At 72.7% G+C, this 55486-nt stretch carries 54 protein-coding genes and 2 tRNA genes (2 of these 56 running past the window's edge); 32 read left to right on the top strand and 24 right to left on the bottom strand.

Annotated features, from left to right (window positions below):
• The 3 genes from Z164_RS0110435 to cysS all read right to left on the bottom strand — a co-directional run.
• A protein-coding gene (locus Z164_RS0110435; RefSeq protein WP_024890640.1) for an MFS transporter crosses the window boundary here: on the bottom strand, positions 1-1249 show its 5' portion. 29 nt of this gene lie to the left of the window's left edge; only the first 1249 of its 1278 coding nucleotides appear in the window; its start codon is at positions 1247-1249; the stop codon falls past the left edge of the window.
• Positions 1246-1686, bottom strand: a complete 441-nt coding sequence (locus tag Z164_RS0110430; RefSeq protein WP_024890639.1) for a SufE family protein — start codon at positions 1684-1686, stop codon at positions 1246-1248. Before Z164_RS0110430 ends, Z164_RS0110435 begins: the two co-directional genes overlap by 4 nt.
• Before the next feature lie 155 nt (positions 1687-1841).
• Positions 1842-3218 (bottom strand): cysteine--tRNA ligase, encoded by a 1377-nt coding sequence (gene cysS, locus Z164_RS0110425; protein WP_024890638.1) that lies wholly within the window; start codon positions 3216-3218, stop codon positions 1842-1844.
• 123 nt (positions 3219-3341) lie between these two features.
• On the opposite strand from cysS, the gene Z164_RS0110420 reads away from it, so the two are divergent.
• The 8 genes from Z164_RS0110420 to proB all read left to right on the top strand — a co-directional run bounded on the left by Z164_RS0110420 (position 3342) and on the right by proB (position 12742).
• Entirely contained in the window at positions 3342-3872 is a 531-nt protein-coding gene (locus Z164_RS0110420; RefSeq protein WP_024890637.1) for a hypothetical protein, read from the top strand.
• A 311-nt stretch (positions 3873-4183) separates the two neighbouring features.
• The gene (locus tag Z164_RS0110410) at positions 4184-5221 is read left to right on the top strand and encodes an N-acetylornithine carbamoyltransferase (protein WP_024890636.1); all 1038 of its coding nucleotides are present in this window, start codon (positions 4184-4186) and stop codon (positions 5219-5221) included.
• Positions 5222-5276: 55 nt separating this feature from the next.
• A complete protein-coding gene (locus Z164_RS0110405) occupies positions 5277-6563 on the top strand; it encodes an argininosuccinate synthase (protein WP_024890635.1) in 1287 nt (428 codons plus the stop codon).
• Positions 6564-6614: 51 nt separating this feature from the next.
• Complete coding sequence (locus Z164_RS0110400) at positions 6615-7700, top strand: acetylornithine deacetylase (RefSeq protein WP_024890634.1); 1086 nt, start codon at positions 6615-6617, stop codon at positions 7698-7700.
• Between the two features lie 69 nt (positions 7701-7769).
• Positions 7770-9110, top strand: a complete 1341-nt coding sequence (locus Z164_RS0110395) for an acetylglutamate kinase (RefSeq protein WP_024890633.1) — start codon at positions 7770-7772, stop codon at positions 9108-9110.
• Positions 9107-10075 carry an N-acetyl-gamma-glutamyl-phosphate reductase gene (gene argC / locus Z164_RS0110390; protein ID WP_024890632.1) on the top strand — a complete coding sequence of 323 codons (969 nt, stop codon included), beginning with the start codon at positions 9107-9109 and terminating at the stop codon, positions 10073-10075. Before Z164_RS0110395 ends, argC begins: the two co-directional genes overlap by 4 nt.
• Positions 10076-10256: 181 nt before the next feature.
• Complete coding sequence (gene argH / locus Z164_RS0110385; RefSeq protein WP_024890631.1) at positions 10257-11549, top strand: argininosuccinate lyase; 1293 nt, start codon at positions 10257-10259, stop codon at positions 11547-11549.
• A gap of 44 nt (positions 11550-11593) precedes the next feature.
• Positions 11594-12742, top strand: coding sequence for a glutamate 5-kinase (proB, locus tag Z164_RS0110380; protein WP_024890630.1), 1149 nt, complete (start codon positions 11594-11596; stop codon positions 12740-12742).
• Between the two features lie 124 nt (positions 12743-12866).
• On the opposite strand, the gene Z164_RS0110375 is transcribed toward proB, so the two are convergent.
• From Z164_RS0110375 to Z164_RS0110365, 3 genes are all read right to left on the bottom strand, one after another.
• Positions 12867-13280 carry a surface-adhesin E family protein gene (locus Z164_RS0110375; RefSeq protein ID WP_024890629.1) on the bottom strand — a complete coding sequence of 138 codons (414 nt, stop codon included), beginning with the start codon at positions 13278-13280 and terminating at the stop codon, positions 12867-12869.
• Positions 13281-13356: 76 nt separating this feature from the next.
• Positions 13357-13617, bottom strand: a complete 261-nt coding sequence (locus Z164_RS20360; RefSeq protein WP_024890628.1) for a hypothetical protein — start codon at positions 13615-13617, stop codon at positions 13357-13359.
• 14 nt (positions 13618-13631) lie between these two features.
• Positions 13632-13931, bottom strand: a complete 300-nt coding sequence (locus Z164_RS0110365) for a YkgJ family cysteine cluster protein (RefSeq protein WP_024890627.1) — start codon at positions 13929-13931, stop codon at positions 13632-13634.
• Between the two features lie 299 nt (positions 13932-14230).
• Here Z164_RS0110365 and Z164_RS0110360 point away from each other — a divergent pair, with 299 nt between their 5' ends.
• The 3 genes from Z164_RS0110360 to Z164_RS0110350 all read left to right on the top strand — a co-directional run bounded on the left by Z164_RS0110360 (position 14231) and on the right by Z164_RS0110350 (position 16318).
• Positions 14231-14764: a hypothetical protein gene (locus Z164_RS0110360; protein WP_024890626.1), complete on the top strand. Its 534-nt coding sequence runs from the start codon at positions 14231-14233 to the stop codon at positions 14762-14764.
• A gap of 85 nt (positions 14765-14849) precedes the next feature.
• Complete coding sequence (locus Z164_RS0110355) at positions 14850-15707, top strand: PA4780 family RIO1-like protein kinase (protein ID WP_024890625.1); 858 nt, start codon at positions 14850-14852, stop codon at positions 15705-15707.
• Positions 15708-15775: 68 nt separating this feature from the next.
• Entirely contained in the window at positions 15776-16318 is a 543-nt protein-coding gene (locus tag Z164_RS0110350; RefSeq protein ID WP_024890624.1) for a YaeQ family protein, read from the top strand.
• A gap of 65 nt (positions 16319-16383) precedes the next feature.
• On the opposite strand, the gene Z164_RS20355 is transcribed toward Z164_RS0110350, so the two are convergent.
• Both Z164_RS20355 and Z164_RS0110340 read right to left on the bottom strand, forming a co-directional pair.
• Positions 16384-17754 (bottom strand): sensor histidine kinase, encoded by a 1371-nt coding sequence (locus Z164_RS20355; RefSeq protein ID WP_043689753.1) that lies wholly within the window; start codon positions 17752-17754, stop codon positions 16384-16386.
• A 334-nt stretch (positions 17755-18088) separates the two neighbouring features.
• Positions 18089-18165: transfer RNA gene (locus Z164_RS0110340), tRNA-Pro, on the bottom strand.
• Between the two features lie 138 nt (positions 18166-18303).
• Between Z164_RS0110340 and hisS the strand changes: the two genes are divergently transcribed.
• The 11 genes from hisS to hisIE all read left to right on the top strand — a co-directional run bounded on the left by hisS (position 18304) and on the right by hisIE (position 28072).
• Positions 18304-19674: a histidine--tRNA ligase gene (gene hisS / locus Z164_RS0110335; RefSeq protein ID WP_024890623.1), complete on the top strand. Its 1371-nt coding sequence runs from the start codon at positions 18304-18306 to the stop codon at positions 19672-19674.
• Positions 19675-19702: 28 nt separating this feature from the next.
• Entirely contained in the window at positions 19703-20074 is a 372-nt protein-coding gene (locus tag Z164_RS0110330) for a hypothetical protein (RefSeq protein WP_024890622.1), read from the top strand.
• Between the two features lie 432 nt (positions 20075-20506).
• Entirely contained in the window at positions 20507-20833 is a 327-nt protein-coding gene (locus Z164_RS0110325; RefSeq protein WP_024890621.1) for a YerC/YecD family TrpR-related protein, read from the top strand.
• An 11-nt stretch (positions 20834-20844) separates the two neighbouring features.
• Positions 20845-21759: an ATP phosphoribosyltransferase gene (gene hisG / locus Z164_RS0110320; protein WP_024890620.1), complete on the top strand. Its 915-nt coding sequence runs from the start codon at positions 20845-20847 to the stop codon at positions 21757-21759.
• Entirely contained in the window at positions 21756-23093 is a 1338-nt protein-coding gene (gene hisD / locus Z164_RS0110315; RefSeq protein ID WP_052338408.1) for a histidinol dehydrogenase, read from the top strand. The genes hisG and hisD overlap by 4 nt, the downstream gene beginning before the upstream one ends.
• Positions 23090-24205 (top strand): histidinol-phosphate transaminase, encoded by a 1116-nt coding sequence (gene hisC / locus Z164_RS0110310; protein WP_024890618.1) that lies wholly within the window; start codon positions 23090-23092, stop codon positions 24203-24205. The genes hisD and hisC overlap by 4 nt, the downstream gene beginning before the upstream one ends.
• Positions 24202-25320, top strand: a complete 1119-nt coding sequence (hisB, locus tag Z164_RS0110305; RefSeq protein ID WP_024890617.1) for a bifunctional histidinol-phosphatase/imidazoleglycerol-phosphate dehydratase HisB — start codon at positions 24202-24204, stop codon at positions 25318-25320. Before hisC ends, hisB begins: the two co-directional genes overlap by 4 nt.
• Complete coding sequence (gene hisH / locus Z164_RS0110300; RefSeq protein ID WP_152540917.1) at positions 25317-25916, top strand: imidazole glycerol phosphate synthase subunit HisH; 600 nt, start codon at positions 25317-25319, stop codon at positions 25914-25916. The genes hisB and hisH overlap by 4 nt, the downstream gene beginning before the upstream one ends.
• Entirely contained in the window at positions 25913-26668 is a 756-nt protein-coding gene (hisA, locus tag Z164_RS0110295; RefSeq protein WP_024890615.1) for a 1-(5-phosphoribosyl)-5-[(5-phosphoribosylamino)methylideneamino]imidazole-4-carboxamide isomerase, read from the top strand. The genes hisH and hisA overlap by 4 nt, the downstream gene beginning before the upstream one ends.
• Positions 26662-27435, top strand: a complete 774-nt coding sequence (gene hisF / locus Z164_RS0110290) for an imidazole glycerol phosphate synthase subunit HisF (protein ID WP_024890614.1) — start codon at positions 26662-26664, stop codon at positions 27433-27435. The genes hisA and hisF overlap by 7 nt, the downstream gene beginning before the upstream one ends.
• Before the next feature lie 25 nt (positions 27436-27460).
• On the top strand, positions 27461-28072 hold the full coding sequence (hisIE, locus tag Z164_RS0110285) for a bifunctional phosphoribosyl-AMP cyclohydrolase/phosphoribosyl-ATP diphosphatase HisIE (protein WP_024890613.1): 612 nt from the start codon (positions 27461-27463) through the stop codon (positions 28070-28072).
• Between the two features lie 725 nt (positions 28073-28797).
• Here the strand turns inward: hisIE and phoU are convergent.
• From phoU to Z164_RS0110245, 8 genes are all read right to left on the bottom strand, one after another.
• On the bottom strand, positions 28798-29502 hold the full coding sequence (phoU, locus tag Z164_RS0110280; RefSeq protein WP_024890612.1) for a phosphate signaling complex protein PhoU: 705 nt from the start codon (positions 29500-29502) through the stop codon (positions 28798-28800).
• Positions 29503-29654: 152 nt separating this feature from the next.
• Positions 29655-30512, bottom strand: coding sequence for a phosphate ABC transporter ATP-binding protein PstB (gene pstB / locus Z164_RS0110275; protein WP_201769594.1), 858 nt, complete (start codon positions 30510-30512; stop codon positions 29655-29657).
• Between the two features lie 8 nt (positions 30513-30520).
• The gene (gene pstA / locus Z164_RS0110270) at positions 30521-31408 is read right to left on the bottom strand and encodes a phosphate ABC transporter permease PstA (RefSeq protein ID WP_024890610.1); all 888 of its coding nucleotides are present in this window, start codon (positions 31406-31408) and stop codon (positions 30521-30523) included.
• A 1-nt stretch (position 31409) separates the two neighbouring features.
• The gene (gene pstC, locus Z164_RS0110265) at positions 31410-32381 is read right to left on the bottom strand and encodes a phosphate ABC transporter permease subunit PstC (RefSeq protein WP_024890609.1); all 972 of its coding nucleotides are present in this window, start codon (positions 32379-32381) and stop codon (positions 31410-31412) included.
• Between the two features lie 24 nt (positions 32382-32405).
• The gene (gene pstS, locus Z164_RS0110260; RefSeq protein WP_024890608.1) at positions 32406-33524 is read right to left on the bottom strand and encodes a phosphate ABC transporter substrate-binding protein PstS; all 1119 of its coding nucleotides are present in this window, start codon (positions 33522-33524) and stop codon (positions 32406-32408) included.
• 375 nt (positions 33525-33899) lie between these two features.
• Complete coding sequence (locus tag Z164_RS0110255; RefSeq protein WP_024890607.1) at positions 33900-34844, bottom strand: restriction endonuclease; 945 nt, start codon at positions 34842-34844, stop codon at positions 33900-33902.
• Between the two features lie 96 nt (positions 34845-34940).
• Entirely contained in the window at positions 34941-35561 is a 621-nt protein-coding gene (locus Z164_RS0110250) for a phasin family protein (RefSeq protein ID WP_024890606.1), read from the bottom strand.
• Positions 35562-35662: 101 nt separating this feature from the next.
• Positions 35663-35941, bottom strand: a complete 279-nt coding sequence (locus Z164_RS0110245) for a polyhydroxyalkanoic acid system family protein (protein WP_024890605.1) — start codon at positions 35939-35941, stop codon at positions 35663-35665.
• Positions 35942-36033: 92 nt separating this feature from the next.
• On the opposite strand from Z164_RS0110245, the gene Z164_RS0110240 reads away from it, so the two are divergent.
• Positions 36034-36837: an FHA domain-containing protein gene (locus tag Z164_RS0110240; protein ID WP_024890604.1), complete on the top strand. Its 804-nt coding sequence runs from the start codon at positions 36034-36036 to the stop codon at positions 36835-36837.
• A gap of 136 nt (positions 36838-36973) precedes the next feature.
• Here the strand turns inward: Z164_RS0110240 and Z164_RS21930 are convergent, their stop codons facing one another.
• The 3 genes from Z164_RS21930 to msrP form a co-directional block, all read right to left on the bottom strand.
• Positions 36974-38596 carry an N-acetylmuramoyl-L-alanine amidase family protein gene (locus Z164_RS21930; RefSeq protein WP_081770146.1) on the bottom strand — a complete coding sequence of 541 codons (1623 nt, stop codon included), beginning with the start codon at positions 38594-38596 and terminating at the stop codon, positions 36974-36976.
• A gap of 367 nt (positions 38597-38963) precedes the next feature.
• Positions 38964-39605: a protein-methionine-sulfoxide reductase heme-binding subunit MsrQ gene (locus tag Z164_RS0110235; protein WP_024890603.1), complete on the bottom strand. Its 642-nt coding sequence runs from the start codon at positions 39603-39605 to the stop codon at positions 38964-38966.
• A 12-nt stretch (positions 39606-39617) separates the two neighbouring features.
• Positions 39618-40601 carry a protein-methionine-sulfoxide reductase catalytic subunit MsrP gene (gene msrP, locus Z164_RS0110230; RefSeq protein WP_043689747.1) on the bottom strand — a complete coding sequence of 328 codons (984 nt, stop codon included), beginning with the start codon at positions 40599-40601 and terminating at the stop codon, positions 39618-39620.
• A 132-nt stretch (positions 40602-40733) separates the two neighbouring features.
• Here msrP and serC point away from each other — a divergent pair, with 132 nt between their 5' ends.
• The 3 genes from serC to aroA are packed head-to-tail and all read left to right on the top strand — an operon-like array spanning position 40734 to position 44306.
• Entirely contained in the window at positions 40734-41822 is a 1089-nt protein-coding gene (gene serC, locus Z164_RS0110225; RefSeq protein WP_024890601.1) for a 3-phosphoserine/phosphohydroxythreonine transaminase, read from the top strand.
• Between the two features lie 55 nt (positions 41823-41877).
• A complete protein-coding gene (gene pheA, locus Z164_RS0110220) occupies positions 41878-42999 on the top strand; it encodes a prephenate dehydratase (protein ID WP_024890600.1) in 1122 nt (373 codons plus the stop codon).
• Entirely contained in the window at positions 42996-44306 is a 1311-nt protein-coding gene (aroA, locus tag Z164_RS0110215; protein WP_024890599.1) for a 3-phosphoshikimate 1-carboxyvinyltransferase, read from the top strand. Before pheA ends, aroA begins: the two co-directional genes overlap by 4 nt.
• 67 nt (positions 44307-44373) lie before the next feature.
• Here aroA and Z164_RS20350 read toward each other — a convergent pair whose 3' ends face one another.
• Both Z164_RS20350 and Z164_RS20345 read right to left on the bottom strand, forming a co-directional pair.
• Positions 44374-44955 (bottom strand): energy transducer TonB, encoded by a 582-nt coding sequence (locus tag Z164_RS20350; protein ID WP_081770145.1) that lies wholly within the window; start codon positions 44953-44955, stop codon positions 44374-44376.
• Positions 44956-45057: 102 nt separating this feature from the next.
• Positions 45058-45708 (bottom strand): energy transducer TonB, encoded by a 651-nt coding sequence (locus Z164_RS20345; RefSeq protein ID WP_024890597.1) that lies wholly within the window; start codon positions 45706-45708, stop codon positions 45058-45060.
• Positions 45709-45793: 85 nt separating this feature from the next.
• On the opposite strand from Z164_RS20345, the gene serS reads away from it, so the two are divergent.
• From serS to Z164_RS0110185, 4 genes are all read left to right on the top strand, one after another.
• Positions 45794-47074: a serine--tRNA ligase gene (serS, locus tag Z164_RS0110200; RefSeq protein ID WP_024890596.1), complete on the top strand. Its 1281-nt coding sequence runs from the start codon at positions 45794-45796 to the stop codon at positions 47072-47074.
• A 177-nt stretch (positions 47075-47251) separates the two neighbouring features.
• Positions 47252-48250, top strand: a complete 999-nt coding sequence (locus tag Z164_RS0110195; RefSeq protein WP_024890595.1) for a LysR family transcriptional regulator — start codon at positions 47252-47254, stop codon at positions 48248-48250.
• Between the two features lie 171 nt (positions 48251-48421).
• Positions 48422-48509 (top strand) — tRNA-Ser (locus tag Z164_RS0110190).
• Positions 48510-48645: 136 nt separating this feature from the next.
• Positions 48646-49680: a hypothetical protein gene (locus Z164_RS0110185; protein ID WP_024890594.1), complete on the top strand. Its 1035-nt coding sequence runs from the start codon at positions 48646-48648 to the stop codon at positions 49678-49680.
• Positions 49681-49710: 30 nt separating this feature from the next.
• Here Z164_RS0110185 and Z164_RS0110180 read toward each other — a convergent pair whose 3' ends face one another.
• Complete coding sequence (locus tag Z164_RS0110180) at positions 49711-51108, bottom strand: sensor histidine kinase (protein ID WP_024890593.1); 1398 nt, start codon at positions 51106-51108, stop codon at positions 49711-49713.
• A 380-nt stretch (positions 51109-51488) separates the two neighbouring features.
• Between Z164_RS0110180 and Z164_RS0110175 the strand changes: the two genes are divergently transcribed.
• Positions 51489-53270, top strand: coding sequence for a monovalent cation:proton antiporter-2 (CPA2) family protein (locus Z164_RS0110175; RefSeq protein ID WP_024890592.1), 1782 nt, complete (start codon positions 51489-51491; stop codon positions 53268-53270).
• A gap of 3 nt (positions 53271-53273) precedes the next feature.
• On the opposite strand, the gene Z164_RS20340 is transcribed toward Z164_RS0110175, so the two are convergent.
• Both Z164_RS20340 and Z164_RS23345 read right to left on the bottom strand, forming a co-directional pair.
• Positions 53274-54188, bottom strand: coding sequence for a sensor histidine kinase (locus tag Z164_RS20340; protein ID WP_323749929.1), 915 nt, complete (start codon positions 54186-54188; stop codon positions 53274-53276).
• Positions 54189-54200: 12 nt separating this feature from the next.
• Complete coding sequence (locus Z164_RS23345; RefSeq protein ID WP_236621788.1) at positions 54201-54482, bottom strand: hypothetical protein; 282 nt, start codon at positions 54480-54482, stop codon at positions 54201-54203.
• Between the two features lie 109 nt (positions 54483-54591).
• Between Z164_RS23345 and Z164_RS0110165 the strand changes: the two genes are divergently transcribed.
• On the top strand, positions 54592-55486 hold the 5' portion of the coding sequence (locus tag Z164_RS0110165; protein WP_043689745.1) for a serine hydrolase domain-containing protein. 140 nt of this gene lie beyond the right edge of the window; only the first 895 of its 1035 coding nucleotides appear in the window; it begins with the start codon at positions 54592-54594; the stop codon falls past the right edge of the window.

The following is a 55486-nucleotide window of genomic DNA, read 5'->3' as shown; positions in this document are numbered from 1 at the left end:
CCTGCAGTTCCCGCAGGTCCAGCCGGCGCAGCCGCGGCGCGCGCCAGGCGGTGGCCAGCGCCACCGAGATGGTCACGCAGCCGCCCAGCACCACCGCCGGCACCAGCCCCAGCAGCCGCGCCATCGAGCCGGCGTAGAACGCGCCCAGTTCGTTGGAGGAGCCGACGAACAGCCCGTTGATCGAGGACACCCGCCCGCGCATCTCGTCCGGCGTGGCGAGCTGCAGGATCGTGGAGCGCATCACCACCGATACGCCGTCGCACATGCCCGACAGCAGCAGGAAGCACGCCGACAGCCAGAACAGCTTCGACAGCCCGAAGCCGATGATGCACAGGCCGAAGCCGGCCACCGCCAGCAGCAGGATGCGCCCGGCGTTGCGCTGCACGGGATGCCGCGCCAGCCACACGCCGACCGCCACCGCGCCCAGCGCCGGGGCGCCGCGCAGGATGCCGAGCCCCTCCGGGCCGTAGTGCAGGATGTCGTGGATGAACGCCGGCGCCAGCGAGATCGCGCCGCCGAACAGCACCGCGAACATGTCCAGCGCCAGCGCGCCCAGCAGGATCTGGTGGCCGAACACGAAGCGCGCGCCCTCGGCGATGCTGGCGAAGATCGGCGCGCGGGCGTCCGTCCGCGGCGGTTCCTCCACCCGCATCCAGGCCAGCGCGGCGACCACGCCCAGCGCGCACGCGGCCGCGGCCAGGTAGGCGGCGGGCTTGCCGGCCGCGGCCACCAGCGCGCCGCCCAGGGCCGGGCCCAGCACCAGTGCCGACTGGAACACGATGCTGCCCAGGCTGGCGCCGCGCACGAACTGCTCGCGCGGCAGCACCCGCGCGAACAGCGCGTTGTAGATCGGCCCCAGGAACGCGCGCACCATGCCGGTCAGCACGATCGCGGCGTAGATCGGCCAGACCCCGCCGTCGAACAGGCCGGAGGCGATCGCCGCCAGCAGCAGCGGCGTCAGCGACAGCCCCAGTCCCGCGGCCATGCCGAGCCGGCGCCGCGGCAGGTGATCGACCAGGTAGCCGGCGAACGGCGCGACGCAGAAGTAGGGCAGCACCTCGGCCAACCCGATCAGGCCCAGCATCCACGGGTCGCGGGTCAGTTCGTAGACGTGCCAGCCGACGGTGACCGCGACGATCTGGTAGGACAGGATCGAGCAGATCCGGTAGACCAGCAGCGCGCGGAAGCCCGGGCTGCGCAGCGGCGCGGCGCGGCTGTCGGGGGAGGCGGGGGCGCGCTCGCGGTTCAAGCCAGTGCGCGGCGCGCGGTGTCGCGGATCTCGGCGAGCAGGGCGGCCAGGCCGTTGCTGCGCGTGGGCGAGAGGTGCTTGGACAGGCCGATGGCGGCGATGTAGTCGGGCTCGGTGTCGACGATCTCGCGCGCGCTGCGGCCGGAATAGACGCGCAGCGCGAGGTAGATCAGGCCGGAGACGATGGCCGAATCGCTGGCCGCGGCGAAATCGAGCCGGGAGGCGTCGCCGGAGGCGACGATCCAGACCATCGACTGGCAGCCGTGCAGGCGGTTGGCCTCGGTCCGGGCTTCTTCGGGCAGCGGCGGCAGCTTGCGGCCGAGGTCGATCAGGTACTGGTAGCGTTCCGACCAGTCGCCGAAGAAGGCGAACTCGTCGCGGATCGCGGCCTGCGCCTGCGCGGCGGTGGGTTCGAGGGGGAAGGGGGAATCGGTCACGTCGTCTCTATCATGGGTCGTCGATGCCGCCCGCATCGCGGCGAGCGGCTGCGGCCGCCCGGCGGGGCGGTCGTCGGAAGCGGCGGACGCCGGCAGCGCGTCCGCCATCGAGGCGGCCCTGACGGGCCGGCCGCCAAGGGCGCGCTGCCGGTCGCCTAGGCGCGCTTCCTGGCCCAGCGTACGCCCTGCGGCGTGTCCTCCAGCACGACGCCTTCGGCGGCGAGCCGGTCGCGGATGGCGTCGGCGCGGGCGAAGTCGCGGACGCGCTTGGCTTCGCTGCGCTCGTCCACCAGCGCCTGGATGCGCGCCTCGTCGCCGCCGTCGTCCGCGCCGCCGCGGCCGAACCAGGCCTCGGGGGCCTGCTGCAGCAGCCCCAGCGCGAGGCCGGCGCCGAGCAGCCGGGCCTTGTGCGCGCCGCGCTCCGCGCCCTCGGCCTTGCGCGCCTCGCCGGCGATCCGGGCCAGCTCGGCCAGCGCCTGCGGGGTGTTGAGATCGTCGTCGAGCGCGACCTCGATCGCCTCCGGGATTTCCGGCGCCGCCTCCACGTCGCCGAGGTCGCGCAGGGTGCCGTAGAGGCGGTCCAGGGTCCGCGCCGACTGCTCGATCAGGCCGTCCGACCAGTCCAGCGGCTGCCGGTAGTGCGCCGACAGCAGCGCGTAGCGCAGCGCCTCGGCCGGGTGGCGCTGCAGCAGGTCGTGCACCTTCTCGATGTTGCCCAGCGACTTGGACATCTTCGCGCCGGACAGCGTGAGCATGCCGTTGTGCAGCCAGAAGCGGGCGAAGGTGGCGCCGCCGTGGGCGCATTCGCTCTGCGCGATCTCGTTCTCGTGGTGCGGGAACTGCAGGTCGACGCCGCCGGCGTGGATGTCGATGGTCTCGCCCAGGTGCGCGGCGGCCATCGCCGAGCACTCGATGTGCCAGCCCGGCCGGCCGCGGCCCCAGGGCGAGTCCCAGCCGGGCAGGTCGCCGTCGGAGGGCTTCCACAGCACGAAATCGCCCGGATCGCGCTTGTAGGGCGCCACCTCCACGCGTGCGCCGGCGCGCATCTCGTCGGGGTCGCGGCGCGAGAGCTTGCCGTAGGCGGGGAAGCTCTCGACGCTGAAGAGCACGTGGCCCTCGGCGGCATAGGCGTGGCCGCGTTCCACCAGGCGCTCGATCATCGCCACGATCTGCGGGATGTGGGCGGTGGCTTCCGGCTCGATGTCGGGCGGGGCCACGCCGAGCGCGGCCATGTCCTGGCGATAGGCGGCGGCGAAGCGCTCGGCGATCGCCAAGATCGGCACGCCCTGTTCGCGCGCGGCGGCGTTGATCTTGTCGTCGACGTCGGTGATGTTGCGCGCGTAGCGCAACGCGCCGTGGCGGCGGCGCAGCAGCGCGGCGAGCACGCCGAACACCACCGGGCCGCGGGCGTTGCCGATGTGCACGTAGTTGTAGACCGTGGGCCCGCAGACGTACATCGTCGGGCACGCGGGGTCGCGCGGGGCGAAGGGCTCGACGCGGCGGGTCAGGCTGTTGTAGAGGCGCAGGCTCATCGGCGGGACATGGCGGCGAACCCGGGGATTCTACCGGCCCCGGTCCGGCCACGACAGCGAGGATTCAGGCCGTGCGCGCGCCGAACGCCTACACTCATCCGGCTAACCGCCGAATGGTCCGAGATGCCGTCACCCTGCCGGAAGGCCCCACTGCCGTTCGTCCTGATCGCCGCGCTGGCGGCGGGCGCGACGGCGATCCCGGCCCGGGCGCAGCGCATCCATGCCGACCAGCGCGCCCAGCGCGCGGCGCTGCAGGCCGCGCCGCCGCAGGAGAACGTGCGCATCGAGTACGCCCGCGTGCTTAGCGCCGAGCCGGTCTACCAGGTGCTGCGCGCCACCAGCATGGTCGAGCGCTGCGACGCCGCCAGCCCGGTGACCGGCCAGCCGCAGGAAGGGCGCCGCGGCCTGTCGCGCGTGGTCGGGGCGGTGCGCGAGGCGCTCGCCTCGGGCGAGCAGGCGGAGGAGGCGCCCCCGGCGGCCGCGGGCGAGTGCCGGATGGTGCCGGTGGAGCGCGAGTTCCGGCGCCCGATCGGCTACGAGGTCGACTACGTGCACAAGGGCGTCAAGTACCGTTCGCGGCTGCCCTACGACCCGGGCAACCGGGTGCGCGTGCGGGTCTCGGTGACCCCGGTGGTGAGTACCAGCGGCGAGTGAGCCGGCCCGTCCCGGGGCTTGCGGCGCGCCCCGCGCCGTGCGAGGATTCCGCGCCCATGAACGCGACCCGCGCCGACGCCGACATCCTCACCTCCGCCCGCATGGCGTCCGGGATGACCTCGCGCGCGCGCCGACCGGACCCCCGCATCCTCGCTGGGTAGCCGGAACTCGTCGCATTCCAGAGTTTCAGACGAAGAACCCAGCCGCCGCGCTGGGTTCTTTCGTTTCTGCGTCACGTCCACCCGCTATACGCCATGCACCGTCCCGCACCCGCCCGTGCGGCCAGGCCCGACCCACACGCAGGACCCACGATGCCGATCACCCACTTCCTCAACACCCAGGACTGGAGCCGCGCCGGGCTCGACGCGCTGCTGGCCGAGGCCGCGCGCTACAAGCGCGAGAAGCTCGGCGATGCGCTCAAGGGCCGCTCGATCGCGCTGGTGTTCTTCAACCCGTCCATGCGCACCCGCACCAGCTTCGAGCTGGGCGCGTTCCAGCTCGGCGGCCACGCCATCGTGCTGCAGCCGGGCAAGGACGCGTGGCCGATCGAATTCGACCTGGGCACGGCGATGGACGGCGACACCGAGGAGCACATCGCCGAGGTCGCGCGGGTGCTGGGCCGCTACGTCGACCTGATCGGCGTGCGCGCGTTCCCGAAGTTCGTGGACTGGCAGTACGACCGCCAGGACATCGTGCTGAAGTCGTTCGCGAAGTATTCGCCGGTGCCGGTGATCAACATGGAGACCATCACCCATCCCTGCCAGGAGCTGGCGCACGCGCTGGCCCTGCAGGAGCGCTTCGGCACCACCGACCTGCGCGGCAAGAAGTACGTGCTGACCTGGACCTACCACCCCAGGCCGCTCAATACGGCGGTGGCCAATTCCGCGCTGACCATCGCCACCCGGCTGGGCATGGACGTGACCCTGCTGTGCCCCACGCCCGACTACATCCTCGACGAGCGCTACATGGGCTGGGCCGAGCAGAACGTGGCCGAAAGCGGCGGCTCGCTGACGGTCAGCCACGACATCGAAAGCGCCTACGCCGGCGCCGACGTGGTCTACGCCAAGAGCTGGGGCGCGCTGCCGTACTTCGGCGACTGGGCGCCCGAAAAGCCCATCCGCGACCAGTACAAGCACTTCATCGTCGACGAGGCCAAGATGGCGCTGACCCGCAACGGCGTCTTCTCGCACTGCCTGCCGCTGCGGCGCAACGTCAAGGCGACCGACGCGGTGATGGACTCCCCCAACTGCATCGCCATCGACGAGGCCGAGAACCGGCTGCACGTGCAGAAGGCGGTGATGGCGGCGCTGATCGGAGCCCAGGGCCCAGGGGCCAGGGGCCAGGGCTGACGCCGAGCACTCGTCCGCCACCCACACTCTTTCTTTTTCCGTCAGGAGTCTCCACGTGTCGACGTCATCATCCCCCGCCCCCCGGCCTCTGGCCTCTGGCCCCTCCAAGGACATCGTCCTCGCCTTCTCCGGCGGCCTCGACACCAGCTTCTGCGTGCCCTACCTGCAGGAGCGCGGCTGGACGGTGCACACGGTGTTCGCCGACACCGGCGGCGTGGATGCCGACGAGCGCGCCTTCATCGAGAAGCGCGCCGAGGAGCTGGGCGTGGCCAGCCACGTCACCGTCGATGGCGGACCGGCGATCTGGGAGAGCTTCGTCAAGCCGTTCGTGTGGGCGGGCGAAGGCTACCAGGGCCAGTACCCGCTGCTGGTCTCCGACCGCTACCTGATCGTCGATGCCGCGATCGCGCGCGCCGCGGAGCTGGGCACCCGCGCCATCGCCCACGGCTGCACCGGCATGGGCAACGACCAGGTGCGCTTCGACCTGGCGATCAAGGCGCAGGGCGACTACCAGATCGTCGCCCCGATCCGCGAGATCCAGAAGGAGCACACCCAGACCCGCGCCTACGAGCAGAAGTACCTGGAGGAGCGCGGCTTCGGCGTGCGCGCCAAGCAGAAGGCGTACACCATCAACGAGAACCTGCTGGGCGTGACCATGTCCGGCGGCGAGATCGACCGCTGGGAGGCGCCGGGCGACGGCGCCCGCGGCTGGTGCGCGCCGCGCAGCGCGTGGCCGTCGGAGCCGCTGACGGTCAAGCTGAAGTTCGTCGGCGGCGAGGCGGTGGAGCTCGACGGCAAGCCGCTGCCGGGCGCGCAGATCCTGGCCCGGCTCAACACCCTGTTCGCGCCCTACGGCGTCGGCCGCGGCCTGTACACCGGCGACACCGTCATCGGCCTCAAGGGCCGCATCGTCTACGAAGCCCCGGGCCTGGTCTCGCTGCTTGCCGCGCACCGCGCGCTGGAGGAGGCGGTGCTGACCAAGCAGCAGAACCGCTTCAAGCCGGAGGTCGCGCGCAAGTGGGTGGAGCTGGTGTACGAGGGCTTCTTCCACGATCCGCTGAAGACCGACCTGGAGGCGTTCCTGGCCTCGTCGCAGGCCAAGGTGACCGGCGAGGTGACGCTGGAGACCCGCGGCGGCCGCGTCGATGCCGTCGCGGTGTCCTCGCCGCACCTGCTGGAATCCGGCAACGCCACCTACGCCCAGTCCGCCGACTGGGGCGTCGAGGAGGCCGAGGGGTTCATCAAGCTGTTCGGCATGAGCTCCACGCTGTATGCGCAGGTGAACGGCGGGGCCAGGGGCCAGGGGTCGGAGGCCAGGGGCCAGGGAGACGCTGATGTCTGACCTGGCTCCTGCTTTCCCCCTGACCCCCGGCCCCTGACCTCTGCTCCCCGCATGCTTGACGCCACCCTCCAGCACCTCGAAGCCCTGGTGTCCTTCGACACCCGCAATCCGCCGCGCGCGATCGCGGCCGAGGGCGGGATCTTCGACTACATCCGCGCGCAGCTGCCGGGGTTCGAGGTCGAGGTGACCGACCACGGCGCCGGCGCGGTGAGCCTGTACGCGGTGCGCGGGCGGCCGAAGTACCTGTTCAACGTGCACCTGGACACGGTGCCGGACTCGCCGCACTGGAGCGCGGACCCGCACGTCATGCGGCGGCTGGACGACCGCGTGGTCGGGCTGGGCGTGTGCGACATCAAGGGCGCGGCGGCGGCGCTGATCGCGGCCGCCAACGCCAGCCAGGGCGACGCGGCGTTCCTGTTCTCCTCCGACGAGGAGGCCAACGATCCGCGCTGCATCGCCGCCTTCCTGGCGCGCGGCCTGTCCTTCGAGGCGGTGCTGGTCGCCGAGCCCACGCGCTGCGAGGCGGTGCTGGCCCATCGCGGCATCAGCTCGGTGCTGATGCGCTTCGCCGGCACCGCCGGGCACGCCTCGGGCCGGCAGGACGCATCCGCCAGCGCGCTGCACCAGGCGGTGCGCTGGGGCGCGCGCGCGCTGGACCGCGTCGAGTCGCTGGCGCACGCGCGCTTCGGCGGCCTGACCGGGCTGCGCTTCAACATCGGCCGCATCGAAGGCGGCATCAAGGCCAACATGATCGCGCCGGCGGCCGAACTGCGCTTCGGCTTCCGCCCGCTGCCGTCGATGGATCCGGACGCGCTGCTGGCGGACTTCGCCGGCCTCGCCGAGCCGGCCGCGGCGCAGTTCGAGGAGACCTTCCGCGGGCCGAGCCTGCCGTCCGGCGACGTCGCGCGCGCGGAGGAACGCCGGCTGGCCGCGCGCGACGTCGCCGACGAACTCGGGCTGCCGATCGGCAACGCGGTGGACTTCTGGACCGAGGCCTCGCTGTTCTCGGCCGCGGGCCACACCGCGCTGGTCTACGGCCCGGGCGACATCGCCCAGGCCCACACCGCCGACGAATGGGTGTCGCTGGCGCAACTGCGCACCTATGCCGAGTCGGTCCACAGGATCCTCGGCGGCTAGCGGCCGCCGACGCCATCGCCATCGCTCGACCGCGCGCGCGAGCGCGCTCCCACGGACACACACCGCACCATGCAGACCCACCAACAGACCCGCCAGACCATCGTCCGCCTGCTGTCGTCGATGGCCAGCGCGCGCGAGATCAGCCAGTACCTCAAGCGCTTCTCGCAGCTCGACGCCAAGCGCTTCGCCGTGGTGAAGGTCGGCGGCGCGGTGCTGCGCGACGATCTCGACGCGCTGACCTCGTCGCTGTCGTTCCTGCAGCAGGTCGGGCTGACCCCGATCGTGGTCCACGGCGCCGGCCCGCAGCTCGATGCCGAACTGGCCGCGGCGGGCATCGAGAAGCGCACCGTGGACGGGCTGCGGGTGACCACGCCGGAGGCGCTGGCGATCGTACGTCGCGTGTTCCAGGCCTCCAACCTGGCGCTGGTGGAGGCGCTGCAGCAGGGCGGGGCGCGCGCGACCTCGATCACCGGCGGGGTGTTCGAGGCCGACTACCTGGACGCGGACACCTACGGGCTGGTCGGGCAGGTCCGCGCGGTCAACCTCGCGCCGATCGAGGCCAGCCTGCAGGCGGGCTCGATCCCGGTGATCGCCAGCCTCGGCGAGACCCGGTCCGGGCAGATCCTCAACGTCAACGCCGACGTCTCCGCCAACGAGCTGGTGCGGGTGCTGCAGCCCTACAAGATCATCTTCCTCACCGGCACCGGCGGCCTGCTCGACGCCGATGGCAAGGTGATCGATTCGATCAACCTCTCGACCGAGTACGACCACCTGATGGCGCAGCCCTGGATCAACGGCGGCATGCGGCTGAAGATCCAGCAGATCAAGGAACTGCTCGACGGGCTGCCGCTGACCTCGTCGGTCTCGATCACCCGGCCCGACGACCTGGCCAAGGAGCTGTTCACCCACCGCGGTTCCGGCACCCTGGTGCGCCGCGGCGAGCGCGTGCTGCGCGCGGCCTCGTGGGACGCGCTGGACCTGCCGCGCCTGCGCACGCTGATCGAGTCCAGCTTCGGCCGCGCGCTGGCCCCGGACTACTTCGAGCGCACGCCGCTGCTGCGCGCCTACGTCAGCGAGAACTACCGCGCCGCGGTGCTGCTGACCGATGCCGACGGCCGGGTCTACCTGGACAAGTTCGCGGTGCTCGAGGACGCGCAGGGCGAGGGCCTGGGGCGCGCGGTGTGGCAGGTGATGCGCGAGGAGACCCCGCAGCTGTTCTGGCGCTCGCGCCACGACAACCAGATCAACATCTTCTACTACGCCGAGTCCGACGGCTGCTACAAGCAGGAGCGGTGGAAGGTGTTCTGGTACGGCACCGGCGACTTCGACGAGATCCGCTTCTTCGCCGAGCACTGCGCGCGGCACCGGCCGACGCTGATCGATCCGCCCGCGCAGGAGGCCGCGGCATGAGCGCGCCGGGCGTGCGCACGGTCGGCATCGTCGGCGCGCGCGGCCACACCGGCGCGGAGCTGATCCGGCTGATCGCCGGGCACCCGGCGCTGCGGCTGGCCTTCGTGTCCTCGCGCGAGCTGGACGGCGAGCGCGTGGACGCGCACATCGACGGCTTTGCCGGCGACCTGCGCTACGGCAACTACGGCCCCGAGGCCGCCGCCGCCCAGGGCGCGGACGCGGTGGTGCTGGCGCTGCCCAACGGCAAGGCCGCGCCCTATGTGGCGGCGATCGACCGCGCCGCGCCAGCCACCGTGGTGGTGGACCTGTCGGCCGACTACCGCTTCGACCCGGACTGGTACTACGGCCTGCCCGAGCTGACCCGCGCGCGCTACGCCGGCCAGCGGCGGATCAGCAATCCCGGCTGCTACGCCACCGCGATGCAACTGGCGATCGCGCCGCTGCTGGACGCGCTGGCGGGCCCGGTCCAGGCGTTCGGCGTGTCGGGCTATTCCGGCGCCGGCACCACGCCCTCGCAGCGCAACGACCCCGCGCTGCTGCGCGACAACCTCATGCCCTACGCGCTGGTGGGCCACGTGCACGAGCGCGAGGTGAGCCTGCACCTGGGCGCCCCGGTCGAGTTCATGCCGCACGTGGCGCCGCATTTCCGCGGCATCACCCTGACCGCGAACCTGCACCTGCGCGAGGCCTTCGACGCCGAGGCGATCGCCGGCCGCTACCGCGCGCGCTACGCGGCCGAGCCGCTGGTGGCGGTGACCGACGAGGCGCCCTGGGTGAGCCGGATCGCCGGCCGCCACGGCGCCGAGGTCGGCGGCTTCGCCGTCGCGCCCGACGGCCGCCGCGCGGTGGTGGTGGCCACGCTCGACAACCTGCTCAAGGGCGCGGCCACCCAGGCGATGCAGAATCTCAATACGGCGCTGGGTTTCGACGAGCTGACGGGCATTGCGTGGGAGGACGGGGCATGAGCATGGCGTTGGGACGGGACCCGGGACCCGGGACTCGGGACCCGGGAAGAGCGGGGTGGCGGCCTTTCCGATCGTTCGTCGTTCCACCGGGACCTTGGGGCGTGCGGCGCAAGCTGTCGCGTTTGCTTTTCCGAGTTCCGAGTCCCGAGTCCCGAGTCCCGGCTTCCAAGGCGCTTTCCCCATGACCGCTCTCCTCTGGCAAAAGCCCGGCGTCGCCGTCGACGCGCAGATCCAGGCCTTCCTGGCCGGCGACGACGTGATCCTCGACCGCGAGTTCTTCCTGCACGACATCGCCGCCAGCCGCGCGCATGCGCAGGGCCTCGAGCGCATCGGCATCCTGTCCGCCGCCGAGCTGCAGACGCTGGAGGCCGAGCTCGACGCGCTGGCGGAGGATTTCCGCAACGGCGCCTTCGTGCTCGACGCGCGCTACGAGGACGGCCACTCGGCGATCGAGGCGCGGCTGGTCGAGCGCCTGGGCGATGCCGGCAAGAAGATCCACACCGGCCGCAGCCGCAACGACCAGGTGCTGGTCGCGACCCGGCTGTGGCTGAAGGAGAAGCTGGCCCGGCTGGCGGCGCTGTCGCGCGAATGCGCCGGCCTGGCGCTCGAGCGCGCCGCCGCCGAGCGCGAGCTGCCGCTGCCCGGCTACACCCACCTGCAGCGCGCGGTGGTGTCCTCGGCCGGCATGTGGTGGGCCGGCTGGGCCGAGGCCTTCATCGACGACGCGCGCCGCGCGCTGGACACCCTGGCGCTGATCGACGCCAACCCGCTCGGCTCCGCCGCCGGCTACGGGGTCAACCTGCCGCTGGACCGCGCGCACACCACCCAGGCGCTCGGTTTCGCGCGGCTGCAGGTGGGGCCGGTCTACGCCCAGCTCTCGCGCGGCAAGTTCGAACTGGCCGCGCTGGAGGCGCTGGGCTCGGCCACCCTCGACCTGCGCCGGCTGGCCTGGGACCTGTCGCTGTTCACCAGCGCCGAGTACGGCTTCGTCGCGCTGCCGGCGCAGTACACCACCGGCAGCTCCATCATGCCCAACAAGCGCAACCCGGACGTGGTGGAGCTGATGCGCGCCACCCACGCCAGCGTGGCCGCCGCGCGCACCGAGATCGAGCAGCTGCTGTCGCTGCCCTCGGGCTACCACCGCGACCTGCAGGCCAGCAAGGGCGCGATCGTCCACGGCTTCGGCCGCGGCCTGGCCGCGCTGGAACTGCTGCCGGCGCTGCTGGGCAACCTGGAATGGCGCCCGGAGCGCATGCGCGCGGCGGTCGATGCCGGCATGTACGCCACCGACGTGGCGGTGGAGCAGGCCGCCGCCGGGGTACCGTTCCGCGACGCCTACCGTGCCGCCGCCGAATCGGTGGACCGCGCCGGCGACGGCCGTACCCCGGAGGGCAGCCTGCGCGCGCGGGTCTCGCCCGGCGCCGCCGCCGACCTGCGGCTGGACCTGCTGCAGGCGCGGCTGGCCGCGCTGTAGGCTGGAACGGCGACCGACCGCTGCGCGACGCGCGTCCGAACGAGATGACCGAAGCCCCGCACCACGCGTTCTCCGAGCAGCAGCTGCCGCCCTGGCGGCGCGCGGTGCTGAAGGTCGGCAGCAGCCTGCTGGCCGCCGACGGCGGCGGGCTCTCGCCGCGGCACGCGCAGCACCTGGCGCGCTTCGTGTCGGCCGCGATCGCCGGCGGCCGCGAGCTGGTGCTGGTGTCCTCGGGCGCGGTGGCCGCCGGGCGCGCCATCGTGCACCGCGATGCCGCGGCCGGTGCGCCGATTTCCGAGCGCCAGGCGCTGGCCGCGCTCGGGCAGGCGCAGCTGATGGGCTTCTGGCAGTCCTTCTTCGAGCGCCCGGTGGCGCAGGTGCTGCTGACCCACGACGACCTGCGCAACCGCCGCCGCTACCTCAACGCCAAGGCCACCCTCGGCGCGCTGCTGCGCCAGCGCGCGCTGCCGATCGTCAACGAGAACGACACCGTCTCCGTCGACGAGCTGAAGCTCGGCGACAACGACACCCTGGCCGCGATCGTCGCCGCGCTGGTGGACGCCGAGGTGCTGTTCATCGCCACCGACATCGACGGCCTGTACGACGCCGACCCGCGCACCCGCCGCGATGCGCGCCCGGTGGAGGTGGTCTCGCGGCTGGGCGCGGACATGCTCTCGATGGCCGGCGGCGCCGGCAGCGCGGTCGGCACCGGCGGCATGGTCACCAAGCTGGAGGCCGCGCAGCGCGCCGCCGCCGCGGGCATCGCCACCGTGCTGTTCAACGGCACCCGCGAGGACGTGATCGAGGGCCTCGCCCGCGACCGCCTGCGCGGCACCCGCGTGCACGCCGCGCGCAGCCGCGTCGCCGCGCGCAAGCACTGGCTGGGCAACGCCCCGGCCGAGCGCGGCGGCATCCTGATCGACGACGGCGCCGCCGATGCGCTGGTCGAGAAGGGCGCCTCGCTGCTGCCCGGCGGCATCCTCGCCGTGCGCGGCGATTTCCGCCGCGGCGACATGGTCGAGGTGCTGCGCCGCGACGGCGACCGCGAAGCGCGCGTGGCCCGCGGCGTGGTCCAGTACTCCGCCGACGACATGCGCCGCATCCTGCGCCGCCACTCGCGCGAGATCGACGCCATCCTCGGCTACAACTACGGCGAGAACGTCATCCACCGCGACGACATGGCGCTGATCTAGGCGGAATCGACGTTTTTTTCCTTCTCCCGCAAGCGGGAGAAGGGAAAACAGGATGATCCCGCTTGCGGGAGGAAAACAGCCCGGCCCGAGACGCGGTCGGCTCCGCCGCTCCGCGCGCGGGCGCTCAGCCGGCGTCGCAGACCTGCTCGGCCACGGCTTCCATGGTGCTGCCTTCGCGGATGGGGTCCGACGGCGGCGCCAGGTAGCGCTGCCGCGACACCGTGCGGCCGCGTTCGTCGTGGTAGCTCGATTCCAGCACCGCCGCGGTCCCGGCCGTGCAGTCGATCGCGCTCAGCATCACCGCCTGGTGCGCGGTGCGGCCGAGGATCCGCCGGCCGCCCGGGCCGAACAGGTAGCGCACGCGGACCTGCACCCGCTCGCCCACGGCGGTGATGGCATGGCGGTCGATCTCGACCACGGTGTCCTCCGGCGTGCTGGTGACGTAAAGCCAGCGGCCGTCCTGGGCGCCGGCGCTGCCGCACGGCCAGGCCGGCAGCAAGGCCAGGGCGAGGAGGAGCGGGCGGTACGGTCGCGGCATCGGCGGATCCTGCGGTGGATCGCGCCAATCTAGCCGATCGCCGCGCGGCCGGTCGCGCGGCGGGCATGCACGCGGGCTAGCGGCGACCGCCGCGCGCGGCCGGCTTCGGCGCGGCGGCGGCGTCCGTCTTCGCCGCGGCATCGGCGTCGGGGTCGATGCGGGTCAGCGAGCGGGTCACGCCCAGCACCTCGATGCGGCCGCCGGCCTTGCGGAACGCGGCCAGGTCGGCCTCGATGCGGGCGCGGGTGACGGTCGCCCCGCGGTCGTTGGCCTTGCGGCCACCGAACAGGTGGCTGGCGCTGGCGGGGGCGGGGCTGGGTTTGCCGGTACGCGACATGGGGAGTTCTCCGTTCACTCTGGGGGTGTGGAAAAGCCGCGCGCGGCCTGTGCCGAATACTCGGCGCGAGACGCGCGGCAATGGGGGCCGGCCATGGCGAAGCGCCGGCAGACGCCCGGGCGGGTGTCATAGATCGAGCAGCACATGCGCGCGCCGTCGATGGCCACGCACCAGCCCTGTTCGTCGCGCGCCATCACCCGCAGGCCGCCCTGGCGCGCGGTGAAGCGTTCGGGAATGCGGTCCTCGGGCTGCAGGACGACCGTGAGGCGGCAGCACACCGCATCGCAGGCGGAGCAGTGGGGGGCGGCGCTCATGCCGCGCCGCCGTTGCGGCGCGAACGCGACCGCCCGCCGTCCCGGCCGGACCGGGAACGGGCTTGGCGATGGGCGGGAGCGGGCATGGCGCTTCCTTGAGGCGTCGCCCCGGACGGCGGGCGATGACGCGTGGGTGGAAGCGAAGCGGGCGACGGTCAGGTCGCGCGTGACGCGCGGATCGAGCGGGACTCGAGTCGCCATGCTAGCACGCGCGCCGTCCGGGCGCGCCGCCGCCGGGGTCACGCACCGTTGATCGCACCGCGCCTAGCCTCGGCCCATCGTCCCCGGAGCGCCACGCGATGAGCACGCTTTCCTCCGTCACCGGCGAAACGTCCGACAGCAAGGTGGCCGCGGTGTTCGACAGCGAAGCGGCCGCGCGCGCGGCCGCCGCCGAGATCCGCTCCGCGCTGGGGTTGCAGGATTCGCAGGTGCAGGTGGTCACGCCCCACGACCGCTATCCGGGCCGCAAGCTGGAGCCCGAGGGGCGGGGCATCTTCCGTACGATCCTGATCGCCCACTACAAGCTCGGCATCGTCGGGCTGATCGTGGGCGCGCTGGTCTTCGCCGCGCTGTGGGCGATGGGCATCGAGGCGGTGGCGAATTCGCCGTGGCTCGCCGGCGGCCTGATCGTCGGCTACGGCGGCGTGTTCGGGCTGATGGCCGGCGGCCTGGTCTCGCTGCGCCCGGATCACGATCCCTACCTGCTGAAGGTCCGCGGCGCGCTCAAGGCGGGCCGGTCGGCGGTGGTGGTGCACGCCTTCAGCACCGAGGAGCGCGATCGCGCCCGGGAGGCGCTGGCCGCGCGCGGCGGCGAGACCATCGCCACGCTCTGAAGGGGCGGGTGCCCGTGTCGATCCTGCCGCGATCGGCGGTTTCGGCCCACAATGGGCGCCGCCCACGCCGGAGTGCCGACACGACATGAAGACGCCCGCCGGCTTGCAGCCGCTGATCGACGACGGCCTGATCGACGCCGTCGTGAGGCCGCTCAAGAGCGGCAAGGAGGCCTCGGTGTACGTGGTGCGCGCCGGCGCCGAGGTGCGCTGCGCCAAGGTCTACAAGGACATGGCCCAGCGCAGCTTCCAGGCGCGCGCGCAGTACCAGGAAGGGCGCCGCGTGCGCGGCAGCCGCCAGCAGCGCGCGATCGGCAAGGCCAGCCGCTTCGGCCGCCGGGAACAGGAAGCGGCGTGGAAGCACGCCGAGGCCGATGCGCTCTACCGGCTGGCGGACGCCGGCGTGCGCGTGCCGCGCCCGTACGGTTTCTTCCACGGCGTGCTGCTGATGGAACTGGTGGTCGACGAGGACGGCCGCAGCGCGCCGCGCCTGGCCGAGGCCACGCTCGACGCGGAGCGCGCGCGGGCCTTCCACCGGGCGCTGGTGGCCGACGTCGCGCGCATGCTCTGCCTGGGCCTGGTCCACGGCGATTTGTCCGAATACAACGTCCTGGTGGCGCCGGACAGCCCGGTGATCATCGACTTCCCGCAGGTGGTGAGCGCGGCCGGCAACAACGCCGCGCGCGCCATGCTGCTGCGCGACGTGCACAACATCCGCGACACCCTGGCCCGCTTCGCACCGGAGCTGGCCGCCACCCATCACGGCGAGGAGATGTGGGCGCTGTTCGAGCGCGGCGAATTGCGGCCCGACAGCGTGCTGAGCGGGCGCTTCGCCTTCGACACCCGCCGCGCCGACACCCGCGCGGTGCTGCGCTCGATCGAGGACGCCCGGCAGGAGGCGATCATCCGCCAGCAGGGGCGCGAGGAAGCCGAAGGGCGGGATTGAGCGCGGGCCGCGCGGGCCCCGTCCGCGCGAGCGCCTACAATCGCGCCTCCTTCCTTTCCGGCGCACCGATGGCCCCCAACGCCACCATCTACCGGCTCGAGCTGCAGGTCAGCGACATGGACCGGCACTACTACGCCGAGCACAACCTGACCCTGGCCCAGCACCCCTCCGAGACCCCGCTGCGGCTGATGGCCCGCCTGATCGCGTTCGTCCTGCACGCCGACGAGCGGCTGGCGTTCGGGCGCGGGCTCGGCAGCGAGGACGAGCCGGACCTGTGGCGGCACGACTACGGCGGCGACATCGAGCAGTGGATCGACCTCGGGCAGCCGGACGAGAGCCGGGTGCGCAAGGCCAGCGGGCGCGCCGCGCAGGTGGTGGTGGTCAACTACGGCGGCCACGCCGCCGACCTGTGGTGGGAGCGCAACCGCGCCGGGCTGTCGCGGCTGCGCAACCTCACCGTGCTGGCCCTGGACCCCGCCGAGGTGGAGGCGGCGACCGCGCTGCTGGCGCGCGGCATGCGCCTGACCGCCATGATCGAGGATGGCGAACTGCAACTGATGAGCGATCGCGCCAGCGTGGCGCTGACGCCGCGGCTGCGGATGCGCGCGTAGGCCGGGCGGCTTCGGCGCGGGCGACGGCCCGCCGGAGGGCGGCCGCGCCGCCGCGGCGCGTTCCGTCACCCGGTCTGCGAAGCCAGCGGCAGCAGGATGCGCACCGTCGTGCCGCCGGAAGGCGGGCATTCGATGGCGATGTCGCCGCCCGCGCCGGCGATGACGTCGCGCACCACCGACAGGCCGAGTCCGGTGCCTTCGCCCCTGGGCTTGGTGGTGAAGAAGGGCGTGAATACGCGGTTTCGGATCGGCTCGGGAATGCCTGGCCCGTCGTCGCTCAGGTCCAGGACGAGCGAGCCGCCGGCAGCGTCTCGGGTGACGGCGATCCGGAACGTCCCAGCGCCCGCCGCGGCGAGCGCGTCCCGGGCGTTGCCGGCGACGTTCAGGACCGCCAGTTCGAAGCTGCCCCGGTCCATGCGGACGGGCAGCGAGGCGTCCGGCCGCTCCAGCCGCAGTTCGATGCGCGGGCCGAGCAGTTGCCGGAGCATCGGCCGCAGGTTCTGCAGCGCGGCGCCGGCATCGAAGGTCTCCGGCTGCGACATCTCGAGCCGGCTGAAGTCGAGCAGCTTGTGGCTGACCGCCATGGCCCGGCGGGTGGTCTGTTCCACGCGCTCCAGCGCCGCGACGAGCGCGGGTTCTCCGCCCTGCGCGGCCAGCTGGTTGCGCTGCTGCGCGTATCCCAGGGTGATGGCCAGCAGGTTGTTGAAGTCGTGCGAGAGGCCGCTGGCGAGCCGCCCGGCCACGTCGAGCTTCTGCGAATGGATCAGCTGCTCGCGGGTGCGCTCGCGTTCGGCGGTTTCCTCCTGCAGCCGCAGGTGGGCCGCTTCCAGGTCCCTGCGCCGTTGCTCGGACTCCTCCAGGCTCCGGCGCAGCGCGGCCACGGTGCGATCGAGCACCAGCGAGATGAGCAGCCAGATCCCGCCGATGGAGACGGCCTTGCCGATCGCGACGGCCGGCGGCGAGGCGGCGCGGAGCATGTCCAGCGCCAGACAGCCCAGCAGCATCGCCGTCAGCGCCGCGAGCATGAGTCCCAGCGCCCGCCGGCCCAGCACCAGGGCGGCGAGCGACAGCAACACCAGCGGGATCGGATCGAGGCCCACCTGCGCCAGCCCGACGCTGGCATAGGCGATGCCGACGCATGCGGCCGCGACGGACAGGAACAGCGCGACGCCCTGCCGAAAGCGCCCGCGGCGGATCCACCACAGCGCGATCCAGGCCGAGGCCACGAGCAGGACATCGGTGGCCAGGTCGGCCGACAGCCTCAGGGTGTCCGGCCGCGGCACGTGCCCGCCGACGACCGCGTACAGGAAGATCGCCTTGTTGATCGGCACGAAGATGCCGAAGAACAGCAGCAGCGACTGCAGGAACGGCGCATTGCGCCGGTCCACCGGGTCGCCGATCGGCGCGCTCCCGAGCCAGCGCAGCACGGCCTTCATGGCGCGAACCGCGCCGAGGCGCCCGGGGCGCGCGCGGGCACCCCGGGCGAGGCGAGCCCGTGGACCGGCGCGTTGCGTGGCGGCTTGCCCACTTTCGGCCCTCCGCGATGGGGCGGGCGATTATAAGCGGCCGGCGCGCAGCCGCGAGCGGGCCGCCGGACCCCGGCGGGCCCGGGGCGCGGCAGGACGCATGGGCGCCGGCGCGCGCGGCGGGCGGATCGAGCGTCCTTACGCGGCCGCCACGCCTCGGGTGCGCCGCCGCCCGGCAGCGGCGCGCACAAAAAACCCCGGAACCGTTCTTCACGGGTTCCAGGGCCTTTGCCGTGCCATCGATTGGTCGGGGAGACAGGATTCGAACCTGCGACCTCTACGTCCCGAACGTAGCGCTCTACCAGACTGAGCTACACCCCGACTTGGGCGAGCCGCGTATTCTAGGCAGGCGACGGGCCAGCGGCAAGTGGGGGCGCGACGACGCATGCGGGGCGGTCGGGCCGGCGGGCCGAACCGTTAGACTCTACGCCGATTTCCCCACGTCACCGGAGCCGTCACTTGATCAAGCCGCGTACCCCGCCCGGGGTGATGGAGCTGCTGCCGCGCGACCAGATCGCCTTCCAGCGCATGCTCGACACCATCCGCCGCATCTTCGAGGGCTTCGGTTTCCTGCCGGTGGAGACGCCGGTGTTCGAACTGTCCGAGGTGCTGTTGACCAAGTCCGGCGGCGAGACCGAGCGGCAGGTGTACTTCGTGCAGTCCACCGGCGCGCTGGCCAAGGAGGGCGAGGGCCTGCCGGAGCTGGCGCTGCGCTTCGACCTCACCGTGCCGCTGGCGCGCTACGTGGCCGAGCACGAGCACGATCTCGCGTTCCCGTTCCGCCGCTACCAGATGCAGCGCGTCTACCGCGGCGAGCGCGCGCAGCGCGGGCGTTTCCGCGAGTTCTACCAGTGCGACATCGACATCATCGGCAAGGACGCGCTGTCGCCGCGCTACGACGCCGAGATCCCGGCGGTCGTCCACGCCGTGTTCCGCGCCCTGGGCCTGGGCGCGTTCACCATCCAGCTCAACCACCGCAAGCTGCTGCGCGGTTTCTTCGAGGGCCTGGGCATCGCCGACGCGCGGCAGATGGCGGTGCTGCGCGAGCTGGACAAGCTGGACAAGCGCGGCGCGGAGGCGGTGCGCGCGACGCTCCAGGGCGAGGACTTCGCGCTGTCGGCCGAGGTCGTGGACCGGGTGCTGGCGTTCTCGCAGGTGCGCTCGCAGGGCCACGACGATGCGCTGGCCAAGCTCGCCGCGCTGGGCGAGGGCGGGGCGCTGTTCGAGCAGGGGCGCAGCGAGCTGCGCGAGGCGCTGCAGCGCCTGCGCGCGCTGGGCGTGCCCGAGACCGATTACGCGATCAACCTCTCGATCGCGCGCGGCCTGGACTACTACACCGGCATGGTCTACGAGACCACGCTGGACGCGCACCCGCAGATCGGCTCGATCTGCTCGGGCGGCCGCTACGACGACCTGGCCGGCCACTACACCAAGTCGAAGCTGCCCGGCGTGGGCATTTCGATCGGCCTGACCCGGCTGTTCTGGCAACTGCGCGAGGCCGGTCTGATCGACACCGCCGAGAGCTCGGTGGACGTGCTGGTCGCGCTGATGGACGACGCCGGCCTGGACCGCGCGCTGTCGATCTCGCAGCGCCTGCGCATGGCCGGGCTCAACGTGGAGACCCAGCTGGAGCCGCGCAAGCTGGCGCGCCAGCTGCAGTACGCCGATCGCGCCGGCATCCGTTTCGTGGTGATCCGCGGCGAGGACGAGGCCGCGCGCGGCGCGGTCGCGGTCAAGGACCTCCGGCGCGGCGAGCAGTTCGAGGTGGCCGAGGACGAACTCGCCGAGACGCTGAAGGTCGAGCGCGAGCAGGCGAGGACGATGCGGTGAGCGCAGCGCCGGCCCGGGCGGGGCGCGGATGAACCTGCCGCTGCACTTCGGCGTGCTGGGCGCGCTGGAGGCGGGGCTGATCGCGTTCGTCGTCGGCCTGCTGGCGTTCGCCGCGTTCCATGCGCTGTCGGTGCGGCTGCGCTGGAACCCGGGCCACTCGATCGGCTGGGCCTGCCTGGCGGCGGTGGCGATCGCCGCTGGCCTCGACATCTGGAACCTGTTCTACCTGGGCGTGGTGAGGCTGGAATCGCCGGTCTACGCGCGCATCGCGCTGCAGCGCATCCACGATCCCAACGGCCTCGGCACGCGGGTGCTGATGGAGATCGCCGGCGCGGTGGCCGGCGTGGCGCTGGGCTGGGCGATCGCGCATCGCCGCGGCGGCGCCGGCCCGGACGCCTGACGCGTCGCTTTCGCCGGCGGCGCGGGCCCGGGTTTTCGCCAGTGCCGTCTTCTTCCGTCGCGCCTCGCGGCGCAGGGCGCTGCGGGGACGCGCGCGCTGCGCTATGGACGGTCTGAACAAGTCCGTCCATGGCCTTGTTCGGACGCCGCCGGTCCGGCACATGTCCGGACTGGCTCACGCAGATCGATCACTTGCGCGATTGACTGCGGGCAAGCCCTCCGGTTTGCAGAGCTTCTGAACCTCGTTCAGGAGTTTCCTGTCCGACGCTTTCCCCGACAGCAAAGAAGCCCCGGGTGGCTGCCACGGCGGCGCTCGCCGGAGCGGCAGCCGCGCGCATCCTTGGGAACCTCGGCCCGGCGCCATCCGCGATCGCCGGTTGACAGCGCGATCGCGCGCGGCATAATGCACTAACGCGTTAATACATTGGACCCCGTGAAGCAGCGTCCCGATCCCGTTCCCCGCCGCGATGCCGAGGCCGCCCTCGACGGGCTGGCGCGCGCGCTCGCCGCGCTCGAGCGGCCCGAGGACGTGGTCGCCTTCCTGCGCGACCTGTGCACCCCGGCCGAGCTGGAAGCGCTGTCGGATCGCTGGAAGGTGGTGCCGCTGCTGCTCGAAGGCGTGCCCTACCGCGAGATCCACGAGCGCACCCGGGTCAGCGTGACCACCGTCGGCCGCGTCGCCCGCACGCTCAGCCACGGCGAGGGCGGCTACGCCGCCGCCGCGCGCCTGCAGTTCCCGCACCTCGTCCCCTCCCACTGACCCGGACCGCCATGAGCCCACCCGCCGCCGCCGCGGTGCGCGACCGCCTGCGCATCGCCATCCAGAAAAGCGGACGCCTCGGCGAGCCGTCGCGCGCGCTGCTGACCGCCTGCGGCCTCGAGTTCCGCGAAAGCCGCGACCGCCTGTTCTGCTACGGCGAATCGCTGCCCATCGACCTGCTGCTGGTGCGCGACGACGACATCCCCGGTCTGCTGGCCGACGGCGTGTGCGACCTCGGCATCGTCGGCCGCAACGTGCTGGCCGAGCAGTCCGCCGAGCGCCGCGCGGCCGGCAAGCCCGAGGTGGCGCGCGAGTGGCGCGCGCTGGGTTTCGGCGCCTGCCGGCTCGACCTGGCGGTGCCGGAGAGCTGGGACTGGCAGGGCGCGGCGCAGCTCGCCGGCAAGCGCATCGCCACCAGCTACCCGGCGCTGGTGCGCGCGTGGCTGGCGGAGCAGGGCATCGCCGCCGAGGTGGTGCTGCTGTCGGGCTCGGTGGAGATCGCACCGCGCCTGGGACAGGCGGACCTGATCTGCGATCTCGTCTCCAGCGGCGCGACCCTGGCCGCCAACCAGCTCAAGCCGGTGCAGACCCTGCTGCAGAGCGAGGCGGTGCTGGCCGGGCCGGTGCGCGAGTTCGCCGACGCGCGCGGGCAGTGGGCATCGCTGCTGCTGCGGCGCATGGACGGCGTGCTGCGGCTCAAGGACAGCCGCCTGCTGCTGTTCCAGGCCGCCCGCGAGGCGGTGCCCGCGCTGATCGAGCTGCTGCCCGATGCCGAGCCGCCCACGGTGATGCGCCTGGACGGCGAGGACATGCTCGCGCTGCAGGCGCTGTGCCACGGCGCGGTGACCTGGCAGCGGCTGGAGGAGCTGCGCCACGCCGGCGCGCGCGGGCTGATGGTGGTGCCGGTCGAGAGGACGCTGGCATGAGCGCGCTGGACGCGAGCGCTCCGGCGGCGGCCTCCCCGCTGCGCCTGCGCTGGTCGGCGCTGGATGCCGCGCAGCGCGCGCGCGCGCTGGCGCGCCCGGTGCAGGAGCGCGCGGATACGGTGCGGCGCACGGTCGCCGCGCTGGTCGATCAGGTGCGCAGCGGCGGCGACGCCGCGCTGCGCGAGATCGGCGCGCGCCTGGACGGGGTGGCGCTGGACGATTTCGAGGTCGGCGAGGACGAGTTCGCCGCCGCCGAGGCCGCGCTGGCGCCGGCGCTGCGTCGCGCGATGGCGCAGGCCGCGGCGCGCATCGAAGCCTTCCACGCCCCCGGCGCGCTCAAGCCCTACGCGGTGGACACCGCGCGCGGGGTGACCTGCGAGCGCATCGTGCGCCCGATCGCGCGGGTGGGGCTGTACGTGCCGGCCGGCAGCGCGCCGTTGCCCTCCACCGCGCTGATGCTGGGCGTGCCGGCGCGGCTGGCGGGTTGCGCGCAGGTGGTGCTGTGCACGCCGCCGCGCCGCGACGGCCGCGCCGATCCGGCGGTGCTGGCGGCCGCGCGCATGACCGGGGTGCACCGCGTGTTCAAGCTCGGCGGCGCGCAGGCGATCGCGGCGATGGCCTTCGGCACCGAGCGCGTGCCCGCCTGCGACAAGGTGTTCGGCCCCGGCAACGCCTGGGTGACCGAGGCCAAGCAGCAGCTCGCGCAGTCCGGCGCGATCGCGATCGACCTGCCGGCCGGGCCGTCGGAGGTGCTGGTGATCGCCGATGCCGGCGCGTCGCCGGAGTACGTGGCCGCGGACCTGCTGTCGCAGGCCGAGCACGGCCCGGATTCGCAGGCGCTGCTGGTCTCCGATTCCGCGGCGCTGCTCGATGCGGTGGAGGCCGCGCTGGCGCGCCAGCTCGCCGCGCTGCCGCGCGCGGCGATCGCCGCGCAGGCGCTGGCGCGCTCACGCCTGATCGAGGTGGAGACGCTGGAGGACGCGTTCGCGCTGTCCAACGCCTACGCGCCGGAGCACCTGATCCTGGCCCTGCGCTCGCCGCGCGACTGGCTCGGCCGGGTGGAATCGGCCGGCTCGGTGTTCCTCGGCGACGACACCCCCGAAGCGCTGGGCGACTACTGCAGCGGCACCAACCACGTGCTGCCCACCGACGGCGCCGCACGCGCCTGGAGCGGGGTGGGGGTGTCGGCGTTCCAGAAGGCGATCAGCGTGCAGGCGGCCACGCCGGCCGGCATCCGCGCGATCGGCCCCGACGCGGTGACCCTGGCCGAGGCCGAGGGCCTGGAGGCGCACGCCAACGCCGTGCGCCTGCGCCTGCGCGGGGCGCGCGGGTGAGCGGCGCGCTCGCCCTGCTGCGCGAGGACCTGCGCGATTTCGCCGGCTACGCCTCCGCGCGCAGCGCGCGGCTGAGCGGTCGCGACTGGCTCAATGCCAACGAGGCGCCGTGGCCGAACCCGGCCGATGCCGGCGGCGACAACCGCCGCTACCCGGAGCCGCAGCCGCCGGCGCTGGTCGCCGCGCTGGCGCGGCTGTACGCGGTGGCGCCGGAACGCCTGCTGGTCGGGCGCGGCAGCGACGAGGCGATCGACCTGCTGGTGCGCGCGGCCTGCCGGCCGGGCCGCGACGCGGTGCTGGTCGCGCCGCCGGTGTTCGGCATGTACGCGGTCTCGGCCCGGTTGCAGGGCGCGCCGTTGCTGGAGGTGCCGCTGGTCGAGGGCGACGACGGCTTCGCGCCGGACTTCGCCGGCATCGAGCGCGCGGCGCGCGACGGCGGCGCGCGCATCGTGTTCCTGTGCTCGCCGGGCAACCCGACCGGCGCGGCCATCGCGTCCGCGGACGTCGCCCGGCTCGCCGCGGCGCTGCGCGATCGCGCGCTGGTGGTCGTGGACGAGGCCTACGCGGAGTTCTCCGCCATGCCGTCCGCGCTCGGCCTGCTCGATGCGCACGACAACCTGGTGGTGCTGCGCACGCTATCGAAGGCGCATGCGCTGGCGGCCGCGCGCATCGGCGTGGCGATCGGAAGCGCCGACCTGATCGCGGTGCTGAGGCGCTGCCAGGCGCCGTACCCGGTGCCGGCGCCCTGCGCCGAGCTGGCCTGCGCCGCGCTCTCGGACGCGGCGCTGGCGCAAACCCGCGAGCGCGTCGCGCAGGTGCGCGCCGAGCGCGAGCGCCTCACCGCCGGCCTGCAGGCGCTGCCCGGCGTGCGCCGGGCCTACCGTTCCGACGGCAACTTCGTGCTGGCGCGTTTCGACGATGCCGAGGCGGCGTTCTCCGCGCTGCTCGATGCCGGCATCGTGGTGCGCGACCAGCGCGCGGCGCCGCAGCTCGGCGACGCGCTGCGCATCAGCATCGGCACGCCCGAACAGAACGACCGCGTGCTGGCCGCGCTCGCCGGCGCCGGCATTCGGGCAGCGACGGCGCGTGGCGCCGCGGTGGAGACCCCATGAGCACGCCCATCCTCTTCGTCGACCGCGACGGCACCCTGATCGAGGAGCCGGACGACTTCCAGATCGATGCCTACGAGAAGCTGCGTTTCGTGCGCGACGTGATCCCGGCGATGCTGCGGCTGCGCGACGCCGGCTGGGAGTTCGTCATGGTCACCAACCAGGACGGGCTGGGCACCGAGGCCTATCCGGAGGCCGCCTTCGCCGGCCCGCACGCGCTGATGCTGCAGGTGTTCGAGAGCCAGGGCATCGTCTTCCGCGAGGTGCTGATCGATCGCAGCTTCGCCGCCGAGGGCCTGCCCACGCGCAAGCCCGGCATCGGCCTGGCGCTGCACTACCTGCGCGACCGCAGCATCGACCTGGCGCGCTCGGCGATGGTCGGCGACCGCGAGACCGACCTGCAGTTCGCCGCCAACCTGGGCGTGCGCGGCTTCCAGTTGCGCACCGAACAGTTCGGCGGCGAGTGGGACTGGCCCGGCATCGCCCACGCGCTGGCGGACGCGCCGCGGCAGGCGCGGGTGCAGCGCACCACGCGCGAGACCTCGATCCGGGTGGAGGTGGATCTCGACCGCGCCGCGGAGCCGCGCATCGCCACCGGTCTGGCCTTCTTCGACCACATGCTGGAGCAGATCGGCAAGCACGGCGGCTTCGCGCTGGCGATCCAGGCCGAAGGCGACCTGCACATCGACGAGCACCACACCGTCGAGGACACCGCGCTGGCGCTCGGGCAGGCGCTGCGCGAGGCGCTGGGCGACAAGCGCGGCATCGGCCGCTACGGCTTCGACGGCGCTGCCGACGACGAGGCCAGCGGGCGCGCCGACGTGACCCTGCCGATGGACGAGACCCTGGCCCGCGCCGCGCTCGATTTCGGCGGGCGCCCCTACCTGGTCTTCGACGGCGCTTTCCGCCGCGAGCGCGTGGGCGACCTGCCGACCGAACTGGTGCCGCACTTCTTCCGCTCGCTGTGCGACGCCGCCGGCCTGAACCTGCACCTGCGCGTGCGCGGCGAGAACGATCACCACCAGATCGAGGCGCTGTTCAAGGCGCTGGCGCGCGCGCTGCGGCAGGCGCTGCGCCGCCGGGGCGCGGAGCTGCCCAGCACCAAGGGGACCTTGTGATGCGGGTGGCAGTGGTCGATGCCGGCGGCGCCAACCTGGGCTCGGTGGCCTATGCGCTGCAGCGGCTGGGCATCGCGCCCGAGATCACCGCCAGCGCGCGGGCGCTGCGCGCGGCCGATCGCGTGGTGCTGCCCGGGGTGAGCACCGCGGCCACGGTGATGCGCCGGCTGCGCGCGCTGGATCTGGTCGAGACGCTGCGCGAGCTGCGCGTGCCGCTGCTGGGCGTGTGCGTCGGGATGCAACTGCTGTTCGAGCATTCCGAGGAGGACGACACGCCGTGCCTCGGCCTGCTGCCGGGCCGGGTGGCGCGGCTGGCCGAGGCGCCGGGCGTGCGCGTGCCGCACATGGGCTGGAACACGCTGGAACCGCTGAGCGCGGCGCCGCTGGCCGAGGGCATCGGCGCCGGCGAGCGCGCCTACTTCGTGCACAGCTACGCCGCGCCGGTGACCGCCGACTGCGTGCTGGCCTGCACGCACGGGCGCCGCTTCGCCGCGGCGGTGCAGCGCGGCCATGTCGCCGGCGTGCAGTTCCACCCCGAGCGCTCGGCCGCGGTGGGCGCGCGGGTGTTGCGCAATTTCCTGGAGATGCAGGCATGAGCGCTGCCGAGGGCTTCGTCCTGTACCCGGCGATCGACGTGCGCGAGGGCCGGGTGGTGCGCCTGCGCCAGGGCGACTACGCGCAGGAGACCCGCTACGCCGACGATCCGCTGGCGGTGGCGGCCGACTACGCCGCGCAGGGCGCGGCCTGGCTGCACCTGGTGGACCTGGACGCCGCGCGCGCCGGCGGCTACACCCTGCACGCGCTGTTGCGCCGGATCGCCGGGGAGACCGCGCTGAACGTCCAGACCGGCGGCGGCGTGCGCACGCGCGACGACGTCGCCGCGCTGCTCGACGCCGGCGCGGCGCGGGTGGTGGTGGGCTCGGTGGCGGTGCGCGAGCCGGCGCGGGTCGAGGCGTGGCTGGGCGAGTTCGGCCCGGAGCGGATCACCGTCGCGCTCGACACCCGCCGCGACACCGCCGGCGCCTGGCTGCTGCCGGTGCACGGCTGGACCGAGACCGGCGCCGAGGCGCTGGACCCGCTGGCCGAGCGCTACGCGCGCGCCGGGCTGGTCCACCTGCTGAGCACCGACATCGAGCGCGACGGCATGCTGCGCGGCCCCAACTTCGCCCTGTACGCGCACCTGCGCGCGCTCGCGCCGGAACTTGCGGTGCAGGCCTCGGGCGGCGTGCGCGAGGCCGCCGACGTGCGCGAGGCGCGCGCGCGGGGCTGCGCCGGCATCGTGCTGGGGCGCGCGCTGCTGGAGGGCCGCTTCACCCTGGCCGAGGCGCTGGAGGCGGCGCGATGCTGAGCCGCCGCATCATTCCCTGCCTGGACGTGCGCGACGGCCGCGTGGTCAAGGGCGTGCGCTTCCGCGACCACGTGGACATGGGCGACATCGCCGAGCTGGCGCTGCGCTACCGCGACGCCGGCGCCGACGAACTGGTGTTCTACGACATCGCCGCCAGCCCGGAGGGCCGCTCGGTCGATCGCGGCTGGATCGAGCGCGTCTCGCGCCTGCTCGACATCCCGTTCTGCGTGGCCGGCGGCATCCGCGACGTCGCCACCGCGCGCGCGGTGCTGCACGCCGGCGCCGACAAGATCTCGATCAACACCCCGGCGCTGGAACGGCCGGCGCTGATCGCCGAGCTGGCGGCGGAATTCGGCGTGCAGTGCGTGGTGGTCGGCATCGATTCCGTGCGCGAGGACGACGGCCAGTGGCGCGTGCGCAGCCATACCGGCGACCCGGCGCGCACGCGCGCGCCGGGCCGGCTGACCCTGGAGTGGCTGGCCGAGGCGCAGCGGCTGGGCGCCGGCGAGATCGTGCTCAACTGCATCGCCAGCGACGGCGTGCGCGGCGGCTACGATCTGGCGCAACTGCGCGCCGCGCGCGCGGTGTGCCGGGTGCCGCTGGTGGCCTCCGGCGGCGCCGGCACGCCGGAACACTTCGCCGAGGTCTTCCGCGAGGCCGACGTGGACGCCGCGCTGGCGGCCAGCGTGTTCCATGCCGGCACCATCGAGATCCCGGCGCTGAAGCGCTACCTGCGCGGCGAGGGCGTGGAGGTGCGCGATGCCTGAACATCATCCGGAGCGGCCCGGCACCATGAACGAGGCGACATTCGATCCCGAGGCGCTGGCCTGGGACAAGGCCGGCGGACTGTTGCCGGCGATCGTGCAGGACGCGCAGACCCTGCGCGTGCTGATGCTGGGCTACATGGACCGCGCGGCGCTGGCGGCCACCCGCGAGCGCGGGCTGGTGACCTTCTTCAGCCGCAGCAAGGGCCGGCTGTGGACCAAGGGCGAGAGCTCCGGCCACGTGCTGGAGCTGGTGTCGATGGAAGCCGACTGCGATGCCGACGCGCTGCTGGTGCTGGCGCGGCCGCGCGGGCCGACCTGCCATCTGCAGCGGCCGAGCTGCTTCGCCGGCGCCCCGCGCGACGCGGTCGCCGCGCTGGATGCGGTGATCGCATCGCGCGCGGCGTCGCCGCAGGCGGACAGCTACACCGCGCGCCTGTTCGGATCGGGCGTGCGCCGGATCGCGCAGAAGGTCGGCGAGGAAGGCGTGGAGACCGCCCTGGCCGGCGTCGCCCAGGACGACGAGGCGCTGCTGGGCGAGGCGGCCGACCTCGTGTACCACCTGGCGGTACTGCTGCGCGCGCGCGGACTGGGGTGGCCGCAGGTGTGCGAGGTGCTGGAACGGCGCGCCGGGGGGTGAAGCGCCCGTGCGCCGCATGCGGCGCGCGGATGGCCGTGCCGCCGTCGCCGGGCGTCGCCGATGCGGGCGAGGACCTCGGTGCGGCATGCGGGGATCGACGTCGTTTTCCCTTCCCCGCAAGTGGGGAGCACTTTGTTTTTTCCTTCCCCCGCAAGCGGGGGACGGTGCCGAAGGCGGATGGGGGGCACGCCGCAGGCGTGCAAAAAGCGGCCCTCATCCGGCGCGCTTGCGGGAGAAGGGACGACATGAGCCCGCTTGCGGGAGAAGGAACGACATGCGCCCGCTTGCGGGAGAAGGAACGACATGCGCCCGCTTGCGGGAGAAGGAACGACATGCGCCCGCTTGCGGAACGACATGCTTGCGGGAGAGGGGCTGCTTCGGCGCGGCAGGTCGAACGCCGAGACCACCGCAGGACCCCGCGACGGGCCGGCTGTCAAGCCGCTGGCGAAACCTGCGCCATCGGGGGCGCCGAGTTATCCACGCAAGCTGTGGACAACATTGTGGAAGCGCGCGGGACATGCGTGCGGCAGCCGCATGGCTTGGGGCTCTTCGACGATGTGGCGATTTCGTGACCACCCCCCGCGATGCGGCGGCCGGGCCGGCGGTCGGGCGCGCGTCGTGCGTGGGTCGGCGCGCGGGGCCGGGCGGGGCGGACGCGGCCCGCGCGGATGCTGCGGCGCCGCCGGCGGCCAGTCCTCGGCGTGGACGCGCGCGCGCCGGCGCGCTCAGCCGACGGTGTTGGTGTCGTCGCGCTTCTCGCGCGGCGGCAGGCTGTCCTCGCCGTGGACCAGGAACCAGATGTTCTCGGCGATGTTGGTGGCGTGGTCGCCGATGCGCTCGATGTTCTTGGCGATGAACAGCAGGTGGGTGCAGGGGGTGATCGCGCGCGCGTCCTCCATCATGTAGGTCAGCAGCTCGCGGAACAGCCCGGTGTAGAGCGCGTCCAGCTCGGCGTCGCGGTCGCGCACGCGCTGGGCGGCGTCCGCGTCGCTGTCGCGGTAGGCCACCAGCACGTCGCGCAGCTGGCGGACCGCCAGTTGGCCGATCACGGCTAGGCCGCGGGTGTGCGGCAGCGGCGGCGACTGGTTGAGCGCGGTGGAGCGCTTGGCGGCGTTGGCGGCGTAGTCGCCGATGCGCTCGATGTCGGAGGAGACCCGCAGCGCGGCCAGGATCTCGCGCAGGTCGCGCGCCAGCGGCCCGCGCAGCGCGAGTTTCATCACGTCCTGGCTGATTTCCTTTTCCAGCGCGTCGATCGCGTCGTCGTTGGCGACGATGCGCGCCGCGGCGTGGTCGTCGCGGCGCTCGATCACGTCGAGCGCGGCCTCCAGCTGCGCGGCGGCCATCTCGCCCATGCGCAGGATCTCGCCCAGCAGGCGCCGGCGCTCTTCGTCGTAGCTCTTGACGATGTGGTCGTGGGGCTGGGTGGTCATGAGGGGGGTCCTGGGGACGTGTCGGGTCGGAGTGTCGTGGTTGCCGTCCATGGCGGAGCCTCGCGGGCTCCGTGAAGTTCGGCTCGGCCGTCCATGGCCGGGCGTTCGGCGCCGCAGCCGATGCCGATCGGGCATCGGCCGGGCGCGTGGCCTCACCCGAACCGACCGGTGATGTAGTCCTCGGTCTGCTGCTTGGACGGGTTGGAGAAGATCGTCTGGGTGGTGTCGTGCTCGATCAGGTCGCCCAGGTACATGAAGGCGGTGTAGTCCGACACGCGGGCGGCCTGCTGCATGTTGTGGGTGACGATGACGATGGTGTAGTCGCGCTTGAGTTCCTCGACCAGCTGTTCGATGCGGCTGGTCGAGATCGGGTCCAGCGCCGAGGTCGGCTCGTCGAGCAGCAGCACGTCCGGGCGCAGGGCGACCGCGCGGGCGATGCACAGGCGCTGCTGCTGGCCGCCCGACAGCCCGAGCGCGTTCTGCCCCAGCTTGTCCTTGACCTCGTCCCACAGCGCGGCCTGGGTCAGCGCCAGTTCGACGCGTTCGTCGAGCTGGCGGCGCGAGAGCTTCTCGTGGTGGCGGATGGCGTAGGCGACGTTCTCGTGGATCGTCATCGGGAACGGCACCGGCTTCTGGAACACCATGCCGACCTTGCTGCGCAGGCGGTTGAGGGGGTACTTGGGCGCCAGTACGTTCTCGCCGTCCAGCAGCACCTCGCCGCTGGCGCGCATGCCCGGGTAGAGCGCGTAGATGCGGTTGAACACCCGCAGCAGGGTGGACTTGCCGCAGCCCGAGGGCCCGATCAGCGCGGTCACGCGCTTCTCCGGAATCTCCAGGTCGATGCCCTTGAGCGCGTGGAACTTGCCGTAGTAGAAGTCGAGGCCGCGCGCCGCGATCTTGACCGGCGCCGGCGGCAGCGCGTCGCGCGATTGCGTCGCCAGCTGGATCCGCTGGTGGGGCGCGCGGGAGGAGGGATCGTTCATGGGCACGTCCGGGGCGAGTCGGGTCATGGCGGCGGTCAGTCGTTGGCCACGCGGTTGCGCAGCAGCAGGGCGCGCGCGATCAGGCTGACCAGCAGCACGAACGCGGTGAGCACGAGGGCGCCGGCCCAGGCGAGCTGCTGCCAGGATTCGTAGGGGCTGCCGGCGTACTGGTACATCACCAGCGGCACGCTGGCCATCGGCCGCATGATGTCGCTGTTCCAGTACTGGTTGCCGAAGGCGGTGAACAGCAGCGGCGCGGTCTCGCCGCTGATGCGCGCCAGCGCCAGCAGGATGCCGGTGACGATGCCGGCGCGGGCGCTGCGGTAGAGCACCTGCACGATCACCTTCCATTGCGGCACGCCCAGCGACAGCGCCGCCTCGCGCATCTGGGTGGGGACCAGGCGCAGCATCTCGTCGGTGGTGCGCACCACCACCGGCAGCACGATGAAGGCCAGCGCGATGGCGCCGGCCAGCGCCGAGAAGCGGCCGCCGGTCTGCATCACGAACAGCGTGTACACGAACAGGCCCAGCACGATCGACGGCGCCGAGAGCAGGATGTCGTTGACGAAGCGGACCACGGTGCCGGCCTTGCGGGCGCGGCCGTATTCGGCCAGCCAGGTCCCGGCCGCCACCCCCAGCGGGGTGCCGATGGCGATCGCCAGCGCGCACATCACCGCGCTGCCGAAGAAGGCGTTGAGCAGGCCGCCCTCGGCCATCGGCGGCGGCGTCATCCGCGTGAACAGCTGCAGGTCGATGCCGCCGATGGCCTTGGTCACCAGCGTCCACAGGATCCAGCCGAGGAAGAACAGGCCGAAGCCCGCGGTCAGGCAGGACATCGCGATGGCGACGACGTTGCGGATGCGGCGGCGCGCGTACAGGCCGGCGTTGCCGGTGTCGCCGGCGTCGATGGCGTGGGCGCCCATGTCAGGTCCCCTCCCTGCGCGCGAGCTGCATCAGCATCAGCCGCGCGATCGCCAGCACCACGAAGGTGACGATGAACAGCACGAAGCCGAGCAGCAGCAGCGCCGAGCGATAGGTCTCGGTCGCCTCGCCGAAATCGTTGGCGATCAGCGCGGCGATGGTGGTGCCCGGCTCCAGCAGCGAGGGCGACAGCCGCACCGAATTGCCGATGACGAACGCGACCGCCATGGTCTCGCCGAGCGCGCGGCCCAGGCCGAGGAAGATGCCGCCGATCACCGCCGAGCGGGTGTAGGGCAGCACGATGTCCCAGCTCACCTCCCACTTGGTCGCGCCCAGCGCGTAGGCCGATTCCTTCAGCCGCGTGGGCACGGTCAGGAACACCTCGCGCATGACCGAGGAGATGAAGGGGATGACCATGATCGCCAGCACGAAGCCGGCGGTGAGCATGCCGATGCCCAGCGGCGGCCCGCGGAACAGCACGCCCAGGCCGGGGATGGTGCCGAGGTGGTCGTTGAGCCAGGGGGTGACGTACCGGGTCATCATCGGCACCAGCACGAACAGGCCCCACATGCCGTAGATGATCGACGGCACGCCGGCCAGCAGTTCGATCGCGGTGCCCACCGGCCCGCGCATCCAGCGCGGCGCCACCTCGGTCAGGAAGAACGCGATGCCGAAGCTCACCGGCACCGCGATCAGCATGGCGATGACCGCGGTGACCAGGGTGCCGTAGATCGGCACCAGCGCCCCGTAGCGGTTCTCGACCGGGTTCCAGTCGGCGGAGTAGAAGAAGCTCAGGCCCTGGGCGGCCAGCACCTCGCGGCCGCCCCACAGCATCGACAGGGCGGCGCTGGCGAGCGCGACCAGCACGAAGACCACGGTGCCGGTCAGCGCCCAGCGGAACAGGCGGTCGGCGCGCGCGTCGCGGACGTCGCGGCCGGTCGGGGCCGGCGCGGCGTGGGCGGAGGTCGCGTTCATCGGGGCGGCGTCCGGCGGCGGCGCTTACGGCTGCGGCTGGAAGCCGAACTCGCTCTGCCAGTAGGCCTCGATCTGCTGCACCAGCGGCGCCGGCAGCGGCACGTAGTGCAGTTCGCTGGCCTGGCCGCGGCCCTGTTCGAACGCCCACTTGAAGAACGCCAGCGTCGCCTGCGAGCGCGCCGCATCGCGCGGCTGCTTGTGCATCAGGATGAAGTTGGTCGCGGTGATCGGCCAAGCGTTCTCGCCCGGGGCGTTGGTGATGACCAGGTTGAAATCCTGCGCGCTGGCCCAGTCCGCGGTCTCGGCGGCGGCGGCGAAGGTGGCCTCGCTCGGCTCCACCCAGTTGCCGGCGGCGTTGCGCAGCGAGGCGTAGGGCATGCCGTTCTGCAGCGCGTAGGCCAGCTCCACATAGCCGATCGAGCCCGCGATCTGCTGCACGTAGGACGCCACGCCCTCGTTGCCCTTGCCGCCCACGCCGCTGGCCCACTGCACCGAGGTGCCTTCGCCGACCTTCGACTTCCACGCCTCGCTGACCTTGGACAGGTAGTTGGTGAAGTTGAAGGTGGTGCCCGAACCGTCGGAGCGGTGGACGATGCTGATCTTGCCGGCCGGCAGGTTCACGCCGGGGTTGAGGCCGGCGATGGCCGGGTCGTTCCAGGTCTGGATCTCGCCCAGGAAGATGCGCGCGAGGGTCTCGCCGTCCAGGCGCAGCTGGCCCGGGGCGATGCCTTCGAGGTTGACCACCGGCACCACGCCGCCGATCGCCGACGGGAACTGGCCGAGGCCGGCGGACTCGAGTTCGGCGCTGTCGAGCGGCTTGTCGGATGAGCCGAAGTCCACGGTACCGGCCTTGATCTGGGCGATGCCGCCGCCGGAGCCGATCGACTGGTAGTTGACCTTGTGGCCGGTGGCGGCGTTGTAGTCGGCCGACCACTTGGAGATCAGCGGGAAGATGAAGGAGGCGCCCGCGCCGGAGATCTCCGCAGCGACGCGGTCGCCGGCGCCCTGTGCGGCGGACTGGCCGCCCTCGGCGCCGGCGGCCGGGGCCTGCGCGTCGTCGGAGGCCGGCTGGCAGGCGGCGAGGCCGAGACCGAGGCCGATGGCCAGGGTCAGGGCGGCAAGGCGGGCGGGATGCAGGTTCATGCGCGCTCCAATCGGGGTGTGGCCGGCGATCCGGCAATGGACGCTATGGAATGATGTTTTTATGACAGGGTGATGACACGTGGCCGCAAGGCCTGGGGAACGCCCGCGGACGGGGGGCGGCAGGCGCAAAAAAAACGGGCCCGGAGGCCCGCAAGGGAGGGAGCTGAGGAGAGAGAACGCGATCCATGCCGGAGCGGCAGCCCTGCGCCGCCTCGCGGCGGACCGGGCGCTGCGCCGGGGGCGCGGCCTGTCGCCGACGATGCATTCAAGCCGCGCCGGATGATCGCCCGGTTGCATGAGGATGACGCTGGCATGACAGCGTCGGGGTTGCCGCCCATGGCTGTGCTGTGCGGATACGCCGCCGCGCCGATGCCTTCAGTGGCTCCGGCACTGCCGGAAGCGCACCTGCACGCCGCTGCCCGGCGGTGGGGTCAGCTGGATGCGCGAGGTCGCGACGTCCGGGTATCGGGCGATCAGCGGGCAGAGCTCGTCGAAGGCGTCGCCGCCGGCATCGGTCAGGCGCACCTCCAGCGTGGAATGGCTGGTCCAGGCGGCATCGCCCACGCGCGGCAGCGCGCGGAGCGCGCGCAGGACCGCCCGGCGCTGGTCCTCGGCCGCGAGCGGGGCGTCGCCGCCGGCGCTTGCGTCCTGCGCTTGCGGCGAGGCGGGGGCGGGGGGCGGCGCGACACCGCCGGCGCGGGGGGCGGGCGGGCCGGCCGGCGGCGCGGTGGTCTCGGTCAGTACAAGGAAGGTCGCCACGCCCGCCAGCAGCGCCAGCAGCCAGGCCAGCAGGCTGCGCGTACGGGCCCGACCGGCGGCGCCACGGCGGATCGCCTCGCGCAGTTCCGGCCGCACCAGGTCGCGCAATTCCGGCCACAGGGCGCGGCCGTCGAGCAGTTCGATGCGCTGCGCCCGGGCCGCCGCCCGGGCCTCATCGACGATCCGGCCCTGCGTCAGCAGGAACCCGCCGTCGGCGCGGGCCAGGCGCATCGCGTCGGCCAGCTCGTCCACGCTCGGCCTGCCGATCACGAAGGCGCTGCCGTGCTTGCACGACAACAGCCAGCGCCCGCCCTCGCGTTCCAGGGTGTAATCCTGATCGCCCAGCGCCAGGTCGTGGTCGACGACGCGCACGAAGCCGCGTCGCGCCATCGCGTCCAGCACCAGGTGGATGAACTCGCGCCAGGACATCGCCGCCAGCGCGCGGATCCCGGCGGCGGTTTCGTCGCGCGGCCTGCGCACCCGCTGCAGGTAGGCGGTGGCAGCGCCACCGAGGGCGAGCGCGACGGTCGCGGCGATCGCCCACTGCCAGATCGCGTTCACCCCCAGCCTCCCCGTCCGCGCCGGACCCCGGCGCCGGCGTGGCGGAGCATAGACCGAACCCGCCGCGGCGTGCAGCGCCGCGGCCGGGTGTCGCGATCAGCCCGGCGTGGACGGGCCGGATGTCCCCGGGCCCGGGGAAGACGGCCCGCGCGCCGCCGCGCCGCGTGCGGGCGCCGCCTTGCGGCCGGTCGCGGTGGACTTGCGGGTAACCGCGCCGGTACCGACGGGCGGATGGGTCGCCGGCGTCGCCACGCGGCGGCGCGGCGGACCGGGCCGCACCGGGGCCGCGCCGGCATCGCGCGCCCGCAGTTCGGCGGTCAGCGCGTCGATGCGCGCCTCCAGCGCGACCACGTCGCGCCGGGTCGGGACGCCGAGCCGGGTGAGCGTGCGTTGCAGGCGCTCGTCGAACGCGCGCTCCAGCCGTTCCCAGGCCGCGGAGGCCTGTTCGACGGTGGCGCCGACGCCCTCGCGCAGTTCGCTGGTCTGCGCGTCGATGCGCTCGCGCGCGCCGCGGTCGACCTCGCGCCCCTCGCGAACCAGGGTCTCGAACAGGCGCCCGCCTTCCTCCTGGGCGCGCCCGAGCGCGCCGAGGCCGGCCAGCCAGATCCGCTGCGCCGATTCGCCCAGCGTGCGGGTGAAGGACGCCTCGCTCTCCGGCGGCGGGGGAGGCGGCGTGCGCGTGCGGCGTGCGGCGGCGGGCTTCTTGTAGATCGCCATGGTGCGCTCCTGGGAGGAAAGCCACATGCTGTCGCAGCGCGCATTAGCGCCGCGTCGAGGCGCCGCACGGCGCGGGCATCGGCGGCCTCGGCCGCCGGCGCCTACGCGCCGAAGCGCTCGGCCAGCACGCGCCGGATTTCGCTCTCGATCGGTCCGCGCATGGCCGAGAGCAGGAAGCCCAGCTTCGCGGTCACCCGCACGTCGCGCTCGCCCAGCGCGATCGCGCCGTCCACGCCGGAGCGCTTGAAGTCCAGCACGTCGCCGTTCCAGGCGCAGCTGACGTCGAACTTCTCCACCAGCTTGGCCGCGATGTCTTCGATCGCCGCGCGCGCCTCCGGCAGCGGCAGCGAATGGGAGTGGCGGATGTCGATCTCGGACATGGGACACCTGGCGATGGAAGGAAGGCCCTATTCTGCGGCCGCCGCGCGGCCACCGGCGAGCCGCGCCCGAGGGCGTGCTAGATTCGCCGCGCATGGAGACCCTCAGACTGCGCTTTTCCGACGGCGAACAGCCCGATCTTCCGCTGGAGGCGGGCGTGCACGGGCTCGGCCGCGCGCCGCACGGCGGCATCGCCGTGGTGAGCGCCGAGGACGCGCTGGCGCGGCTGTGCGTGGACGGACGCGGCGTGTGGCTGAGCGTGGCCGAGGGCCGGCGCGGCGTGCACGTCAACGGGCGCGCGGTGCAGCGCCTGGCGATGCTGCGCCGAGGCGACACGCTGCACCTGGAAGGCGCCGAGCTGCGCCTGCTGGCCGACGCGCCGGTGGACGTGCCGAGCGCGGACGCGGACGCGCCCGCGGCCGAAGGCGACGCCCAGCGCGGCCTGCAGACGGTGCTGCGCGGCATCGGCGGCCGCCACCACGGCCGCAGCTTCACCCTCGATCGCCCACGGCTGGTCGGCAGCATCGCCGAGGCCGACATCCGCATCGACGATCCCGCCTTCGCCGAGCGTCATGCGCGGCTGGAACTGCGCGGCGAGCGCGTGCTGCTGCGCGACCTCGGCTCGGCCGAGGGCAGCGTGGTCAACGGCGAACCGGTGCGCGACGCGCTGCTGCAGCCCGGCGACCAGATCGTGTTCGACGCCCATCATCGCTTCGTGGTGGAGGCGCCGATGGCGCGCGGCGCCTCCGCGCGCGCGCCGGAACTGCCCGACATCGAGATCGCGCCGGCGGCGAACGGCGCGTCGCAACGCCGCCCCTGGCGACTGCCCTGGCTGCTGCTGGCCGCGCTCGCGATCGCCGGGCTGCTGAGCTTGCTGCTGCTGTATGGGGTGGGCTGACGACTGGGGGAGCCGCGCCCTCGCCGTAGCGGTCGCGCGCGACCGCTCCGGCATCCAACCGTCGCGCATTAGCGCGATCTCTCGACACAAGTCGTCATGCCAAGTCGTATGCGGCAGCGTTGACGAACGGCCGTTGCTACAAAGTAATTTCGGCGCTGTTGGTGGCGGCAGCTTGGGAAGCTGTTGAGCCTGAGCTGGGCAAGCACACAACCTCGGACTCGAATGGCTCCGTTTTGACGCCGTCCGAATCGATCAGGGTCGTCCGCCATCTGACGGTGCCCGCCGTCCCGACGTTGCAGGTGGATGTGAAATGTAGCGGAGAAGGACCGTTCTGGTGAATCAATTCGTTGCCGCGGCAGATCCATCCGCTCGGGCAGCTTGCTGCTTGGATCGTTTGCCTGACGGGGAATTGGGGGTATCCAGAAAAAGAAATCGGAATTCGGGCGGGCTGTTCGCGAGAAGCGGTCGCATTCGGAATGTCCGTAATGCTGAACTGTTCGCAGCTGGCTTCGCCTTGTTTATACGAGCGGTAGCCCTTCTCCACTCCTCGCATTGCCGCGGCCCGAAACGCTGGGCTCCGCAGCGCGATGGCGTCCTGGAGGTTGGTCGCGAAACCGAGTTCGATGAGGATGGAGGGCATGTTGGCGCGGGTGTTCTCTCCGTGTTGGCCAGGGAGGGGGTCCAAGTTTACTTGGTAATCTTTATAACTCGGAGTTGCTTGAATCTGCTCTCTCATGTGGCAGGCGACGCTTCGCGCGATGGTCGCGCTCTCTGCGTCGTCTGGCGCAATGAAGATGTCGGCGCCACGCGTTTGAGGGTTGCTGGGTGCTGCATTGGTATGAAGGGAGATCAATAGGTGGGCACCTAGGAAGTTCGCGTACTCGGGTCTCGATCTTATATCTTCGTCGTATTCCCGAAGATTAATGCGGCCAGGCTCGGTGCCGTTGGGGAACATGTTCCAAAGCTCTGGTTTGTCGGGATGGAGGTCCTTCAGCATGTAGCGGGCTCCCATCATCCACCAAGGGTGGCCGCTTTCTGGATGAATCGTGCTGTCGGTCGTGCGGCGCGTGTTGGCGATCGCAGCGATAGTTTCGTGGCTGCGTTCAAGCAATAGTGAGGTCAAGGTATCAGAATACGCTGGAGTTACGAGGTCCTCGTATATGTTGGCGGTGCCGGCGTAGGGGTCAGGGCGTTGCAAGACCCAAGATTGACTGCCGTGGTGGTAATAGTAGCCATGGCCGGGAGAAACGACGATAAGGTCGAGATCGTCCCGTGCGGCCCGTTGGCTTGTGCCTTTTAAGTGCCTTGGTGAAAAATCATCTGGGAAAATGTCTTGTATTCTTTTTCCATCAAATCGGATGCTCAGCATGCGATAAGTTACGATCCCGGATAATATGTCGTCTGCTTGGCGAGATACGCCTATAAGCTTGTTGTTCAACTCTTCGGTGATTCGGAAGTCTCCTCGGGGGATGTATCCGATTCCGAGATCTATCAGGATATCGCTTGTAGAAAGGTCGACGCTTACTCTGACGTTGATTTTCCGGGCCTGGCCCGGCAAGCGAGGCTGCCGATCCACGAAGTGCTGGAGTTCCTGCGTCAGCATGGCTTCGAGTTCGGGGATGTTCGCCTCGGTAATCGGCGGTGGCGGGTTGTTCTGGGCGTGCAATTGGCCCATGCCGATCAGCAGGATCGCACCGAGAAATACGTGGATCAGACGGCGCGCACCAAGGTGCGACGGGAGAGGTGTTGGGGATTTCATGACAAGAGGTCCTTTTGTCGGTGGATGCGCGGTAGTGCGTGGTGCTCGATCATGAGGCGCTGCGTCGGCGGGTTCTCGGGTTCGAGAATATTCGCGTCGGCGATCGCAGATGGACGCTCGTGCGCGAGCGAATGTGCGCCGAGCAGCGTGTCGAGGCTGAGTGCAAGCGGGCGAGGCGCCGGATCAGGCGCGAGCCGGCCGCGGCGGAAAGTGCGAGAGGCACCTCGACGAACTCCTTTTCATCCGGACGGCGAGCGTCCGCGGTCAGGTCTAACGTGGCTCGGCACGCGATGTCAACGCCGCGCGCGTGACCGCCGACGGATGGTATTGCGTTGCGTGATGTGCGTCGCTTGCTTCGGGCCCGCCGTCAGCCGCGACGCGCCGCCGGCCGCAGCCGTCGCCACAGCCGCCAGCCCAGCAGCACGGCGAGCAACGCGGCATAGAGCAGCGGCTCGCGGATGTCGGACTTCACCACCCACCAGAAGTGCAGCACCGCCAGCGCGGCGATGGGGTAGACCAGGCGATGCAGGCGCTGCCAGTGGCGCGCCAGCCGCCGCATCCAGCCGCGGGTGGAGGTGATCGCCAGCGGCACCAGCAGCAGCCAGGCGAGAAAGCCGACGGTAATGAACGGCCGGCGCGCGATCTCGGTGGCCACGCCGGCCCAGTCCAGGCGCAGGTCGAGCACTAGCCACGCGGCGAAGTGCAGGCAGGCGTAGGCGAAGGCGTACAGGCCCAGCATGCGACGCAAGCGCAGCAGCGCGGGCTGGCCGGTGAGCTGCCGCAGCGGGCTGATCGCCAGCGTCAGCAGCAGGAAGCGCAGCGCCCACAGGCCCAGGCTGTGCTCGATCGACGCCACCGGGTCGGCGCCGAGCGCGTCGATGTCGGCGCCCGACTGCACCTGCCACGCGCGCCAGGCCAGCCATGTCAGCGGCGCCAGCGCCAGCGCATGCGCCAGCGCTTTGGCGGCGACCCGCCGGGCGCGCGCGACGGGACCGGTCCGACGGGCGATGGCCCGGCCCCGCTAGTACCAGCGCCGCAGGTCCATGCCGGCGTAGAGCCCGGCGACCTGCTCGGCGTAGCCGTTGAACGGCCGGGTGGGGATGCGGTCGGCGAACAGCCTGCCTTCGCTGCCGCTGATCCGGCGCTCGCTGGCCTGGCTCCAGCGCGGGTGGTCGACGGCCGGATTGACGTTGGCGAAGAAGCCGTATTCCCGCGGCTGCAGGTCGTTCCACGCGGTGGGCGGCATCCGTTCGACGAAGCGGATCGCCACGATCGACTTGATGCTCTTGAAGCCGTACTTCCACGGCACCACCAGCCGCAGCGGGGCGCCGTTCTGCTGCGGCAACGGCTTGCCGTACAGGCCGGTGGCCAGCAGGGTCAGCGGGTGCATGGCCTCGTCGATGCGCAGGCCTTCGCGGTAGGGCCAGTCGATCGAGCGGTAGCGGAGGCCGGGCATCTGCTCGCGGTCGGCGAGGGTGGTGAAGGCGACGAACTTCGCCTTCGAGGTCGGCTCGAAGCGGCGCAGCACCTGCGCCAGCGGCACCCCGAGCCAAGGGATGACCATCGACCAGCCCTCGACGCAGCGCAGGCGGTAGACGCGTTCCTCGGGCAGGAAGCCGCGCAGCAGGTCGTCGAAGGAGACCCGGCCGGGTTTGGCGCATTCGCCGGACACCTCGACGTGCCAGGGCGAGGTGCGCAGGGTCTTCGCCGCGCGCGAGGGATCGGCCTTGCCGGTGCCGAACTCGTAGAAATTGTTGTAGCTGGTGACGTCGGCCTCGCGGGTGAGGGCCTCGTCGGTGGAGAAGCCGGCGGCCACCTCCTCGCGGCCCGGCGGTTCGCGCGCGGGCGGCGGCGGCTCGGCCTCGGCGCAGCCCGACAGGCCCAGCGCGGGCAGGGCGCCCAGGCCGGCCAGCAGGCGGCGGCGCTGCCGCCAGACGGCCTCGTCGGCGATCTCGGTGGCGGGAATCCGCAGGGCGGTGCGCAGGGAGCGGAGGGACGGGGACATGGCGGGGGTCTCGCCGGGGGCGGACCGAGCGTGCAGCTGATCGCGTCGGCGGGACGCGAAAGTTCCCGCGCGGCACGGCGCCTATTGCGCTGCGGCATACTAGGCGGCCCGACTGCCGAGCGGACACGCGCGATGTCGCGAGCTTACAACTTCAGCGCCGGCCCCGCCGCGCTGCCCGAGCCGGTGCTGCGCCAGGCGCAGGCCGAGATGCTGGAATACCCCGGCGCCGGCGCCTCGATCGTGGAGCTGAGCCATCGCGGCCCGGAATTCCTGGAGATCGCCCGCCGTACCGAGGCCGACCTGCGCGCGCTGATCGGCATCCCCGACGACTACGCGGTGCTGTTCCTGGGCGGCGGCGCGACCACCCAGCAGGCGCTGATCGCGCTCAACTTCGCCGCGCCCGGCCAGCCGGCCGACTACGTGGTGACCGGCCACTGGGGCCGCACCGCGCTGAAGCAGGCGCGGCCCTACGTGGACCTGCGCATCGCCGCCAGCAGCGAGGCCGACGGCTTCCGCGACATCCCCGCGCGCGAGACCTGGCGTCTGTCCGCCGACGCGGCCTACGTGCACATCACCGCCAACGAGACCATCCACGGCGTGGAGTTCCGCGGCGCGCCGCCGGACACCGGCGAGGTGCCGCTGTTCGCCGACTTCAGCTCGTCGATCGCCTCCGAGCCGCTGGACGTCTCGCGCTACGGGCTGATCTACGCCGGCGCGCAGAAGAACCTGGGGCCGGTCGGCATCGGCGTGGTGATCGTGCGCCGCGCGCTGCTCGAGCGCGCCGGCCAGCCGCGCGCCGACATCTTCGACTACCGCGCGCACCTGGCCGCCGAGTCCATGCTCAACACGCCGCCGAGCTGGAACTGGTACCTGCTGGGACTGACCGTGCGCTGGATGCTCGACGAGGGCGGGGTGGAGGCGTTCGCCCGCTGCAGCGAGGCCAAGGCGCGCGCGCTCTACGAGGCCATCGACGGTTCCGGCGGCTTCTACCGCAACGAGGTGGCGCCGGCGGTGCGCTCGCGCATGAACGTGCCGTTCTTCCTGCACGACGAGGCGCTGGACGCGGAGTTCCTGGCCGGCGCTCGCGAGGCGGGGCTGATCGGTCTCAAGGGTCATCGCGTGCTGGGCGGCATGCGCGCCTCGATCTACAACGCGATGCCGGTGGCCGGCGCGGAAGCGCTGGCCGCCTACATGCGCGACTTCCAGCGCCGCCGCGGATGAGCGCGGCGCGTTCCGCCGCGCCGCCGCGCCCGGCACCCGAACCGAGAGGACCTTGATGGCCGCCAAGCCGAAGAAGAAGAACGCCGCGAAGCCGGCCGCGGCCCCCGACCTGGCCGCGGTGCGCGAGCAGATCGACGGCATCGATCGCGAGATCCAGACCCTGATCGCCGAGCGCGCGCTGTGGGCGCGCCAGGTCGGCAAGGCCAAGGGCAAGCTGGCCGCGGCGGTGGACTATTACCGCCCCGAGCGCGAGGCGCAGGTGCTGCGCCGGGTGGTGGACCGCAACGACGGCCCGCTCTCCGACGAGGTGCTGGTGCGCCTGTTCCGCGAGATCATGTCGGCCTGCCTTGCGCAGCAGGAGCCGCTGAAGATCGGCTACCTGGGGCCCGAGGGCACCTTCTCGCAGCAGGCGGTGCACAAGCACTTCGGCCACTCCGCGCGCGGCATCCCGCTGGCCAGCGTGGAGGAAGTGTTCGACGAGGTGGCCAGCGGCACCGCCGATTTCGGCGTGGTGCCGGTGGAGAACTCCGGGCAGGGCACGATCCAGTCCACGCTCGACCTGTTCCTGACCTCGCCGCTGATGATCTGCGGCGAGGTCGAGTTGCGCGTGCACCAGTACCTGCTCTCGCGCACCGGGCGGCTGGACGACGTCGAGCGGGTGTACTCGCACGGGCTTTCGCTGGCGCAGTGCCGCAACTGGCTGCGTCAGCACCTGCCCAACGCCGAGAAGACCGCCGTGGCCAGCAACGCCGAGGGCGTGCGCCGCGCGCGCAACGCCGACGACGCGGCGGCGATCGCCGGCGAGAACGCCGCCCACGTCTACGGCATGAAGGTGGTGGCCGGTCCGATCGAGGATCGCGACGACAACACCACCCGCTTCCTGGTCATCGGCCGCGCCTCGTTCCCGCCCTCCGGCCACGACCGCACCTCACTGCTGGTGTTCATCCGCGACCAGCCCGGCGCGCTGTACAAGATCCTGGAGCCGCTGGCGCGCGCCGGCATCAGCATGAACCGCATCGAGTCGCGGCCCGCCCACGGCGGGCTGTGGCAGTACGCCTTCTTCATCGACGTGGCCGGCCATGCCGAGGAATCGCCGCTGAAGGACGCGCTGGGCGAGATCGACGACTTCGCCGGCGACGTGCGCGTGCTGGGCTCCTACCCGGTGGCGGTGCCGTGAGCGGCGCGGGCTGGCTCGCATCGCCGGGCCGCGCGCTGCGCGGCGAGGTGGTGGTGCCGGGCGACAAGTCGGTCTCGCACCGGGCGATCATGTTCGCCTCGCTCGCCGACGGCGTGTCGCGGATCGACGGTTTCCTGGAAGGCGAGGACGCGCGCGCCACCGAGGCGATCTTCCGCCGCCTGGGTGCACGCATCGAGACGCCCGCGGCGGGCAGCCGGGTGGTCCACGGCGTCGGCATCGACGGCCTGCGCGCCGCCGACGGCCCGCTGGACTGCGGCAACGCGGGCACCGCGATGCGGCTGCTGGCCGGCCTGCTGGCCGGGCAGTCCTTCGACAGCATCCTGGTCGGCGACGCCTCGCTCTCGAAGCGGCCGATGCGCCGGGTCACGCTGCCGCTGTCGCGCATGGGCGCGCGCATCGACACCGGCGAGGGCGGGCTGCCGCCGCTGCGCATCCACGGCGGCACGCCGCTGACAGGCGTCGAGATCGCGACGGAGATCGCCAGCGCGCAGGTCAAGTCGGCGCTGCTGCTGGCCGGCCTGTACGCGCGCGGGCGGACCACGGTGATCGAGCCGCAGCCCACCCGCGACTACACCGAACGCATGCTGGCCGCGTTCGGCTGGCCGATCGACTTCGCGCCCGGCCGCGCCTCGCTGGAGGGCGGGCACCGCCTGCGCGCCACCGACGTGCGCGTGCCGGCGGACTTCTCCTCGGCCGCGTTCTTCATCGTCGCCGCCACCCTGGTGCCGGGCTCCGAGCTGCGCATCAAGCGCGTGGGCATGAACCCGCGCCGCACCGGGCTGCTGCACGTGCTGCGCGCGATGGGCGCCGACATCCATGCCGAGGCCGCCGACGAACAGGGCGGCGAGCCGGTGGCTGACCTGGTGGTGCGGCACGCGCCGCTGCGCGGGATCGAGGTGCCGGTGGCGCACGTGGCCGACATGATCGACGAGTTCCCGGCGCTGTTCGTCGCCGCGGCCTGCGCGGAAGGCGCGACGGTGGTGCGCGGCGCCTCCGAGCTGCGGGTCAAGGAATCCGACCGCATCGGGACCGTGGCCGCCGGCCTGCGCGCGCTGGGCGTGCGCGTGGACGAGACCGCCGACGGCGCCACGATCCACGGCGGCGCGCTCGGCGGCGGGCGTATCGACAGCCACGGCGACCACCGGGTGGCGATGGCCTTCGCGGTGGCCGCGCAGCGTGCTTCCGGCGAGGTCGCGATCGACGACGTGGCCAACGTCGCGACGTCGTTCCCGGGCTTCGATGCGCTGGCGCGCGAGGCCGGCTTCGGGCTGCGCATCGCCGGCTGAGCGGGCGGTCCGGCTTCCGGACGCGACGAGGCCCCGCCGCCGGGCGGGGCCTCGCGCGACCGCGGCGTCAGCGCCCCGCGCTTTCTTCCAGCCTGAAGTCCACCGGGACCTCGACCGTCGAGGCGACGGGCTCGCCGTCGCGCAGCGCCGGCGAGAAGCGCGCCTGGCGGACCGCATCGAGCGCGGCGCGGTCGAGCTCGCGCGAGCGGCTCGACTGCACGACCTCGACTTCGCTCGCCTGGCCCTGCGCATCGACGCGCGCACGCAGCAGCACCGAGCCCTCCTCGCGCGCGCGCAGCGCGGCGGGCGGGTAGGTCGGTTCGATCGGCGCGACCGGGCTGGCCTGGCGGGTGACGCCGGCGGCCGGCGCGGGCCGCTCCGGGCGCGGGCGCTCGCGTTCGCTGGCCGGCGGGGGCGGGGTGCCGTCGCCGATGTCGGGCGTGGCGCCGATCGGCGCGGGCGGCGCCTCGGGCGCCTGGGTCGGGCCGCGCTGGCTGAAGAAGTACCAGCCGATCGCGACCAGGGCGATCAGCAGCAGGATCCACAGCAGCGGACTGGAACTCTTGCGCGGCAGCGATTCGCGCGGCGGCTCGCCGTGCGGGGGCGGCGGGGCGGGGCGGTTCGGATCGCGGTCCAAAGGAGCGTTCATGGCGTACCCCCGTTCAGTTTTGGAGAGGGGGAGCGTTCCACAACCGGCGTCGCCGTGGTGTCGCGAACGCGTGGAACGGCCCGCGAGCCGAAACGCGCGCGCTCAGCGCCAGCCATCGCCGACGAACTCCACCGGCACGCGGACCTCGGCCTCGACCGGCCGGCCGCCTTCCAGGGCCGGCTCGAAGCGCCAGCGCCGCACCGCGCCGGCCGCCGCGCGGTCCAGCGCCGGATAGCCGCTGCTGCGGTCCACACGGACCTCGCGCGGGCGGCCTTCGCGATCCACCCGCACGGCCACGATCACTTCGCCCGCCTCGCCCCGGCGCATCGCCGTGCGCGGGTAGTCCGGCGCCGGCGTGCGCACGGCGACCGGGGCGCGGGTCGCGCCGGCCGCTGGCGGGACCGTGCCGGGCAAGGCGCCCCCGTCCTCGGCCGCGCCGGGATCGGCGACGGCCGGCATCGCCTGCGCCGCCGGGGCGACGGCGGACTCGACGGGGTCGAGCGCGGGCGCTTGCCGGGGCGCGTCGGCGCGGCGTTCGCTCGCCGGCTGCGGCGAGGGCAGCGCCGAGACCGCGCGACCCGCGCGCGCCGGCAGGGCCGGCCCGTTCTCGGGCTGCGCGGGCCGGCGCGCGAGATACGCGGCGGCGAACAGCAGCACGCCGGCGAGGAACGCCGCGCCCAGCGCGAGCGCGAGCGCCGCCGGCAGCGGCAGGCGGGTGCGGCGGGCGCGCGAGCGCGGGGGCTTTGCATTCATTGCGCCGCATTCTGGCACAGGCGCGGATGCGGGCCCGGCGCGCGCGGGCGATAATCGACGGTCCCACGTTGCCACGGCCGCCTCCATGCTCGATCCCGCACTGCTGCGCACCCGCCCCGACGAGATCGCCCGCCGCCTGCGCGAGACCCGCGGCTTCGAGTTCGATGCCGGCGCCCTGGAGCGCCTGGAGTCGGAGCGCAAGCGCATCCAGGTCCGCACCCAGGAACTGCAGAACCTGCGCAATACCCGCAGCAAGGCGATCGGCCAGGCCAAGGCGAAGGGCGAGGACCCGGCGCCGCTGCTGGCCGAGGTCGCCGGCCTGGGCGAGGAACTGAAGGCCAGCGAGGCGCGGCTGGACGCGATCCGCGGCGAGATCGACGCCATCGTGCGCGCGCTGCCCAACCTGCCCGACGACAGCGTGCCGCTGGGCGCGGACGAGACCGCCAACGTCGAGCAGCACCGCTGGGGCGAGCCGCCGTGCTTCGATTTCGAGGTGCGCGACCACGTCGAACTCGGCGCCCGCCACGGCTGGCTGGATGCCGACGCCGGGGCCAAGCTCAGCGGCGCGCGCTTCACCGTGCTGCGCGGCCAGCTCGCGCGGCTGCATCGCGCGCTGGCGCAGTTCATGCTGGAACTGCACGTCGACCAGCACGGCTACGAGGAGACCAACGTCCCGCTGATCGTCAACGCCGACACCATGGAAGGCACCGCGCAGCTGGGCAAGTTCGTCGAGGACATGTTCGCCACCGAGGTCGGCGGCGCCACCCGCTACCTGATCCCCACCGCCGAGGTGCCGCTGACCAACCTCGTGCGCGACGAGATCCTCGATCCGGCCCGCCTGCCGCTGCGCATGACCGCGCATTCGATGTGCTTCCGCGCCGAGGCCGGCAGCCACGGCCGCGATACCCGCGGCATGATCCGCCAGCACCAGTTCGAGAAGGTCGAGATGGTCTCGATCGTGCGGCCCGACGACAGCGATGCCGAGCACGAGCGCATGACCCGCTGCGCCGAGACCGTGCTGGAGCGGTTGGGCCTGCCGTACCGGCGCGTGCTGCTGTGCACCGGCGACATGGGCTTCGCCGCCCGCAAGACCTACGACCTGGAAGTCTGGCTGCCCTCCCAGGGCACCTATCGCGAGATCTCCTCCTGCTCGAACGTGGGCGATTTCCAGGCCCGGCGCATGCAGGCGCGCTGGCGCAACCCGGAGACCGGCAAGCCGGAACTGGTGCACACGCTCAACGGCTCCGGCGTCGCGGTCGGCCGCGCGTTGATCGCGGTAATGGAGCACTACCAGCGCGCCGACGGCAGCATCGGCGTGCCCGAGGTGCTGCGGCCGTGGATGGGCGGCGCGGACGCGATCGCCTGACGGGCCCGCGGCGAGAGCGGTCGCCTCCGCCGCCTGGCACCGCCGCGCGCGCCGGCGGCGTGCCGGCGGGCAAACGCCCGCGGCCGGTCCATGACGGCAGGGCGGGACGCGAAGTTTGTTGCGCCGGCAGAATAGGCGTGCTTCGATAGAGGGTATCGTTCCATCTGGCGTCCGTCCATGCAGGATCTCAACGATCTCTACTATTTCGCCGTGGTCGTCGAGCACGGCGGGTTCGCCGCAGCCGAACGCGCGCTCGGCATTCCGAAGTCGCGGCTGAGCCGCCGCATCAGCCAGCTCGAGAACGACCTCGGGGTGCGCCTGCTGCAGCGCTCCACGCGCCGCTTCGCGGTGACCGACGTCGGCCAGAGCGTGTATCGCCACGCGCAATCGATGCTGGCCGAGGCCTCCGCCGCGCGCGAGGTGGTGGACCGGCTCAGCGCCGAGCCGCGCGGCCTGGTGCGGGCCAGCGTGCCGGTCTCGATCGCCCAGCAATCGATGCCCAAGTTGCTGCCGGAATTCCTGGCCCGCTACCCGCAGGTGCGCGTGCAGCTGCACGTGAACAACCGCCGCGTAGACGTCATCAACGAAGGCTTCGACGTCGCCATCCGCGTGCGCTCCAAGCTGGACGACGACGGCAGCCTGATCATGCGCAGCTTCGGCCAGATCCAGGAGTTGCTGGTGGCCAGCCCGCAATATCTGCAACGCGCCGGCCGCCCGCGCGACCCCGACGACCTGCGCGAACACGTCACCATGACGATGAGCGAGGACGAGGTGAAGCAGCGCTGGGACCTGCAGGCCGAGGACGGCCAGGTGCGGCGCATCGAACTCAAGCCGCGCGTGGCCGGCTTCGACTTCCCGATGCTGATGGCGCTGGCCAAGCAGGGCCTGGGCATCACCATGCTGCCCGAGACCATTTGCGCCGACGCCGTGCGCAACGGCGAGCTGGAAGTGGTGCTGCCCGACTGGCGCCTGCCGCAGGGCATCGCCCATGCCGTGTTCGCCTCGCGCCGCGGCCTGTTGCCGGCGGTGCGCGTCTTCATCGACTATCTCGCAGAGCGCCTGCCCTCGCTGCTGGAGGAATCCAGCCTCGACTGCAAGCACTGCACCGAGACCCGCCCCGGCCTCGCCGCCCCCGGCAAGCCGGCCGCCGCGCCGGCGCGTGCGACAATGCGCTAGCGCGTACCGGAACAGCGTATCTAAGGATGGAATGCGATGCGCGGCGACTGCGATCGGGATCGCCGAGCGGTTTGATGCACCGGCCTCGACGCCGTGGCTGCGGACCGTAGCGAACAGCGGCGCAGCAGCTGGTCGAAATGGCGAAGGCGGCGCGCTTGCAGAGCAGACAACGGAGAGATGGCCGAGCGGTTTAAGGCACCGGTCTTGAAAACCGGCGAAGGGCAACCTTCCGTGGGTTCGAATCCCACTCTCTCCGCCACCCCTCGCACCCCATCTCGTGCCGTATGTTAGGTCGCGAGACGGGAAGAGGGGGAACCGCCATGAAAATCCAGAGCTCCCCAAGGGCGCGCATGGTGCCGATCCCGCCGGCCCCTTTGCTCGCTGCGGCACTCGGCATGCTCGGCTCATGCGCCACGCAAGCCCCGCTGTCCAGGGAAGCCAAGTCCAGCCGCCCGATCGGCGCGACCCTCGAACCGTCCGGCTTCGCCACCATCCTGCGCGCGCCGCCTTCGAGCGTGCCGCGCGCCAGGCCCCCGCGCAGCGAATCCGAGCCCGAGCGCATCGCCCGCGAGCGCGGCATCCCGGTGGCGGAGGCCGAGCGGCTGATGAATCCGGACGAGGCGGTCCGCGAGGCCGCGATGGCGCTGGATCGGCGGCTGAAGGCGCAGGCGGCGGACGATTACGTCGGCGTGCGCATCGTGCGCGATCCCGAACCGCGCTTCGCCTTCCAGTTCCGCCGCGATGCGGCGGCGACGCTGGCGCGCTTCACTTCCGATGCGCGCTTCGTGGCCCGCGAGGGTGGGCGTCCCCGCGAAGCGCTGCAGCCGGTGTTCGATACGTGGTGGAAGCGCTTCGCGCCCCATCGCATTCTGGGCGGCGGCTCGGTCATGGCGTTCGAGGGCAACGTCCAGTTCGACATGAGTGTCGACGAGGCGACCTACCGGGCGATCGCGGAGCGCGAGGGCTGGGAGCTGCCGCCCGAGCTCCAGCTGCACTTCCCGCCGCCGCAGAACCCGCGTTCGGTCGATCCCGCGCTGGCGCCGCTGGTGCGCATCTTCGCGCGCGAGGATCGCTCGCCGGGCGTCGTGCTCACTGCAGCGCTCGGCGGACGCCTCGTGCTGCGCGACGGCTGCTTCCGGATGCAGGCGCAGGGCGACGGCGAACCCCTGGTGCTGTTCGGGCGCGATGTCGAGCTGCGGCTGGACGACGCGGGGTACATGGCCGTGTTCGATCCGCAGGGCTCCGATGCGTTCGGCGGCCGTGTCGCTCGGGTCGGCGAGCGCGTCGTCTGGAGCGGTCCGCGCGGCGCCGATGAAGCGGACGCGGGTGTGAGGGCGCTGCGCGCGGCTTGCGGGTCCGGCCCGATCGTCGCGATCGGGGAGCCGGAGGGCGCGCAGCGGTTCGAGGGGAGGCGGCCGCGCACGCGTTGAACCCGTGCCGGCAGCCCGGCGGCGCGGCGGCTATGCGGCGGCCAGCGGCAGCCGTACATGCAACGTGGTCCCGGCGCCGGGGGCGCTGTCCACGTCGATGCTGCCGCCGGCCTCGGCGATCAGGTCGCGGGCGACCGCCAGGCCCAGGCCGGTGCCCTGGCCCGCGGGACGGGTGGTGAAGAAGGGTTCGAAGATCCGCGCCTGGACCTCGGGCGGCATGCCGGTACCGGTGTCGGTCAGCGACAGTCGCGCGTCGTGCGCGTCGGCCGAGAGCCGCGCGCCGAAGCGGCCGCCGTCGGGCATGGCCTGGGCGGCGTTGGCGGCGATGTTGAGCAGGATCAGTTCGAGCTGGCCGCGATCGAAATGCACCGGCACGGGGGCCGCCGGCGCTTCGATCTCCAGGCGCACCTGCGGCCCGAACAACTGTCGCAGCATCGGTTCCATGCTGGCCAGCACCTCGCCGGCATCGAACACCGTCATACTGGCGTCCTCCATCCGGCTGAAGGCGAGCAGCTTGCGGCTGACCGCGTGGGCGCGCCGCGTGGCGGACTCCACGCCGTCGAAGGCCTCGGCCACGCGCGGGTCGTCGGCCAGCCGGCGGCCGCGCTGGGCGTGGCCGTGGACCAGGGTCAGCAGGTGGTTGAAATCGTGCGCCAGACCCGCGGCGAGGCGGCCGACGGCTTCCACCTTCTGCGCGTGGACCAGTTGCTCCTGCAGCGCCTCGCGCCGGTGCGCCTCGTCCTGCAGGCGGCGGTTGCTCGCGGCCAGCGCGTCGCCGCGTTCGTTGGCCAGCTGCAGGCTCTCGCGCAACGCCGAGACGCTGCGGTCGATCACCACCGCGACGAACAGGAAGATCAGCGCCTGGACGATGCCGCCCACGATCAGGTCGGCCGAGGCGAAGCGCGCGTGTCCGCGTGCGACATCCACCCAGGTGCCCACCGCGAAGGCCAGCACCATCCAGGCGTACAGCATCCACAGGGCGCGGCGGCCGAGCAGCAGCCCGGCCATGACCAGCCAGACGGCCAGCAGCGGCAACTCGTGCTGGCCACCGCTCATGCCGCCGCTGGCGTTGGACAGCATCAGCGCCAGGGCGACCGCGCCGAGCAGCAGCCCGACCGGCAAGCGGAAGCGGCCGCGCCGGATCAGCCACCAGCCGGTCGCGGCGAGCACGGCCAGCAGCAGGCCGCTGGCGAGGGCGGCGTACTCGCCTGGTTGCAGCGGCATCGGGACGGCCAGCAGGCGATAGGTCCACAGCAGCGGCGGGGACAGCGCCAGCAGCGCCAGGACCACTTGCATCATCGGCGCGTTGCGCCGGTCCACGGGATCGGCCACGGGGGCCGCGGCCAGCCATCGCCTGGGCGCGCGCCAGGCGCGCGCGAGCCATCGCGTGTCGCACCCGGCGGCCGCCGGCGCTTGGGTGTCGGGCATCGCGTCTCGTCCCTCCGGGCCTGCAGTGGGGCCCGTGCGCCGGGCGTGGGCGGCGGAAACGTCGAGGCGACGGGCTCGTCCCGCGGCGCCTGCAGCGAAGGCGTGCGGCCCGCAGGCCGCCCATATTCCCCGGCGCGCACGCGGACCTGCTCGTCCGATCGTCCGCTCGCCGTGGGAGCTTACACCGCAGCAGCGGCTGCGGCGCTCGCCTCGTCGCGCGAGCCCGCGCACGTTTGCCGCGAGGGACGCGAACGGTCCCGTATGATCGCGGCATCCCTGGACCTCGGCCGATGGCCTCGCCGCGAGCGCGGCGATCGGAGCGGGGCCGCCATTTCGCGCTCCGGTGTCCCCGGAACGCCCGACGTATCAGGAGAATCGCGATGGCCGAGGCGGGAATCGTCGAAGCGGTCGGCCCGGTCGTGGTCCTGCTCGGCTCGGCGGTGGTGGCGGTGCCGTTGTTCCGCCGGCTGGGGCTGGGTTCGGTGCTGGGCTACTTCACCGGCGGCCTGCTGGTGGGGCCGTCGGTGCTCGGCGTCTTCACCGAGCCCGCGACGATCCTGCACGTCTCCGAGCTCGGCGTGGTGATGTTCCTGTTCCTGATCGGGCTGGAGATGCGCCCGCAGAAGCTGTGGGCGCTGCGCCGGGAGATCTTCGGGCTGGGCCTGGCGCAGGTCGCGAGCTGCATCGCGCTGCTGACCGGCGCGGGCGTGCTGGCCGGGCTGCCGCCGGTGCACGCCTTCATCGCCGGCTCCGGTTTCGTGCTGTCCTCGACCGCGGTGGTGGTCTCGGTGCTGCGGGAGCGGGGCGAGGCGGCCAGCGCGCAGGGCCAGCAGGCGGTGTCGATCCTGCTGCTGGAGGACCTGGCGATCGTGCCGCTGCTGGCGGTGGTGGCCTTCATCGCCGCGGCGCGATCGGGCAACGGGGGCGGCGTCGATCCCGTCGCGGTGGCCGTTGCGCTGGGCGCGGTGGCGCTGGTGATCGCGGCCGGGCGCTGGCTGCTGGATCCGTTCTTCGCCGTGCTGGCGCGCACCCGCGCCACCGAGGTGCTGACCGCCGGCGCGCTGCTGGTGGTGCTGGGCTCGGCGCTGCTGATGGAAGTCGCCGGGCTATCGATGGCGATGGGCGCCTTCCTGGCCGGGGTGATGCTTTCGGGCTCGGGCTACCGGCACCAGATCGAAGCCGACGTCGAGCCGTTCAAGGGCCTGCTGATGGGCCTGTTCTTCCTGGCCGTGGGCATGTCGCTGGACTTGTCGGTGGTCGCGGCCCAATGGCGGCTGGTGCTCGGGTTGCTCGCAGCCTTCGTCGCCGCGAAGGCGCTCGGCATCTACGTCGTGGCGCGCGCGTTCGGCTCGAACCGCCCGCAGGCGCTGCGGCGGGTGGCGCTGTTCGCCCAGGGCGGGGAATTCGCATTCGTGCTGTACGCCGCGGCGCAGGGCGGCGGCCTGCTCACCGCGGCGGACAACGCGGTCTTCTCCAGCGTGGTCATCCTGTCGATGGCGATGACCCCGCTGATCCTGCTCGCGGCCGACCGCTGGCTGCGCGACGGCGCGGCCTCGCTGGACGGCGTCGAGGCGGCCGAGGATCTCCGCGGCCGCGTGCTGCTGGTCGGCTTCGGCCGCTTCGGCCAGGTCGCCTCGCAACTGCTGCTGGCGCAGGGCGTCGAAGTCGCACTGATCGACAACGATCCCGACCGGATCCGCGAGGCGGAGAAGTTCGGTTTCAAGGTGTACTACGGCGACGGCACGCGGCTGGACGTGCTGCGGCGCTCGGGCGCGGACACGGCCGACGTGGTGATGGTCTGCGTGGACCAGCGCGCGGCCGCGGATCGCATCGTCGAGCTGGTCAAGGCGCACTTTCCGGCGGCGCGGCTGCTGGCGCGCGCCTACGACCGCGGCCACGCCATCCGGCTGCGCAAGGCCGGCGTGGACTACCAGATCCGTGAGACCTTCGAATCCGCGCTGGCCCTGGGCGGCGCCGGCCTGCGCGCGCTGGGCATGACCGCGCTGGACGTGGACGAGGTCACCGCCGACATCCGCCGCCGCGACTGCGAGCGGCTGGATGCGCAGAGCCAGGGCGGCCTGTTCGCCGGCGCCGACCAACTGCTGGTGGCGCCGCGCCCCGAACCCCTGATCGCACGCAAGGGGCGGCCGGAGGCGGGTTGAGGTTCAGCCTGTGTCTGCCGCCGGCGATGGCGCGGCGATCGGCGGCAGGCGGAAGGTGAAGCGGGTGCCGCGCTCGGGTGCGGAGTCGACCTCGAGCGTGCCGCCATGGGCGCGGGCGATTTCGGCGGCGATGTAGAGGCCCAGGCCGAGTCCGGGACGGGCGTCGTCGTCGCGGCGGGTGAAGGGCTGGAACAGGTCGGGAATGCGGTCGGCGGGGATCGCGCCGCCGTTGTGCACGGACAGGCGCAGGACGCCGTCGTGGCGGTCGGCCTCGATGCGCACCGGTGCGTCCGGATCGCCGTGGCACAGTGCGTTGGCGACGAGGTTGCTGAGCAACTGGGAGAGCCGGTAGGGATCGCAGACCACCGGCGCGCCGAGTTCGATCCGGGTTTCGATGCGGCGCTCGGGATACGATGCGCCGGCCTCTTCGACCACCTGCTCCAGCAGCGCCTCCAGGCGGTCGTGCTGGGACAGGTCGAGCGCGATGCCGCCGCCCAGCCGGCCGCGGGCGAAGTCGAGGGTGGCGCGCACCATTTCCTCCATCCGCGTGGCGCTGCGCAGGATCAGCTCGGCCAGTTGCTGCTGGCGCGGCCCCAGCCCGTAGTGGCCCAGCAGCTCGGCGCTGGTGACGATGGCCTGCAGGGGGCTGCGCAGGTCGTGGCCGAGTACGGCGATGAACTCCTCGCGCAGCCGCGCGATGCGCTCGGATTCGGCCAGCGCCGTCCCCGCGCGCTGCAGCCTGTCTTCGCTCTCGAGCTGCAGGCCGATCAGCTGGGCGAGCAGTTCCATGTTGCGCAGGATGGTGGGATCGATCTCCAGCGGTCTCGGGTCGAGCGCGCACAGGGTGCCGAAGAAGCGGCCGTCCGGGCGCCGGATCGGGACGGAGATGTAGGCCTCGAAGCCGTAGCGGGCGGGGATGGGGTGGCCGGCCTAGACCGGGTGCCGGGAGGCGTGGCCGAAGGCGATGGTCTGTCCGTGCTGGCGGATCTCGTTGCAGAAGGTCCATTCCAGTTGCAGGTGCCCGCCGGGCTGCAGGCCGAACCCCAGGCGGTCGAGCACCTGGCAGGCGGTCCAGGTGCGGTCGGTGACGCGGGCCACCGCGGCCACGCGCATGCCGGTGGTGCGGGCGACGATCTCCAGGATCGTCGGCACCGCGTCGATGCGGGCGACGGCCTGGATGTCGCGCAGCTCGTCCTGGTCGGTCGTGGTCATGGGCGGTCCCTCCCCATGGGAATCCTGCGTGCAGAGTAACCGCTCCGCGCGGCGGCTGCGCCGTGGCGTTCACCGGCCGCGAAGGCGGCGATCGGCGACACTGCCCGGCATGCCGTCGACTCCCCGGTTCCGCCTGCCTGCCGTGCTGTACCTGCTCGCCTGCGTCTGCGCCTGGACGCCGGTCCGGGCTGCGGACGCGGACGTGCGGGCGGCGCTGTCGCGCACGGCCGAGGAGGCGGCGAGCATCGCGCCGCTGCGGACCCTGATCGTCGCCCACGACGGGCGCGTGCTGGTCGAGCGGGGCTACCGCGGTTACCGCACCGACGCGCCGGCCAACATCAAGTCCGCCTCGAAGGCGGTGGTGTCGGCGCTGGTGGGCATCGCGATCGCGCGCGGCGTGCTCGAGGGCGTCGATCAGCCGATCGCGCCGTTGCTGGCCGACAAGCTGCCGGCCGAACCCGACCCGCGCATGGCGCGGATCACCATCGGCCACCTGCTGTCGATGCAGGCCGGTCTGGCGCGGACTTCCGGCCCGGGCTACGGACGCTGGGTGGCCAGCCGCGACTGGGTCCGTGCCGCGCTGGCGCAGCCGTTCGTCGACGAGCCCGGCGGCGGCATGCTGTACTCCACCGGTTCCACGCATCTGCTGTCGGCGATCCTCGCGCGAGAAAGCGGGCGCTCGACCCTGGCGCTGGCGCGCGACTGGCTCGGCGCGCAGGAAGGCTTCGCGATCGCGTCCTGGGACCGCGACCCGCAGGGCATCCATTTCGGCGGCAACCAGATGGCGATGACGCCGTGCTCGCTGCTGGCCTTCGGCGAGCTGTACCGGAAAGGCGGGCGCGCGCGCTCGGGGGCGCAGGTGCTGCCGGTGGCGTGGGTGGAGGCTTCCTGGCGCCCGCGCACGCGCTCGGTCTTCAACGGCGACGGCTATGGCTACGGCTGGTTCGCGCGCCGCATCGGCGGGCAGGACGTGCGCTACGCCTGGGGCTACGGCGGGCAGATGC

The sequence above is a fragment of the Luteimonas huabeiensis HB2 genome (genome assembly GCF_000559025.1).
GTDB lineage: Bacteria > Pseudomonadota > Gammaproteobacteria > Xanthomonadales > Xanthomonadaceae > Luteimonas > Luteimonas huabeiensis.
This window is presented reverse-complemented; position numbering and strand designations above follow the sequence as displayed.

Excerpts from the sequence above, each read along its gene's own strand:
- cysS (WP_024890638.1), bottom strand. The coding sequence starts at position 3,218 with ATGAGCCTGCGCCTCTACAACAGCCTGACCCGCCGCGTCGAGCCCTTC.
- Z164_RS0110420 (WP_024890637.1), top strand. The coding sequence starts at position 3,342 with ATGCCGTCACCCTGCCGGAAGGCCCCACTGCCGTTCGTCCTGATCGCC.
- Z164_RS0110410 (WP_024890636.1), top strand. The coding sequence starts at position 4,184 with ATGCCGATCACCCACTTCCTCAACACCCAGGACTGGAGCCGCGCCGGG.
- Z164_RS0110400 (WP_024890634.1), top strand. The coding sequence starts at position 6,615 with ATGCTTGACGCCACCCTCCAGCACCTCGAAGCCCTGGTGTCCTTCGAC.
- Z164_RS0110395 (WP_024890633.1), top strand. The coding sequence starts at position 7,770 with ATGCAGACCCACCAACAGACCCGCCAGACCATCGTCCGCCTGCTGTCG.
- argC (WP_024890632.1), top strand. The coding sequence starts at position 9,107 with ATGAGCGCGCCGGGCGTGCGCACGGTCGGCATCGTCGGCGCGCGCGGC.
- argH (WP_024890631.1), top strand. The coding sequence starts at position 10,257 with ATGACCGCTCTCCTCTGGCAAAAGCCCGGCGTCGCCGTCGACGCGCAG.
- proB (WP_024890630.1), top strand. The coding sequence starts at position 11,594 with ATGACCGAAGCCCCGCACCACGCGTTCTCCGAGCAGCAGCTGCCGCCC.
- Z164_RS0110375 (WP_024890629.1), bottom strand. The coding sequence starts at position 13,280 with ATGCCGCGACCGTACCGCCCGCTCCTCCTCGCCCTGGCCTTGCTGCCG.
- Z164_RS20360 (WP_024890628.1), bottom strand. The coding sequence starts at position 13,617 with ATGTCGCGTACCGGCAAACCCAGCCCCGCCCCCGCCAGCGCCAGCCAC.
- Z164_RS0110365 (WP_024890627.1), bottom strand. The coding sequence starts at position 13,931 with ATGAGCGCCGCCCCCCACTGCTCCGCCTGCGATGCGGTGTGCTGCCGC.
- Z164_RS0110360 (WP_024890626.1), top strand. The coding sequence starts at position 14,231 with ATGAGCACGCTTTCCTCCGTCACCGGCGAAACGTCCGACAGCAAGGTG.
- Z164_RS0110355 (WP_024890625.1), top strand. The coding sequence starts at position 14,850 with ATGAAGACGCCCGCCGGCTTGCAGCCGCTGATCGACGACGGCCTGATC.
- Z164_RS0110350 (WP_024890624.1), top strand. The coding sequence starts at position 15,776 with ATGGCCCCCAACGCCACCATCTACCGGCTCGAGCTGCAGGTCAGCGAC.
- Z164_RS20355 (WP_043689753.1), bottom strand. The coding sequence starts at position 17,754 with ATGAAGGCCGTGCTGCGCTGGCTCGGGAGCGCGCCGATCGGCGACCCG.
- Z164_RS0110330 (WP_024890622.1), top strand. The coding sequence starts at position 19,703 with ATGAACCTGCCGCTGCACTTCGGCGTGCTGGGCGCGCTGGAGGCGGGG.
- hisG (WP_024890620.1), top strand. The coding sequence starts at position 20,845 with ATGAGCCCACCCGCCGCCGCCGCGGTGCGCGACCGCCTGCGCATCGCC.
- hisD (WP_052338408.1), top strand. The coding sequence starts at position 21,756 with ATGAGCGCGCTGGACGCGAGCGCTCCGGCGGCGGCCTCCCCGCTGCGC.
- hisB (WP_024890617.1), top strand. The coding sequence starts at position 24,202 with ATGAGCACGCCCATCCTCTTCGTCGACCGCGACGGCACCCTGATCGAG.
- hisA (WP_024890615.1), top strand. The coding sequence starts at position 25,913 with ATGAGCGCTGCCGAGGGCTTCGTCCTGTACCCGGCGATCGACGTGCGC.
- hisF (WP_024890614.1), top strand. The coding sequence starts at position 26,662 with ATGCTGAGCCGCCGCATCATTCCCTGCCTGGACGTGCGCGACGGCCGC.
- hisIE (WP_024890613.1), top strand. The coding sequence starts at position 27,461 with ATGAACGAGGCGACATTCGATCCCGAGGCGCTGGCCTGGGACAAGGCC.
- phoU (WP_024890612.1), bottom strand. The coding sequence starts at position 29,502 with ATGACCACCCAGCCCCACGACCACATCGTCAAGAGCTACGACGAAGAG.
- pstB (WP_201769594.1), bottom strand. The coding sequence starts at position 30,512 with ATGACCCGACTCGCCCCGGACGTGCCCATGAACGATCCCTCCTCCCGC.
- pstA (WP_024890610.1), bottom strand. The coding sequence starts at position 31,408 with ATGGGCGCCCACGCCATCGACGCCGGCGACACCGGCAACGCCGGCCTG.
- pstC (WP_024890609.1), bottom strand. The coding sequence starts at position 32,381 with ATGAACGCGACCTCCGCCCACGCCGCGCCGGCCCCGACCGGCCGCGAC.
- pstS (WP_024890608.1), bottom strand. The coding sequence starts at position 33,524 with ATGAACCTGCATCCCGCCCGCCTTGCCGCCCTGACCCTGGCCATCGGC.
- Z164_RS0110250 (WP_024890606.1), bottom strand. The coding sequence starts at position 35,561 with ATGGCGATCTACAAGAAGCCCGCCGCCGCACGCCGCACGCGCACGCCG.
- Z164_RS0110245 (WP_024890605.1), bottom strand. The coding sequence starts at position 35,941 with ATGTCCGAGATCGACATCCGCCACTCCCATTCGCTGCCGCTGCCGGAG.
- Z164_RS0110240 (WP_024890604.1), top strand. The coding sequence starts at position 36,034 with ATGGAGACCCTCAGACTGCGCTTTTCCGACGGCGAACAGCCCGATCTT.
- Z164_RS21930 (WP_081770146.1), bottom strand. The coding sequence starts at position 38,596 with ATGAAATCCCCAACACCTCTCCCGTCGCACCTTGGTGCGCGCCGTCTG.
- msrP (WP_043689747.1), bottom strand. The coding sequence starts at position 40,601 with ATGTCCCCGTCCCTCCGCTCCCTGCGCACCGCCCTGCGGATTCCCGCC.
- serC (WP_024890601.1), top strand. The coding sequence starts at position 40,734 with ATGTCGCGAGCTTACAACTTCAGCGCCGGCCCCGCCGCGCTGCCCGAG.
- pheA (WP_024890600.1), top strand. The coding sequence starts at position 41,878 with ATGGCCGCCAAGCCGAAGAAGAAGAACGCCGCGAAGCCGGCCGCGGCC.
- Z164_RS20350 (WP_081770145.1), bottom strand. The coding sequence starts at position 44,955 with ATGAACGCTCCTTTGGACCGCGATCCGAACCGCCCCGCCCCGCCGCCC.
- Z164_RS20345 (WP_024890597.1), bottom strand. The coding sequence starts at position 45,708 with ATGAATGCAAAGCCCCCGCGCTCGCGCGCCCGCCGCACCCGCCTGCCG.
- serS (WP_024890596.1), top strand. The coding sequence starts at position 45,794 with ATGCTCGATCCCGCACTGCTGCGCACCCGCCCCGACGAGATCGCCCGC.
- Z164_RS0110195 (WP_024890595.1), top strand. The coding sequence starts at position 47,252 with ATGCAGGATCTCAACGATCTCTACTATTTCGCCGTGGTCGTCGAGCAC.
- Z164_RS0110185 (WP_024890594.1), top strand. The coding sequence starts at position 48,646 with ATGCTCGGCTCATGCGCCACGCAAGCCCCGCTGTCCAGGGAAGCCAAG.
- Z164_RS0110180 (WP_024890593.1), bottom strand. The coding sequence starts at position 51,108 with ATGCCCGACACCCAAGCGCCGGCGGCCGCCGGGTGCGACACGCGATGG.
- Z164_RS0110175 (WP_024890592.1), top strand. The coding sequence starts at position 51,489 with ATGGCCGAGGCGGGAATCGTCGAAGCGGTCGGCCCGGTCGTGGTCCTG.
- Z164_RS23345 (WP_236621788.1), bottom strand. The coding sequence starts at position 54,482 with ATGACCACGACCGACCAGGACGAGCTGCGCGACATCCAGGCCGTCGCC.